Source organism: Kineococcus rubinsiae (assembly GCF_011839805.1).
In the GTDB taxonomy this organism is placed as follows: Bacteria; Actinomycetota; Actinomycetes; order Actinomycetales; family Kineococcaceae; genus Kineococcus; species Kineococcus rubinsiae.
This window is the reverse complement of the sequence record NZ_VWPY01000023.1, coordinates 1-56,016: the sequence shown is the minus strand read 5'-3', so window position 1 is coordinate 56,016 and position 56,016 is coordinate 1. Positions and strand designations below refer to the sequence as shown.

At 75.3% G+C, this 56,016-nt stretch carries 59 protein-coding genes, 2 pseudogenes and 1 riboswitch (1 of these 62 only partly in view); of the genes and pseudogenes, 36 read left to right on the top strand and 25 right to left on the bottom strand.

From position 1 onward, the window contains the following. Positions 1-1,767, top strand: partial view of an ATP-dependent chaperone ClpB gene (clpB, locus tag F1544_RS12675; RefSeq protein WP_167585904.1) — the 3' portion only. It extends 879 nt beyond the left edge of the window; only the last 1,767 of its 2,646 coding nucleotides appear in the window; its start codon lies beyond the left edge, outside the window; it ends in the stop codon at positions 1,765-1,767. A gap of 63 nt (positions 1,768-1,830) precedes the next feature. Here clpB and F1544_RS12670 read toward each other — a convergent pair whose 3' ends face one another. Continuing rightward, complete coding sequence (locus F1544_RS12670) at positions 1,831-2,967, bottom strand: mandelate racemase/muconate lactonizing enzyme family protein (protein WP_167585873.1); 1,137 nt, start codon at positions 2,965-2,967, stop codon at positions 1,831-1,833. A 201-nt stretch (positions 2,968-3,168) separates the two neighbouring features. Here F1544_RS12670 and F1544_RS12665 point away from each other — a divergent pair, with 201 nt between their 5' ends. Beyond that, positions 3,169-4,137, top strand: a complete 969-nt coding sequence (locus F1544_RS12665; protein ID WP_167585871.1) for a phosphotransferase family protein — start codon at positions 3,169-3,171, stop codon at positions 4,135-4,137. Here F1544_RS12665 and F1544_RS12660 read toward each other — a convergent pair. Next, positions 4,088-4,882: a helix-turn-helix domain-containing protein gene (locus F1544_RS12660; RefSeq protein ID WP_167585869.1), complete on the bottom strand. Its 795-nt coding sequence runs from the start codon at positions 4,880-4,882 to the stop codon at positions 4,088-4,090. The genes F1544_RS12665 and F1544_RS12660 overlap by 50 nt on opposite strands. Before the next feature lie 48 nt (positions 4,883-4,930). On the opposite strand from F1544_RS12660, the gene F1544_RS12655 reads away from it, so the two are divergent. Further along, positions 4,931-5,398, top strand: a complete 468-nt coding sequence (locus F1544_RS12655) for a DUF2000 family protein (protein WP_308470044.1) — start codon at positions 4,931-4,933, stop codon at positions 5,396-5,398. Between the two features lie 88 nt (positions 5,399-5,486). Then, entirely contained in the window at positions 5,487-6,059 is a 573-nt protein-coding gene (locus F1544_RS12650) for a hypothetical protein (RefSeq protein WP_167585867.1), read from the top strand. Positions 6,060-6,065: 6 nt separating this feature from the next. Here the strand turns inward: F1544_RS12650 and F1544_RS12645 are convergent, their stop codons facing one another. Further along, positions 6,066-6,875 (bottom strand): AAC(3) family N-acetyltransferase, encoded by an 810-nt coding sequence (locus F1544_RS12645; protein WP_167585865.1) that lies wholly within the window; start codon positions 6,873-6,875, stop codon positions 6,066-6,068. A 268-nt stretch (positions 6,876-7,143) separates the two neighbouring features. Here F1544_RS12645 and F1544_RS12640 point away from each other — a divergent pair, with 268 nt between their 5' ends. Both F1544_RS12640 and F1544_RS12635 read left to right on the top strand, forming a co-directional pair. Then, complete coding sequence (locus F1544_RS12640; protein WP_167585863.1) at positions 7,144-8,613, top strand: HNH endonuclease signature motif containing protein; 1,470 nt, start codon at positions 7,144-7,146, stop codon at positions 8,611-8,613. Positions 8,614-8,742: 129 nt separating this feature from the next. After that, a complete protein-coding gene (locus F1544_RS12635) occupies positions 8,743-9,354 on the top strand; it encodes a flavin reductase family protein (RefSeq protein WP_167585861.1) in 612 nt (203 codons plus the stop codon). On the opposite strand, the gene F1544_RS12630 is transcribed toward F1544_RS12635, so the two are convergent. From F1544_RS12630 to F1544_RS12620, 3 genes are read right to left on the bottom strand one after another with little or no spacing between them, the layout of a single operon-like run. After that, positions 9,311-9,739, bottom strand: a complete 429-nt coding sequence (locus F1544_RS12630) for an ester cyclase (protein ID WP_308470043.1) — start codon at positions 9,737-9,739, stop codon at positions 9,311-9,313. The two genes, F1544_RS12635 and F1544_RS12630, sit on opposite strands and share 44 nt — an antisense overlap. An 11-nt stretch (positions 9,740-9,750) precedes the next feature. Beyond that, on the bottom strand, positions 9,751-10,332 hold the full coding sequence (locus F1544_RS12625) for a hypothetical protein (RefSeq protein WP_167585859.1): 582 nt from the start codon (positions 10,330-10,332) through the stop codon (positions 9,751-9,753). 10 nt (positions 10,333-10,342) lie between these two features. Then, positions 10,343-11,491 (bottom strand): zinc-dependent alcohol dehydrogenase, encoded by a 1,149-nt coding sequence (locus tag F1544_RS12620; RefSeq protein WP_167585857.1) that lies wholly within the window; start codon positions 11,489-11,491, stop codon positions 10,343-10,345. A 192-nt stretch (positions 11,492-11,683) separates the two neighbouring features. Between F1544_RS12620 and F1544_RS12615 the strand changes: the two genes are divergently transcribed. Then, positions 11,684-12,118 carry a hypothetical protein gene (locus tag F1544_RS12615; protein ID WP_167585855.1) on the top strand — a complete coding sequence of 145 codons (435 nt, stop codon included), beginning with the start codon at positions 11,684-11,686 and terminating at the stop codon, positions 12,116-12,118. A gap of 8 nt (positions 12,119-12,126) precedes the next feature. On the opposite strand, the pseudogene F1544_RS12610 reads toward F1544_RS12615, so the two are convergent. After that, positions 12,127-12,905, bottom strand: a pseudogene (locus tag F1544_RS12610) (helix-turn-helix transcriptional regulator). A gap of 214 nt (positions 12,906-13,119) precedes the next feature. Between F1544_RS12610 and F1544_RS12605 the strand changes: the two are divergent. Then, positions 13,120-13,804: pseudogene (locus F1544_RS12605) on the top strand (SDR family NAD(P)-dependent oxidoreductase). Between the two features lie 36 nt (positions 13,805-13,840). Here F1544_RS12605 and F1544_RS12600 read toward each other — a convergent pair. Then, entirely contained in the window at positions 13,841-15,061 is a 1,221-nt protein-coding gene (locus tag F1544_RS12600; protein ID WP_167585853.1) for a saccharopine dehydrogenase family protein, read from the bottom strand. Between the two features lie 112 nt (positions 15,062-15,173). On the opposite strand from F1544_RS12600, the gene F1544_RS12595 reads away from it, so the two are divergent. The 3 genes from F1544_RS12595 to F1544_RS12585 are packed head-to-tail and all read left to right on the top strand — an operon-like array spanning position 15,174 to position 17,526. Beyond that, positions 15,174-16,514 (top strand): SufS family cysteine desulfurase, encoded by a 1,341-nt coding sequence (locus tag F1544_RS12595; RefSeq protein ID WP_167585851.1) that lies wholly within the window; start codon positions 15,174-15,176, stop codon positions 16,512-16,514. Beyond that, the gene (gene sufU, locus F1544_RS12590) at positions 16,514-16,945 is read left to right on the top strand and encodes a Fe-S cluster assembly sulfur transfer protein SufU (protein WP_167585849.1); all 432 of its coding nucleotides are present in this window, start codon (positions 16,514-16,516) and stop codon (positions 16,943-16,945) included. The genes F1544_RS12595 and sufU overlap by 1 nt, the downstream gene beginning before the upstream one ends. Continuing rightward, entirely contained in the window at positions 16,942-17,526 is a 585-nt protein-coding gene (locus F1544_RS12585; RefSeq protein ID WP_167585847.1) for a DUF1684 domain-containing protein, read from the top strand. The genes sufU and F1544_RS12585 overlap by 4 nt, the downstream gene beginning before the upstream one ends. Positions 17,527-17,575: 49 nt before the next feature. Here F1544_RS12585 and F1544_RS12580 read toward each other — a convergent pair whose 3' ends face one another. Both F1544_RS12580 and F1544_RS12575 read right to left on the bottom strand, forming a co-directional pair. Beyond that, positions 17,576-18,124: a hypothetical protein gene (locus tag F1544_RS12580; protein ID WP_167585845.1), complete on the bottom strand. Its 549-nt coding sequence runs from the start codon at positions 18,122-18,124 to the stop codon at positions 17,576-17,578. Between the two features lie 115 nt (positions 18,125-18,239). Beyond that, positions 18,240-19,034: an exodeoxyribonuclease III gene (locus F1544_RS12575; protein WP_167585843.1), complete on the bottom strand. Its 795-nt coding sequence runs from the start codon at positions 19,032-19,034 to the stop codon at positions 18,240-18,242. Between the two features lie 97 nt (positions 19,035-19,131). Here F1544_RS12575 and pyrE point away from each other — a divergent pair, with 97 nt between their 5' ends. From pyrE to F1544_RS12560, 3 genes are read left to right on the top strand one after another with little or no spacing between them, the layout of a single operon-like run. Continuing rightward, positions 19,132-19,722, top strand: a complete 591-nt coding sequence (gene pyrE, locus F1544_RS12570) for an orotate phosphoribosyltransferase (RefSeq protein ID WP_167585841.1) — start codon at positions 19,132-19,134, stop codon at positions 19,720-19,722. Between the two features lies 1 nt (position 19,723). Then, complete coding sequence (locus tag F1544_RS12565; RefSeq protein WP_167585839.1) at positions 19,724-20,110, top strand: hypothetical protein; 387 nt, start codon at positions 19,724-19,726, stop codon at positions 20,108-20,110. 8 nt (positions 20,111-20,118) lie between these two features. Beyond that, entirely contained in the window at positions 20,119-20,985 is an 867-nt protein-coding gene (locus tag F1544_RS12560) for a putative RNA methyltransferase (RefSeq protein WP_244308461.1), read from the top strand. Here the strand turns inward: F1544_RS12560 and F1544_RS12555 are convergent. From F1544_RS12555 to F1544_RS12535, 5 genes are all read right to left on the bottom strand, one after another. Continuing rightward, positions 20,967-21,605 carry a DedA family protein gene (locus F1544_RS12555; protein WP_167585837.1) on the bottom strand — a complete coding sequence of 213 codons (639 nt, stop codon included), beginning with the start codon at positions 21,603-21,605 and terminating at the stop codon, positions 20,967-20,969. The genes F1544_RS12560 and F1544_RS12555 overlap by 19 nt on opposite strands. Positions 21,606-21,617: 12 nt before the next feature. After that, on the bottom strand, positions 21,618-22,082 hold the full coding sequence (locus tag F1544_RS12550; RefSeq protein ID WP_308470042.1) for an acyl-CoA thioesterase: 465 nt from the start codon (positions 22,080-22,082) through the stop codon (positions 21,618-21,620). Between the two features lie 23 nt (positions 22,083-22,105). Continuing rightward, positions 22,106-22,837, bottom strand: coding sequence for a DedA family protein (locus tag F1544_RS12545; protein WP_308470041.1), 732 nt, complete (start codon positions 22,835-22,837; stop codon positions 22,106-22,108). 199 nt (positions 22,838-23,036) lie between these two features. After that, complete coding sequence (locus F1544_RS12540; protein ID WP_167585835.1) at positions 23,037-24,167, bottom strand: Gfo/Idh/MocA family protein; 1,131 nt, start codon at positions 24,165-24,167, stop codon at positions 23,037-23,039. Beyond that, entirely contained in the window at positions 24,164-24,913 is a 750-nt protein-coding gene (locus F1544_RS12535; protein WP_208971767.1) for a sugar phosphate isomerase/epimerase family protein, read from the bottom strand. The genes F1544_RS12540 and F1544_RS12535 overlap by 4 nt, the downstream gene beginning before the upstream one ends. A 210-nt stretch (positions 24,914-25,123) precedes the next feature. Between F1544_RS12535 and F1544_RS12530 the strand changes: the two genes are divergently transcribed. From F1544_RS12530 to F1544_RS12475, 13 genes are all read left to right on the top strand, one after another. Then, the gene (locus tag F1544_RS12530) at positions 25,124-25,534 is read left to right on the top strand and encodes an ankyrin repeat domain-containing protein (protein WP_308470040.1); all 411 of its coding nucleotides are present in this window, start codon (positions 25,124-25,126) and stop codon (positions 25,532-25,534) included. Between the two features lie 8 nt (positions 25,535-25,542). Further along, on the top strand, positions 25,543-25,971 hold the full coding sequence (locus F1544_RS23530; RefSeq protein WP_208971766.1) for an AzlC family ABC transporter permease: 429 nt from the start codon (positions 25,543-25,545) through the stop codon (positions 25,969-25,971). A gap of 165 nt (positions 25,972-26,136) precedes the next feature. Then, entirely contained in the window at positions 26,137-26,274 is a 138-nt protein-coding gene (locus F1544_RS23525) for a hypothetical protein (RefSeq protein ID WP_208971765.1), read from the top strand. Continuing rightward, entirely contained in the window at positions 26,271-26,576 is a 306-nt protein-coding gene (locus F1544_RS12520; protein WP_167585831.1) for an AzlD domain-containing protein, read from the top strand. Before F1544_RS23525 ends, F1544_RS12520 begins: the two co-directional genes overlap by 4 nt. 70 nt (positions 26,577-26,646) lie before the next feature. Then, positions 26,647-27,057, top strand: coding sequence for a TOBE domain-containing protein (locus F1544_RS12515; RefSeq protein ID WP_167585829.1), 411 nt, complete (start codon positions 26,647-26,649; stop codon positions 27,055-27,057). Continuing rightward, a complete protein-coding gene (gene modA / locus F1544_RS12510) occupies positions 27,054-27,851 on the top strand; it encodes a molybdate ABC transporter substrate-binding protein (RefSeq protein ID WP_167585827.1) in 798 nt (265 codons plus the stop codon). The genes F1544_RS12515 and modA overlap by 4 nt, the downstream gene beginning before the upstream one ends. Next, a complete protein-coding gene (locus tag F1544_RS12505) occupies positions 27,848-28,657 on the top strand; it encodes an ABC transporter permease (RefSeq protein WP_167585825.1) in 810 nt (269 codons plus the stop codon). Before modA ends, F1544_RS12505 begins: the two co-directional genes overlap by 4 nt. Position 28,658: 1 nt before the next feature. Beyond that, entirely contained in the window at positions 28,659-29,780 is a 1,122-nt protein-coding gene (locus F1544_RS12500; RefSeq protein WP_308470039.1) for a sulfate/molybdate ABC transporter ATP-binding protein, read from the top strand. Positions 29,781-29,855: 75 nt separating this feature from the next. Then, a complete protein-coding gene (locus tag F1544_RS12495) occupies positions 29,856-30,740 on the top strand; it encodes an ABC transporter ATP-binding protein (RefSeq protein WP_167585822.1) in 885 nt (294 codons plus the stop codon). Continuing rightward, positions 30,737-31,963, top strand: a complete 1,227-nt coding sequence (locus F1544_RS12490) for an ABC transporter permease (RefSeq protein ID WP_208971764.1) — start codon at positions 30,737-30,739, stop codon at positions 31,961-31,963. Before F1544_RS12495 ends, F1544_RS12490 begins: the two co-directional genes overlap by 4 nt. Positions 31,964-32,137: 174 nt before the next feature. Continuing rightward, on the top strand, positions 32,138-33,727 hold the full coding sequence (locus F1544_RS12485; RefSeq protein WP_208971763.1) for an APC family permease: 1,590 nt from the start codon (positions 32,138-32,140) through the stop codon (positions 33,725-33,727). A 124-nt stretch (positions 33,728-33,851) separates the two neighbouring features. Continuing rightward, positions 33,852-34,484, top strand: coding sequence for a TrmH family RNA methyltransferase (locus F1544_RS12480; protein ID WP_373368079.1), 633 nt, complete (start codon positions 33,852-33,854; stop codon positions 34,482-34,484). Positions 34,485-34,631: 147 nt separating this feature from the next. Beyond that, on the top strand, positions 34,632-35,864 hold the full coding sequence (locus F1544_RS12475) for a Gfo/Idh/MocA family protein (RefSeq protein ID WP_167585817.1): 1,233 nt from the start codon (positions 34,632-34,634) through the stop codon (positions 35,862-35,864). 106 nt (positions 35,865-35,970) lie between these two features. On the opposite strand, the gene F1544_RS12470 is transcribed toward F1544_RS12475, so the two are convergent. Continuing rightward, entirely contained in the window at positions 35,971-36,870 is a 900-nt protein-coding gene (locus tag F1544_RS12470; RefSeq protein ID WP_167585815.1) for an SDR family oxidoreductase, read from the bottom strand. Between the two features lie 149 nt (positions 36,871-37,019). On the opposite strand from F1544_RS12470, the gene F1544_RS12465 reads away from it, so the two are divergent. Both F1544_RS12465 and F1544_RS12460 read left to right on the top strand, forming a co-directional pair. Then, positions 37,020-37,805: a ferritin-like domain-containing protein gene (locus F1544_RS12465; RefSeq protein WP_167585813.1), complete on the top strand. Its 786-nt coding sequence runs from the start codon at positions 37,020-37,022 to the stop codon at positions 37,803-37,805. A 256-nt stretch (positions 37,806-38,061) separates the two neighbouring features. Further along, positions 38,062-40,338, top strand: a complete 2,277-nt coding sequence (locus F1544_RS12460; protein ID WP_167585812.1) for an immune inhibitor A domain-containing protein — start codon at positions 38,062-38,064, stop codon at positions 40,336-40,338. A gap of 118 nt (positions 40,339-40,456) precedes the next feature. On the opposite strand, the gene F1544_RS25400 is transcribed toward F1544_RS12460, so the two are convergent. The 3 genes from F1544_RS25400 to F1544_RS12445 all read right to left on the bottom strand — a co-directional run bounded on the left by F1544_RS25400 (position 40,457) and on the right by F1544_RS12445 (position 44,618). Further along, a complete protein-coding gene (locus F1544_RS25400) occupies positions 40,457-41,122 on the bottom strand; it encodes a transglycosylase family protein (RefSeq protein ID WP_167585810.1) in 666 nt (221 codons plus the stop codon). Then, positions 41,120-41,298: riboswitch (cyclic di-AMP (ydaO/yuaA leader) on the bottom strand. (Overlaps the previous gene by 3 nt.) Positions 41,299-41,512: 214 nt before the next feature. Then, positions 41,513-42,190 carry a lysophospholipid acyltransferase family protein gene (locus tag F1544_RS12450; protein WP_167585808.1) on the bottom strand — a complete coding sequence of 226 codons (678 nt, stop codon included), beginning with the start codon at positions 42,188-42,190 and terminating at the stop codon, positions 41,513-41,515. Between the two features lie 133 nt (positions 42,191-42,323). Further along, entirely contained in the window at positions 42,324-44,618 is a 2,295-nt protein-coding gene (locus F1544_RS12445; protein WP_167585807.1) for an SDR family oxidoreductase, read from the bottom strand. 96 nt (positions 44,619-44,714) lie between these two features. On the opposite strand from F1544_RS12445, the gene F1544_RS12440 reads away from it, so the two are divergent. The 4 genes from F1544_RS12440 (at position 44,715) to F1544_RS12425 (ending at position 48,338) form a co-directional block, all read left to right on the top strand. Then, positions 44,715-45,500 carry a carbon-nitrogen hydrolase family protein gene (locus tag F1544_RS12440; protein ID WP_167585805.1) on the top strand — a complete coding sequence of 262 codons (786 nt, stop codon included), beginning with the start codon at positions 44,715-44,717 and terminating at the stop codon, positions 45,498-45,500. A 107-nt stretch (positions 45,501-45,607) separates the two neighbouring features. Further along, positions 45,608-47,785, top strand: a complete 2,178-nt coding sequence (locus F1544_RS12435; RefSeq protein ID WP_308470038.1) for a carbon starvation CstA family protein — start codon at positions 45,608-45,610, stop codon at positions 47,783-47,785. Then, entirely contained in the window at positions 47,782-47,958 is a 177-nt protein-coding gene (locus F1544_RS12430; RefSeq protein ID WP_167585803.1) for a CstA-like transporter-associated (seleno)protein, read from the top strand. Before F1544_RS12435 ends, F1544_RS12430 begins: the two co-directional genes overlap by 4 nt. A gap of 32 nt (positions 47,959-47,990) precedes the next feature. Continuing rightward, on the top strand, positions 47,991-48,338 hold the full coding sequence (locus tag F1544_RS12425) for a metallopeptidase family protein (RefSeq protein WP_167585884.1): 348 nt from the start codon (positions 47,991-47,993) through the stop codon (positions 48,336-48,338). A 28-nt stretch (positions 48,339-48,366) separates the two neighbouring features. Here the strand turns inward: F1544_RS12425 and F1544_RS12420 are convergent, their stop codons facing one another. Beyond that, positions 48,367-49,290, bottom strand: a complete 924-nt coding sequence (locus F1544_RS12420; protein ID WP_208971762.1) for an alpha/beta hydrolase — start codon at positions 49,288-49,290, stop codon at positions 48,367-48,369. An 11-nt stretch (positions 49,291-49,301) separates the two neighbouring features. Continuing rightward, positions 49,302-49,877 (bottom strand): quercetin 2,3-dioxygenase, encoded by a 576-nt coding sequence (locus F1544_RS12415; protein ID WP_167585799.1) that lies wholly within the window; start codon positions 49,875-49,877, stop codon positions 49,302-49,304. 99 nt (positions 49,878-49,976) lie between these two features. On the opposite strand from F1544_RS12415, the gene F1544_RS12410 reads away from it, so the two are divergent. Further along, positions 49,977-50,870, top strand: coding sequence for a LysR family transcriptional regulator (locus F1544_RS12410; RefSeq protein WP_167585797.1), 894 nt, complete (start codon positions 49,977-49,979; stop codon positions 50,868-50,870). Positions 50,871-50,925: 55 nt separating this feature from the next. Further along, the gene (locus F1544_RS12405; protein WP_167585795.1) at positions 50,926-51,309 is read left to right on the top strand and encodes a tetratricopeptide repeat protein; all 384 of its coding nucleotides are present in this window, start codon (positions 50,926-50,928) and stop codon (positions 51,307-51,309) included. Between the two features lie 14 nt (positions 51,310-51,323). Here the strand turns inward: F1544_RS12405 and F1544_RS12400 are convergent, their stop codons facing one another. The 4 genes from F1544_RS12400 to F1544_RS12385 form a co-directional block, all read right to left on the bottom strand. Then, positions 51,324-52,064, bottom strand: coding sequence for an HAD-IIA family hydrolase (locus tag F1544_RS12400; RefSeq protein WP_167585883.1), 741 nt, complete (start codon positions 52,062-52,064; stop codon positions 51,324-51,326). Positions 52,065-52,159: 95 nt separating this feature from the next. Next, positions 52,160-52,831, bottom strand: a complete 672-nt coding sequence (gene deoC / locus F1544_RS12395; RefSeq protein WP_167585793.1) for a deoxyribose-phosphate aldolase — start codon at positions 52,829-52,831, stop codon at positions 52,160-52,162. 61 nt (positions 52,832-52,892) lie between these two features. Continuing rightward, a complete protein-coding gene (locus F1544_RS24455) occupies positions 52,893-54,311 on the bottom strand; it encodes a HAMP domain-containing sensor histidine kinase (RefSeq protein WP_167585791.1) in 1,419 nt (472 codons plus the stop codon). Further along, positions 54,308-54,991 carry a response regulator transcription factor gene (locus F1544_RS12385; protein WP_167585789.1) on the bottom strand — a complete coding sequence of 228 codons (684 nt, stop codon included), beginning with the start codon at positions 54,989-54,991 and terminating at the stop codon, positions 54,308-54,310. Before F1544_RS12385 ends, F1544_RS24455 begins: the two co-directional genes overlap by 4 nt. Before the next feature lie 180 nt (positions 54,992-55,171). On the opposite strand from F1544_RS12385, the gene F1544_RS12380 reads away from it, so the two are divergent. After that, positions 55,172-55,918, top strand: coding sequence for a hypothetical protein (locus F1544_RS12380; protein ID WP_167585787.1), 747 nt, complete (start codon positions 55,172-55,174; stop codon positions 55,916-55,918). Positions 55,919-56,016: the final 98 nt, after the last annotated feature.

Sequence of the window (56,016 nt, the reverse complement as noted above, 5' to 3'; positions counted from 1 at the left end):
GACGCGGGCAACATGCTCAAGCCCATGCTCGCGCGCGGTCAGCTGCGCCTCGTCGGCGCGACCACGCTGGACGAGTACCGCGAGCGCATCGAGAAGGACCCCGCGCTGGAGCGCCGCTTCCAGCAGGTGTTCGTCGGCGAGCCGAGCGTGCCCGACACCATCGGCATCCTCCGCGGCCTGCGCGAGCGCTACGAGGCGCACCACAAGGTGTCGATCTCCGACGCCGCCCTGGTCGCCGCCGCGACGCTGTCCGACCGCTACATCTCCGGCCGGCAGCTGCCCGACAAGGCGATCGACCTCGTCGACGAGGCCGCGTCCCGGCTGCGCATGGAGATCGACTCCTCGCCCATCGAGATCGACGAGCTCCGCCGCGCCGTCGACCGGCTGAAGATGGAGCAGCTGGCGCTGTCCAAGGAGGACGACGTCGCTTCCCGCGAGCGGCTCGGTGCGCTGCGCGCGCAGCTGGCCGACAAGCAGGAGCAGCTGACCGCGCTGAACGCCCGGTGGGAGCAGGAGAAGGCGGGCCTGAACCGGGTCGGCGACCTGAAGAAGACCGTCGACGAGCTGCGCTCGCAGGCCGAGCGGCTGCAGCGCGAGGGTGACCTCGCGGGCGCCAGCGAGATCCTCTACGGCCGCATCCCCGGCCTGGAGGCCGACCTGGCCGCCGCCCAGCAGGCGGAGGGTTCCGGGATCTCGCAGCCGCCGATGGTGGCCGACGAGGTGGGTCCCGACGACATCGCCGAGGTGATCGCGGGCTGGACGGGCATCCCCGCCGGCCGCCTCCTGGAGGGCGAGACCGCGAAGCTGCTGCGCATGGAGGAGTTCCTGGGCAGCCGCCTCATCGGCCAGGCCGAGGCCGTCGGCGCCGTCTCGGACGCGGTGCGCCGCAGCCGGGCCGGGGTCAACGACCCCGACCGCCCGACCGGCTCGTTCCTGTTCCTCGGCCCCACCGGGGTGGGTAAGACGGAGCTCGCGAAGGCGCTGGCGGACTTCCTCTTCGACGACGAGCGGGCCATGGTCCGCATCGACATGAGCGAGTACGCGGAGAAGCACGCGGTGGCCCGCCTCGTCGGGGCCCCTCCGGGCTACGTCGGCTACGAGGAGGGCGGTCAGCTCACCGAGGCCGTCCGGCGCCGCCCCTACTCGGTCGTGCTGCTCGACGAGGTGGAGAAGGCCCACCCGGAGGTGTTCGACATCCTCCTGCAGGTCCTCGACGACGGTCGCCTGACCGACGGCCAGGGCCGCACGGTGGACTTCCGCAACGTCATCCTGGTGCTCACCTCGAACCTGGGCTCGCAGTTCCTGGTGGACCCGGAGCTGTCGCAGGAGACCAAGCGCGACGCCGTGATGAGCGCGGTGCGGGCGAACTTCAAGCCGGAGTTCCTCAACCGCCTCGACGACGTCGTGGTGTTCGACCCGCTGTCGACGCAGGAGCTGTCGCGCATCGTGGACCTGCAGGTCCAGCGGCTCGCGGCCCGGCTCGCCGACCGCCGCATCGCGCTGGAGGTCACCGACGCGGGCAAGGACTGGCTCGCGATCACGGGCTACGACCCCGCCTACGGGGCCCGGCCGCTGCGCCGGCTGGTGCAGCGCGAGATCGGTGACCGGCTCGCGAAGGCGCTGCTGTCCGGGACCGTCCGCGACGGCGACACCGTCGAGGTGGACGTCGAGGACGGCGGGTTCTCCCTCGACCTGGACGACCCGGGTTCGGCCCGGCGCACCGGCCTCGTCGTGCGGCGCGCGGACACGGCCGTCACCGCGGTCTGATCCGGGTGTCCCCGCTGCGTCCGCCGGGTCCGGCGGGCGCAGCGGGGCCGTCCGGTCGTCCCGTCAGACCTCCAGCCGCAGCCCGGCCCGGGGGGATCGGACGTGGGGGCCGGCCGCGACCAGCCAGGACGCCGAGCGCGGGTCGGACAGGATCGCGTCCTCGTCGACGCTGATCCCGTTGCCCGGCTCGTCGCCCAGGACGATGCCGCCGTCGACGAACTGCTGGTCGACGCTGAGCCCGTGCGGCTGCCCGAAGTCCTGCACCTCGGCCGTGAGGTGGTTCGGGACCGCGGCCGCCGCGTGCGCCACCGACGGGTTCAGGCTGAGGCCGACGGGGCTGACGGGCAGGTCGCGGCTGTGGGCGGCGACGGCCAGCCGCAGGAAGTGGGTGACGCCCCAGACGGCGGCCCCCTGGACGACGTCCACCCCCCGGGCGTCGAAGAGCGGCCGGAACTGCTCCAGGCCCGTGAGGTTCTCGCCGGTCGCGACCGCCGCCCGGACGGCGCCGGAGAGTCGCGCGTGGCCGTCGGCGTCCCACCGCCGCAGCGGTTCCTCGATCCACGCCAGGTCGACCTGCGTCTCGAGGCGGCTCACGTAGCGCACCGCCTGCTTGAGGTTCCACGACTCGTTCGCGTCGAGCATGAGCGTCGGCGAGGTCGTGCCCTCGTGCAGGAGGTCCTGCACGAGGCGCAGCCGGCGGAGGTCGGTGTCGACGTCGCGGCCTCCCTTGAGCTTGCCGCTCGTGTACCCGCGCGCGACGGCGTCGGCGAAGAAGCCGGCGAGCTCCTCGTCGCTGAGGGCGATGTCGAGGGGGGAGGCGTAGCCGGGGACGAAGCGGTCGCCCGCTCCGAGCAGACGCCAGAGCGGTTCCCCGGCGAGCTTCGCCTTGAGGTCCCACAGCGCCGTGTCCAGGGTGCCGATCCCCCCGAACGTCGCGCCGGCGTGCCCGGCCTTGAACACGCGGGCGAGCATGCGGTCGTAGAGCCACGACGTCGCCCGGGGGTCCTGTCCCTCCAGGGCCGGGAAGAGCTTGTCCACGTCCTGGTGGGAACCGACGCCGACACCCGTCACCCCGGCGTCCGTCTCCAGGAGCACCAGCGGCACGGCGGTGATCCCCGAGGCGATGAACCCGTTGACGTCACCGATCGGACGACCCCAGTCGTGGTAGGTCGTCAGCAGGCGGTACCCGGTGATCTCCATGTCGTCCTCGCGGTCGTCGGCGTCGGGTCTGCGCGGTCTCGACCGGCGGACGGAACTGTTCCACACCGGCGCAGGACGTGACGAGCGACGCCGAGGACCTCCCTGTGCTCCCGCGTCGCCCGACGCACGTCGCCCGCTCCGCTCGCGCGGGCCGGGGAAACCGCTCGACCACGCCCGCCGGGCTCTGCCAGCCTGGCGGGCGTGCTGGGTTCCGGGGGTTCGCGCGTGGCGTTCGCCGCGCTGCCCGCGGCCGTGCGCCGGGGCGTCGAGGACGTGCTCGGCTCCCCGGTGGTGCGCGCCGTCAGCCAGCCGGGGGGTTTCTCCCCGGGTTCCGCGGACCGGGTCCGCACCGCGGACGCGCGGCGGGCCTTCGTCAAGGCCGTCGGGCTCCCGCTGAACCCCGACAGCCCCGGGATCCACCGCGACGAGGCCCGCATCGCCGGGTGGCTGCCGAGCGACCTGCCCGTCCCGGCGCTGCTGGGCGCCGTGGACGTCGACGGCTGGGTCGCGCTCGTCCTCGAGGACGTCGACGGCGCAGTTCCCGCGCTGCCCTGGACCCGGACCGACCTCGACGCCGTGCTGCGGGCGCTGGCGGACCTCGCGCAGCGGGCGACGCCGTGCCCCGTGCCGGACCTGCCCGACGCCCGCACGGCCATGGCGGCCCAGCTCGCGGGTCTCGACCGCCTCGCCGAGCGCCCCGGTCCTCCCGAACCCGCGCTGCCGGACCTGGAACCGCTGCGGCGCCTCGCCGTCCGCGGTCTCGCGGCCTTGGACGGCGACACCCTCGTGCACGGGGACCTGCGGGCCGACAACGTCCTCGTCACCGGGGCGGGTGCGGTGCTCGTGGACTGGCCGTGGGCCTGCCGCGGGCCCGCGTGGCTCGACACGCTGCTGCTGCTCGTCGAGGTCGAGCGGTTCGGCGGCCACGACGTCGACGGGCTGCTCGCGACGCTGCCGCTGACGCGGGACGTGGACCCCGACGACCTGACGGGGGTCCTCGCGGGCCTGGTGGGCTACTTCCTCGACGCCGCCCGGCAGCCCCCGCCGCCCGGGCTGCCGACGGTCCGGGAGTTCCAGCGCGTGCAGGGCGTGGCCCTGCTCGACTGGGTGCGGGCCCGCGTCAGCGCCGGGTTCCGAACCGGCCGGGTGGAGCCCCCAGCACGCGCCTGAAGTGCCGCGTGAGGTGGGACTGGTCGTAGAACCCGGCGAGGACGGCGGCCTCCGCCGGCGGGACCCCGGCCAGCAGCATCCGCCGCGCCCGATCGACCCGCCGCCCCGTGAGGTAGCGGTGCGGGGGCAGCCCGAACTCGGTGCGGAAGGCGCGCACCAGGTGGGCCGGGTCGGCCTGCAGCGCCGCTGACGCCTCGGCCAGGGTGACGCCCGCGACGACGTCGGCGTCGAGCAGGTCGCGCAGCCGCCGCGCCAGCGACGGGTCCGGCCGCGGCGGCGGGGGCGTGCCGCGGCGGGCCAGCAGGGTCCGCAGCCCCGCGGTGAGCAGCGCCGTCCGGCTCGCGGCCTCCAGCTCCTCGCCGGGGACGACCAGGGCCGCGTGCAGCCGGGACACGGCCCGCCCGACGCCGGGGTCGAGCAGCACGGGTGCGTCGACCGCTGCCCCGCTGAGGCTGACGGGCAGCACGTCGGGCTCCAGGTAGAGGACCCGCTTGCGGAAGCCCTGCGCGGACGCGGCGCGCCCGTCGTGCGGCACGTGCGGCGGCAGCAGCGTGACCAGCGACGGGGTCGTGGTGCGCGCGCGGTGGTCCAGGTCGTAGGCGACGGTGCCCTCGTCGACGAGTAGCACCGTCCAGGTGTCGTGCGTGTGGAGCGGGTAGGCGTGCTCGGTGAACCGCGCGTGCAGGACCTCGGCGACCCCCGGGACGTCCGGCCGCCAGCTGCGCACCCGCTCGCCGTCCGGCACGTCAAGAACGTACAAGAACCTGTGCGGCGGGGGCGCGAGCCTGAGCGGGTGACCGAGAGCTCCGCCCCCATCGCCGACGTCCCCGCTCCCGCCGCCGACGAGCCCGTCCGCTTCGACACCAAGACCGTCGTGGTGCTCCGCGACGACCTGCCGGTGTGGCAGCGGCTGAACGTCACGGCGTTCCTCGCCTCCGGCCTCACGGCCCGCCACGGCGACCTCGTCGGCGAGCCGTACGCCGACGCCGACGGCACCGCGTACCTGCCGCTGCTGGGGCGTCCCGTGATCGTGCTCGAGGGCGGCGCCGACGTCCTCGCGGCCGCGCGCACCCGCGCCCTGGGCCGCGAGCTGCCCGTCGCGGTGTTCACGTCCGCGATGTTCTCCACCGGCCACGACGCCGCCAACCGCGCCGCCGTCCGCGCCGTCGCGGGGGAGGACCTCGACCTCGTGGGCCTGGCCGTGCACGGGCCGAAGAACGCCGTCGACAAGGTCGTCAAGGGCGCCCACCGCCACCCCTGACCGCGTCCGGGACGGGCGCAGGTGCTGCGGCGCAGCGGGTCAGGACGCGGTGTCCTGGAGGCCGCCGCGCGTCCGGGATGATCGGGGCATGGACGACGACCTGCAGCACCTCGCCGAGCTGATCCCGCCGCGGGGTGCGCCGGTGCGCGTGCTCGACGACGCCGGCACCGGGACGTGGCGGGTCCGCGCCTCCCGCGTGACGGTCCGCCTGGACCTCGACGCGCGCACGGTCCTGCGCAGCACCGACACGGTCCCGACCCTCACCCCGAGCCCGCTGGACGGCGTCGTCCTGCCGCTCGTGGAGGTGCGCTCCTGCGCCGTGGGCGAGCCGCTGCAGCTGCTCGTGCAGGACGAGCAGGGCCGGCCGGCGACCGTGCGGGCCACCAAGGTCCGCTACCTGCAGCCGGTCGACCCCGAGGCCGTCGCCCGCAAGGAGCGCCACCTGCGCCAGCTCGCCGCGGCCGTCGCCGCGGGCTCCGACTCGCCCGACGACCGTCGCGCCGCCGTGCACTTCGGGGCGACGTGGGCGGAGGTCGGCGAGGTCCACGACATCAGCGGCGTGCAGGCCGCGGCCCGCTGGAAGGAGCAGGACCGCGAGGCGCTCGCCCGCCTGCGGGCCGCGCGCGGGGAGACCGGCGGGGCCGCGGAGCCGGCCTCCTAGAACGGCTCACCCGCCGCGGTGGCGGGGAAACCACTCGGTCGCGTGGTCGACGAGCGGCCGCACCGGCAGCAGCTGCCCCACCCCCGCGCCGACCGCGCCGGTGCGGCGCAGGCCGGTGGTGGCGGCGAAGTCGTCGGCGACCTCCTCGAAGTCGTCGGCGCTGACCGCGAGCTCCTGCCAGGAGCGCCACCGCCGCTGCCCGTCGACGAGCACGACGGCGCCGTTGGTCACCCGGTGCTTGCCGGGGTACTCGCAGCGGTGCTCGGCCAGGTGCAGCGCGGTGCACTTCGCGGCGCCGACGCCGAGGAGCAGGACGTCCGCCTCGAGGTCGTGGAGGACGGCCAGCGGGGACCCCTCACCCATCGGCTCGCTGAGGTCGTGCCGGGCGACCACCTCGTGCGCCAGCCGGCCCGCGGCCGCGAAGGATCGGTGGGGGTGGGCGCTGCGCAGCGTCCCGGGCAGGGTGCGGAAGTGCTCCGCCACGGCACCCATCGTCCGGCTCGGGGTGGTGGCGGCGTCGTAGACCGGCAGGTGCTCGCGCACCAGCGGCCACCAGGACGGATCGGTCTGATGGAGCAGGGCCGGGTCGCACAGCTGCCACGACTGGACCGGCATCACGATCGTCCCGGCCGGTCCCACCGCCGCCCGCAGGGCGGCCACGACGGCCTGCTCGCCGCCGACCACCCACCCCAGGGCGGACAGCGACGTGTGGACGATGACCGTGGAACCCGTGCGGACCCCGAGAGCGGTCAGGTCCTGCGCCAGCGACGGCGCGGTGACCGGTCGCGGCCCGGGCCGTCCCCCTCTCTCACCCACCGGACGTGTCCTCCCCGTCGCGCGTGCCACCGGCGTGCGGGCCGGCGTCCCCGGCCACCACGAACCCGTCCAGGTCGTCGCCGGGGGACAGGGTGAAACCCCTCACGACGTCGCGCCCCGGACGTCGGGCGATCTGACGAGGTTCCCGTGGTCGATCACCCGGGAACCTTACGGGGGCAAGCACACGGTGGTCACCCGGTGTGCTGAAACTGTTGCAGCACAGAAGGTTACTCTGTCCATCGAACGTCCGTTCGAGTAGACTTCAGACGTGACCTGGACCGACGAGCAGCCCCTGACGCAGCCGTTCGCTGTGCTCGAGGGCGCGCTGCGGGGGGTCCTGGACAGCAGGCCGGCGGAGTTCTCCCTGCCCGCGGCGCAGGAGGCGGTGACGGCGTTCCTGCGGTTGCGGCACCAGGTGGACGCCGCGTACCTGCACCTGCTGCGGGGCCTCGGGGACGTGGGGTCCTCCGCGTCGGAGACCGCCCGATTCTTGGCCTGCGCGCCGAACCACCTCACCCGCGGCCAGGCGAACCGCGACGTGGAGGCCGCGAAGGTCACCGATCCCTCGGTCGTGTGGGACGGCGGCGTCGGTGGCAGCGACGGTGACCGTGGCGCGCTGCAGCACCTGGGCGACGCCCTCGCCGCCGGGAACGCGTCGCGGGCCCACCTCGACGTCGCGGTCCAGTCGCTGCACCGCATCCCGACCCCGATCCGGCGCGGCACGACGACGATGACCGACACCACCTCGGGGGAGGTCGTCGAGCACCGCAACGCCGAACTACTCGATGCCCACTTCACCCGCAGCGCCGCCCGGCACTGCCCGGGGGTCGCCGGCCGCCTCGCCCGGGAACTGGTCCTGACCCTCGATCCCGACCACGAGGACCGCGCGTTCTCCGACCCCGACGCCGCCGCCCGCCGCGGCCTGGTCGTGGGTGCGCCCAGCGGCGGGATGACGCGGTTCACCGTGGACCTGGACGAGACCGCAGCGCTCGTGGTGAGGCAGGCCCTCGCCGCGGCGTCGGCGCCGCTGCCCGTGCAGGTCACCGAGAACGGGGAGGCGGTGCGGGACCCGCGCTCGAAGCGGCAGCGCGACGCCGACGCCTTCGTCACCCTGGTCCAGCGCGGCGCGGCCGCGAGCGGCCCCGCCGTCGCCGAGAGCGCCCGGGTCTCCGTCGTGGCGACCGTCGCCGACGTCCAGGCCGCGCTGGAGCACCGCACGGCGCAGACCACGGCCACCGTCGAGGGCCACGGCCCGGTCTCCACGGCCACCCTCGGCTACCTGGCCTGCGGCGCGACGCTGCAGCGGGTGCTGAAGACCCCCGCGGGTGCGGTCCTCGACCTCGGCCGGACCACCCGCCTCGCCACCCGAAGCCAGCGGACCGCGCTGGCCGTCCGCGACGGTGGTTGCGTGGCACCGGGCTGCACGACCGCGCCGTGGGCGTGCGAGGCCCACCACGTCCCGGAGTGGGAGAACGGCGGCACCACCGACCTCGACCGGATGGTCCTGCTCTGCCCGGCCCACCACCGCGCCTGGCACGCGAGACACCTCGAGGTGAGGCTCCGCCCCGACCGCACGGTCGAGGCCCGGTGGATCCACCGCGAGCCGCGCTGGCCCGGCCACAGCGCGCCACGACCGTGGGTGCGCAACACCTACCCCTCCGACCGTCAGCTCACCCGCGACCTCGGCACCCGCCTGCGCGCGGACGCCGAGGACCCACCGCAACGACGGGCCAGCTAGCCACGGCCACGGTTCGGTCAGTGCTGTCGTCGTGCCCGCCTCGACACGCCCGCCGGTCGGGGCCACGAGGACGACGGACCCGGGAGCTGCCAGGGAGAGCGCCAGGAGCCCCGGGTAGCGTCGTGGCTCGTGCACTCCTACGAACCCTGCGACGGCCACCGCCTGGCGCACGACCCGCTGAACTCGATCGTCGCGCCCCGGCCCATCGGCTGGGTGTCGACCACGGCGGCGGACGGGACGAGGAACCTCGCGCCGTACAGCTTCTTCAACCTCTTCAACTACCGCCCGCCGATCGTGGGTTTCTCCAGCACCGGCCGCAAGGACAGCGTCGCCAACGCCGAGGCCGGCGGGGAGTTCGTGTGGAACCTCGCGTCGGTGCCGCTGGCGGAGCGGATGAACCAGACCTCCGCCCCGGTGGGACCCGAGGTGGACGAGTTCGAGCTCGCCGGGCTGACCCCCGCACCCTCGGTGCTCGTGGGCCCGCCCCGCGTGGCGGAGAGCCTGGTCGCCTTCGAGTGCCGCGTCACCCGCGTGCAGGAGCTGACCGACACCGCGCAGCAGGGCGTCGACGCCTGGCTGGTCCTGGGCGAGGTCGTGATGATCCACATCGACGACCGGGTGCTCGTCGACGGGGTCTTCGACACCCTCGCCGCGGACCCGCTGCTGCGCGGCGGCGGACCTGCGGACTACTTCACGATCAGCGAGGAGCGTCGCCTGCGGATGGACCGCCCGGGCGCGTGAGGGCGTCGCGGACGACGGGGAACAGATCGCCCCAGCAGTGGGCGATCCGCCCGGCGGCGACCCGGTAGACGACCAGTTCCTGGACGGCGATCCGCCGCCCGGTCGGGGCGACGCCGCTGAAGGTCCCGGTGTGCGTCCCCCGCCCCGTGAGCCGGGCGGCGATCGTGGTCCCCTCCACGACCAGGTCCTGCAGCTCCCAGCGGTAGTCCGGGAAACCCGTCCCGACCGCCCGGACCCCCTCGACGTAGGCGGCCAGCCCGTCGACGGGCCCGGAGCCGCTCACGCCCTCGGCGACGAACTCGCCCAGGTCGTCGAAGCGGTGCGCGTTGCAGCAGGCCAGGTAGCGCCGGTAGAGGTCGACCACCTCGCTGCGTTCGGGACCCACGCGTGCCCGCCTCAGTTCCCGCGGCCGAGGCGCCGCACGAGCGCCGTGGCGCCCACCGCCAGTCCCGCACCGGCGGCCAGCCACGGCCCGCCGACGACGACCGGGTCCATCCACGCGTGCTTGACGTCCGCGCGGCCCCGGCCCAGCCGCGACCGCACGCCGTGGTGCGTGAACTCCGCGCGGACACCCGTCTCGGCGAACGGGTTGTCCGGGTGCTTCGAGGCGTAGGAGCCGACGGTGCTCTCCAGGACGTCGAGGCGGTCCCCGGCCACCAGCAGCAGCCAGTGGGCGGCGCGGCCCTCGCTGAAGCGGCGGTAGGCGTAGCGGCGCACGGCGCCGGAGAACCCCTTCAGCGGCGCGGAGGTGCCGAACACGGGCGTCAGGAACGCGTGCTCGATCGAGCGCTCCCGCGGCAGCAGCTCCGGCTGGCGCTCGGGGAACTCCCACCGCGCGCCGTAGGCGCCCGGGTCGAACACCTCCTGCGGCACGGACGGGCGGTCGGCGGGGTCGAGGTCGACGCCCCAGCCGGGGATGCGCGCGCGCAGCTCCTCGGTCGTCTCCGGCAGGGGCGGCTTCTGCGGTCGGTAGGTCACGGGAACCTCCTCAGGCGGCGTTCGGGACGACGAGGGGCTTGATGCACTCGTCCAGCTTCGACGAGAAGATGTGGTAACCCTCGGCGATGTGCTCCAGCGGGATCCGGTGCGTCACGAGGTCGCGAGGGGTCAGGTGGCCGTTGCGGACGTGCTCGAACAACCGCGGCCACTGGCGCTTCACGGGGCACTGGTTCATCCGCAGGGTCAGCCCCTTGTTCATGGCGTCCCCGAACTTCACCGAGTTGGGGATCGGGCCGTAGGCCCCCATGACGGAGATCGTCGCGCCCTTGCGGACGGAGTCGATCGCCCAGTTCAGCGCCACCGCGGAACCGCCCTGCAGCTTGAGCTTCGCGGCGGCGACGTGCTGGCGCAGGTTCCCGTCCGCCTCGGCCCCCACCGCGTCGATGGCGACGTCGGCGCCGAGGTGGTCGGTGATCCGCTTGAGGTGGACGACGACGTCGTCGTGCTCGGTGAAGTCCACCGTCTCCGCGTGCGCGAAGGTCCTCGCCTTCTCCAGCCGGTAGTCGAGGTGGTCGACGACGATGACCCGCCCCGCGCCCATGAGCCACGCCGACTGCGCCGCGACGAGCCCGACGGGCCCCGCGCCGAACACGACCACCACGTCGCCCTCGCGGATGTCCCCGAGCTGCGCGCCGAAGTACCCGGTGGCCGTGGCGTCGGTGAGCAGCACCGCGTCCTCGTCGTGCATCCAGTCGGGGATCAGGGTCGGCCCGACGTCGGCGAACGGCACCCGGACGTACTCGGCCTGGCCGCCGTCGTAACCACCCGTCGTGTGGGAGTACCCGTAGATGCCGCCCACCGCGGTCGCGTTGGGGTTGACGTTGTGGCAGTTCGCGAGCATCCCGCGGGCGCAGTAGAAGCAGGAGCCGCACGAGATGTTGAACGGGACCATGACCCGGTCGCCGGGCTTCACCGACTGCACCGACCCGCCGACCTCCTCGACGACCCCGATGAACTCGTGCCCGAAGGTCATCCCGACCCGGGTGTCCGGCATCAGCCCGTGGTACAGGTGCAGGTCGGACCCGCAGATCGCGGCGAGCGTCACCCGCACGATCGCGTCGTTCGGGTGCTCGATGCGCGGGCGGTCCTTCTCCTCGACGCGGACGCGGTACGGCCCGCGGTACACCATGGCGCGCATGGGACGCCTCCCGTCGCGGCCGGCGGCCGCCCTCGGACGACGGGCCGGCGGCTCGACCCTGGCGACACTGTGCCCGCGGACCGGCGCGGGTGCCAGTGCAGGTCCGGCCGGTCGACCGACGGTGTCCGGGCGGGCGCGGGGAGTTCCCCCGAGGAGCACGTGGACGGGGCGCCGGCGTGCTTCACTCCGTCGGTGACCAGGAACCGGCGGTGGGCCGCGGTGCTGCTCGGCGCCGTCCTCGGCGCGTCGGCCGGCTGCGGCGCGGACGATCCCGCCCCCACGCAGCGGGTCGTCGTCTGCTGGGGCACCGAGCTGCCCCGCCCCGACACCGGCGTCGTGCGGTTCAGCTTCCAGCAGCACGGGGTCGAGCTCGTGACGGCCTCGGGGGGTGTCGACACCCTGCTGGCGGCGGACGTGCCCACCGGGGCGGTGACGACGGTCCTGGCGAACGGCGAGCCGTTCGGCGAGGTCGGCGTCGACGACCCGTCGGCTGACGACGGGGACGCGGCGGACGAGAACACGACGGATGCGGACCAGCAGGCCCCGGGCTACTACGGCCTGACGGGGCCGGGATGCCCCGACGCGGCGGAGCTCGGGCGGCTGACCCCGGTGGCGGCGCAGGACTGACCGGGTGGTCAGGCGGAGCGCAGGGCGTCCTCCGGCGCCCCCGCGGTGGGCAGCGCGCTGGAGGCGAGCAGGGCCAGCTTCTCGGCGTCGCCCGAGCCGGCGTCCGGGTGCAGGACGACGAGCATCAGGTCGTCGGTGCCGCTGATCGCCAGCCGTTCCCGGTTCAGCGTCATCGTCCCGAGCTGCGGGTGGTCGAACCGGAGCGGCGAGCCGTGCTGCCCCCGCACCTCGTGCCGGGCCAGAGCCGCCGGAACCGCGCGCTCGCCAGCGACAGCTCACCGGTGAGCTCGATGAAGCGGGGATCGTCGACGTCTGTCCCCACGGCCTGCCGGAGGTTCGCGACGAAGCACTCCGTCACCTGTTCCCACTCCGGGTAGAGGGCCTGCGTCGCCGCGTCCAGGAACAGGTCCCGCAGCTGGTTCCCGCCGACGACGGTGCCGGGCGACAGCGCGGTCGCCAGCCGGTTTACGGCGAGGATGTCGAAGTACCGGTCCTCGATGAACGCGGGCTGGGCGAGGGAGTCCAGCAGCTTCAGCGCGCCCGCCGGCGGGGTCTGCCGGCGCGCCCGGCGCCTGCGCCGGCGGGGGACCTCCGCGACCAGCGTCAGCAGGTGTGCGACGTGCTCGTCGTCGAGCTGCAGCACCCCGGCGATCGACTCCAGCACCTGCACGGAGGGGTGGCGGTCACGGCCCCGCTCCAGGCGCAGGTAGTAGTCGGCGCTGATGCCGGCGAGCATCGCGACCTCCTCGCGCCGCAGGCCCGGCACGCGCCGCACCCCGGTGTCCACCAGACCCACCTGCTCCGGCGTCACCAGTTCCCGCCGCGCCCGCAGGAACGCCCCGAGGGGGTTCGTCGACTCGCTCACGGGGCGAGCGTACGGCGGCGCGCGGGGCCCGGGGAGGGTCCTGCGGGACCCCCGTCCGAGCGGGGCTCTGGCTGCTCCCGCGGGCCGTTCCTAGCGTTCGGCACGGCCCGAACGGGCCACGCGAGCAGGGAGAGACATGACCGTCACACTGATCACCGGGGCCAACAAGGGCCTCGGGTACGAGACCGCCCGGCAGCTGCTGGAGCTGGGGCACGAGGTCTACGTCGGGGCGCGGGACGCCGAGCGCGGCGAGAAGGCCGCCGCGGAGCTCGGGGCGCGGTTCGTCCAGCTCGACGTGACCGACGAGGAGTCGGTGCGCCGGGCCCTGGCGACGGTCGACGCCGCCGAGGGCCGCCTGGACGTCCTCATCCACAACGCGGGGGTCCTGGAGACCGCGCTCGACGGCCCCGCCGCGCTGCGCTCGTTCACGACGAACGCCGTCGGCGTCGTGCTCGTCACGGAGGCCGCGCTGCCGCTGCTGCGCCGGTCCGCGAACCCCACCGTCGTCACCGTCTCCAGCAGCATGGGCTCGTTCTGGGCGGTGACGAACCCCGACCGGCCCGAGTCCGGGTTCCCCCTCGCGCTGTACGCGGCGTCCAAGGCCGCGGCCACGATGCTGACGGTGCAGTACGCCAAGGCGCAGCCCGGCATCCGGTTCAACGCGGTCGAGCCGGGCGCCACGGCCACCGACATGACCGCCGCGTTCGGCATCGGGCGACCGGTGCAGGAGAGCGCGCGCGTCGTCGTCCGCCTGGGCCACCCCCGACCCCGCCGGCCCGACCGGGACGCTCCAGGACGAGGACGGGACCCTGCCCTGGTGAGCGCACCGGGACGGCCGGCCGGCTGGTGCGCCCGGGTCAGACCCGGACGTCGAGCGTGAACCCGTTGCGGCGCAGCCGCTCGACGAGCGGGGTCCCGATGCCGGTGGCGGGCGTGAGGACGCCCGCGCGGTCGGGCAGGCGGTCGCCGTCGAGCGCGAGCGCCAGGGCGCTCTCGCCGATCATGACCGCCGTCGCGGCGTAGCCGGGGTCGCCCTGCGCGGCGACGGTGACCGTGCAGCGGCGCCCGCCCTCGGTGCGGGCGTCCAGGCGCAGCCGGAAGTGGCCCGTGCGCCGCGTGCGCTCGCTCGGGCCGGTGCCGGGGGAGGGCAGGAGGCGGTCCAGCAGGGGGCGGACGGGGCCTACGGCCAGCAGTCCCGTGAGCCCGGCGAGGAACCCCGTGACCGCGGCGGCCTGCAGGGCGGCGGTGCGCCCGCGGAACGCCACGACCTCGGCGTAGCGCAGCCGCGGCCCGTAGGCGTGCCCGAGCAGCGCGTTGCTGCGCCGCACGATCCGCGTGTTGTGCGAGGACATGACGAACGGCGCGACCCAGTCGCCCGTCGCGGAGCGCCGGTGGGGGCGGAACGCGTCGGGCTGGCGGCCGAGGTCGGGTTCCGCGGCGCGGTCGGGGCTCAGGCCGTACGGGTCGCCCAGCAGCCGGCGCGCCTGCGGGTCGCTGCGCGCGGTGTCCAGCTGCAGGCGCAGCGAGTCGACGGTGCCGCCGCTGAACCCGCCGCGCGCGGACAGGACCTCCAGCGTCGCGCTCTCGAGCGGTCCCGCGCCCTCCGCCTGCGCCCACGCGTGGGCGAGGTGGACCGCGAGGTCGGAGGGGACGGAGTCGAACCCGCAGGAGTGCACGATCCGCGCGCCGCTCGCGCGGGCCGTCTCCTCGACGGTGTCGATGCTGCGCCGCACGAACAGCACCTCGCCCGTGAGGTCGGCGTAGTGGGTGCCGGCGCGGGCGCACGCCTCGACCAGGGGCAGCCCGTGGCGCAGGTACGGCCCGACGGTCGAGACGACGACGGTCGCCGACTCCGCCATCGCCCGCAGCGACTCCGGGTCGGCGGCGTCGGCCACCACGACGGGCCAGTCCGCGGCGACGGGGCCCAGGTCGCGGGCCACGGCCTCCAGCCGCTCCCGCGAGCGGCCGGCCAGGGCGATGCGCGTCCCCGCGGGCGCGTGGGCGGCGAGGTGCGCGGCCACCAGCTTCCCGACGAATCCGGAGGCGCCGAACAGCACGATGTCCACGTCGCGAGCCACGGTGCACGCTAACCCGCGGACCTGCTGCCCACCCGTCGGTGATCACGCCGGTGCCACCGCGTGGTCGACGCGGGGTTGGGGGGTCGGACGGGTGCGCGGTTACGGTGCTCGCATGACCCTCAGCAGCACGTCGGCGCCCGCGGCGGACACCGCCGCGGAGCCGTTCACCGACGCCGAGGTCGCCGCGATCCGGGCGGACTTCCCGATCCTCGCGCGCACCGTGCGCGACGGCCGCCCGCTGGTCTACCTGGATTCCGGCGCGACGTCGCAGAAGCCCCGCGCCGTGCTCGACGCGGAGCGCGACTTCTACGAGCGCCACAACGCCGCCGTGCACCGCGGCGCCCACCAGCTCGCCGAGGAGGCGACCGACGCCTACGAGGCCGCGCGCGCCGCGGTCGCCGGGTTCGTCGGGGCGCCCGCCGACGAGGTCGTGTTCACCAAGAACGCCACCGAGAGCCTCAACCTCGTCGCGCACGCGTTCAGCTCCGCGACGGCCTACCGCGCCCTGGGCACGGCCGAGGCGGACGACCGCTTCGTCCTGCGCCCCGGCGACGAGGTCGTCGTGACGGAGATGGAGCACCACGCGAACCTCGTGCCGTGGCAGGAGCTGTGCCGCCGCACGGGCGCGACGCTGCGCTGGCTCGGCGTCACCGACGACGGGCACCTCGACCTCGCCGACCTCGACCGCGTCCTGTCGCCGCGCACCCGCGTGCTGGCCACGACCCACGTCTCGAACGTGCTGGGCACGATCACGCCCGTGGCCGAGCTCGCCGCGGCCGCGCACCGCGTCGGCGCGCTGTTCGTCCTGGACGCCTGCCAGTCCGTGCCGCACCTGCCGGTCGACCTGCCGGGTCTGGGCGTGGACCTCGCCGCGTTCTCGGGCCACAAGATGCTCGGGCCCTCCGGGGTCGGGCTGCTGTGGGGCCGCGCCGAGGTCCTCGACGCGATGCCGCCGTTCCTCACGGGCGGCTCGATGATCGAGACGGTCCGCATGGAGGGCTCGACGTACGCGCCGGCGCCGCAGAAGTTCGAGGCGGGCGTGCCGATGGCCGCGCAGGCCGTCGGGCTGCACGCGGCCGTCGACCACCTCACGGCCCTCGGCGCCGACGGCACGGGCATGGCGCGCGTGGAGGCGCACGAGCGCCGCCTCGTCGGGCGGCTGCTCGACGCGCTGGGCGAGCTGCCCTGGGTGCGCGTCCTCGGGCCCGCCGGGACCGCCGAGCGGGGCGCGGTCGTGTCCTTCGTCGTCGACGACGTGCACGCCCACGACGTCGGGCAGGTCCTGGACGACGACGGCATCGCCGTCCGCGTCGGCCACCACTGCGCCTGGCCGCTGCACCGCCGCTTCGGCGTCGCGGCCACGACCCGCGTGAGCTTCGGGCCGTACAACACGGTCGGCGAGGTCGACGCCGTCGTCGCCGGCCTGCACCGCGTGCGGGAGGTGTTCGCCTGATGGACCTGTACGCCGAGCTCATCCTCGAGCACTCCAAGCGCCCCCACGGCGCCGGGCTGCGCGACCCCTTCGACGCCGAGGTGCACCACGTGAACCCCACCTGCGGCGACGAGGTGACCCTGCGCCTCGACCTGGACGGCGACACCGTGCGCGACGTGTCCTACGACGCGCTGGGCTGCTCCATCTCCCGCGCGTCCGCGTCGGTGCTGCACGAGCTCGTCGTCGGGCGCAGCGTCGCCGACGGCCTCGCCGTGCACACCGCGATGCGCGCCATGCTCACCAGCCGCGGCACCGACCCGGGCGACGAGGACGTGCTGGGCGACGGTGTCGCCCTCGCGGGCGTCTCGCGCTACCCGGCGCGCGTGAAGTGCGCGCTGCTGTCCTGGATGGCGTTCACGGACGCGCTCGGCCGGGCCTCGGTGCCCGCGTGAGCCGCCTCGACGTCCTCGACTGGCGCCGCCGCATCGGTGCCCTGTACGCCGCGGTGCGTGCCGCCCCCAGCCCGGAGGCCGGCCACGCCCTGTGGCGGGCCGGGCGCGACGAGCTGTTCGCGACCCACCCCGCCTCGCCCCTGCTGCCCGCCGACCGCGCCGGGTTCACGGGGCTGCTCGTGGCGCCCTACGACCCGGCGCTGCGCTTCGTCGCCGAGGTGCGCGACGCCCCCGCGCAGCGCCGCGAGTCCGTCACCGGCACCGACGGGACCGTGGCCTTCGAGCGCATCGGGCGCGTGGAGCTGCCGGGCGTCGGCGGCCTGGACGTGTGGTGGCTCGACCAGTACGGCGGCGGGCTGTTCCTGCCGATCAAGGACCCGGGCCGCGGCTACGGCGGCGGCCGGTACGTCCTGGACACCGTCAAGGGCGCCGACCTCGGCTCCCTCGACGGCGGGCTCGTGGTCGACCTGAACTTCGCCTACCCGCCCTCGTGCGCGTACGACCCCGAGTGGGCGTGCCCGCTGCCCTCGCCGGGCAACACCGTCGACGTCGCCGTCGAGGCCGGCGAGCTCGTCCCCTGACGGGTCCGGGCCGGTGGCCCGGTCAGGGGCGCGGTCGGTCGTGGACGGGTCAGTCGTGGACGGTGACCGGCTGGCCGCGCCGGACGTCGACGACCCCGTGCGGGGCGCGCCCGCGCCGCCACGCGCCGAGCAGGGCGTCGGTGTCCTCGTCGTCCTGCGCGCAGCGGAACAGCCCCAGCGTGTAGATGCGGGTGGCCTCCTCGCTGTCGTGGTGCCAGGAGAACTCGTCGCCCAGGAAGATGTGCGCCTCGACGTCGTCACCGCGCTCGTCGAGCACCTCGTGGGCCAGCAGCACCGCCTCGTGGGTGCGCCCGCACAGCAGCAGCGCGGACACGACGTAGCAGCGGGTGTCGGGGGCGACGTGGTCGCCGGTGGCCAGCGCCTGCTGCGCCAGCTTCAGGCAGCGCCGGGCGTCGCCCGCGAACGCGCTGTGCTCGCTGGCCGCGACGAGCAGCCGGCCGCGGGACACGGTGTCCCCGGGCACCTGCTGCCGCGCCCACGACTGCAGGAGCAGGGACACCGCGCGATGGCCGCGCGCGTCGGTGGACGCGTTCAGCTCGACGCACTCGAGGTCGTGGCTCGTGACGGGGGTTCGCACCTCAGCGAATCTAGTGAGACGACCCCCTCGCGTCGCCCCCGCGGGCGGCGTTGGGGGACAAGTCCACCGTTCGGCGCAGTCGTGATCACCGGGCCGTTCGGGACGGCTCCCCGCGTCAGTCCGCGAGCTCGACGATCACGGGTGCGTGGTCGGAGGCGCCCTTGCCCTTGCGCTCCTGCCGGTCGATCGTCGCGCCCGTCACGCGGGCCGCCAGGGCGGGGCTGCCGAGCACGAAGTCGATCCGCATGCCCTGCCGCTTGGGGAAGCGCAGCTGCGTGTAGTCCCAGTACGTGAAGACGCCCGGGCCGGGCGCGTGGGGCCGCACGACGTCGGTGAACCCCGCGTCGACGAGGGCCTGGAACGCGGCCCGCTCCGGCGCCGAGACGTGGGTGGAGCTGGCGAACACGGCCGGGTCCCAGACGTCCTCGTCGGTGGGGGCGATGTTGAAGTCGCCGACGAGCGCGACCTGCCGGGCCGGGTCCTCGCCGAGCCACTGCGTGCCGGCCGCGCGCAGCCGGTCCAGCCACTGCAGCTTGTAGTCGTAGTGCGGGTCGCCCAGCGCCCGGCCGTTCGGCACGTACAGGGACCAGACCCGCACCCCGCCGCACGTCGCGCCCAGCGCGCGCGCCTCGACGACGGCCGGGTCGCCGAACGCGGGGACGTCGGGGGAGAAGGCGGTGCTGACGTCGTCGAGGCCGACGCGGGAGAGGAGCGCGACGCCGTTCCACTGCGACAGGCCGTGGTGGGCCACCTGGTAGCCGATTTCCGCGAACGCCTGCTCGGGGAACTGCTCGTCCTTGCACTTGGTCTCCTGCAGCGCGACGACGTCGACGTCGCTGCGCTCCACCCACGCGAGGACGCGGTCGAGGCGGGCACGGACGGAGTTCACGTTCCAGGTCGCCAGGCGCACGAGCGTGGAGGTTACCCGGCGCTGCGGACACCCACCCCCGGCGGTGCGGGTGCGGCGCGGCGGTCCGCGGCCCGGCGGCTGACTAGAGTTCCGCCCTGTGACCGACTCCCCGCCCGCCGCCGGTCAGCAGGCCCGCGACCGGCTCGCCGCCCTCATCGCCGCCCGGGCCGTCGTGCGCGGCCGCGTGACCCTCTCCTCCGGCAAGGAGGCCGACCACTACGTCGACCTGCGCCGCACCAGCCTCGACGGGGAGGCCGCCGCGCTCATCGGGCCCGTGATGCTCGACCTCGTCGCCGACTGGGACTTCCAGGCCGTCGGCGGGCTCACGCTGGGCGCCGACCCGGTGGCGCTGGCCATGGTCCACGCCGCGAACGCCGCCGGCTGGGCGCAGGCCAAGGGCGCGCCGCTGGACGCGTTCGTGGTGCGCAAGGCCGAGAAGGCCCACGGGCTGCAGCGCCGCATCGAGGGCCCCGAGGTCGCGGGCCGCCGGGTGCTGGCCGTCGAGGACACCTCGACGACGGGGGGCTCCGTCCTCACGGCGGTCCAGGCGCTGCGCGAGGCGGGCGCCGACGTCGTCGGCGTCGCCGTGATCGTCGACCGGGCCACCGGGGCGCGTGAGCGCGTCGAGGCCGAGGGGCTGCCCTACCGCGCCGCCTTCGGCCTGGCCGACATCGGGCTGGGGGGCTGACGTGGGCACCGGTGGGACCGTCGTCCTCGTCCTCGTCGTGGTCCTCGTGCTGCTCGCGGTCGCGTGGGCCGCGAGCACGCGCGCGGCCCTCGTGCGCCTGCGCGACCTGGCCGTGGAGGCCGGCGCGCTCGCCGAGCAGCGGCGCTCGCGGCTGGCCGACCTGTCGCTGAACCGCGTCGACGCCCGCGCCGAGGCCGCCGACGGCGGCACCGACTCCGCGGTCCGCCGCGCCGTCGAGGACGCCGAGCGCCGGCTGGCGGGCGACATCGCCTTCCACGCGGCGGCCGTGCGCGCCTACGACCACCGCCTCGCCGGCGTCCCGACCTCCTGGGTCGCGGCCCTGACCGGCATGCACCCGCTCGGCGCCGCGGCCGACCACCAGGGCTGAGCGCCCGCGTGGCCGACGTGCCGGGCGCGCTGCTCGGCGCCCTGGAGCAGCTGCGCTGCCCCGTGTGCGGGCAGCCGCTGGCCCTGGAGGGCCGGGTGCTGCGCTGCGGTCTCGGCCACGCCGTCGACGTCGCCCGGCAGGGCTACGCGAACCTCGTCGTGGGCGGGCGGACCCACCCCGGCGACACCCCCGCGATGGTCGCGGCCCGCGACGCCTTCCTGGGCGCCGGGCACTACGCCCCCATCGCGCAGTCCGTCGCGGACGCCCTCGCGGAGGGCGGCGCGCTGCCGCCCGGGCCGCTCGTGGACGTCGGCGGCGGCACCGGCTGGTACCTCGCGCAGGTCCTCGAGCGGCTGCCGCCCGCGCTGGGCGTGCGCGAGGGCCTCTGCCTGGACTCCTCCAGCGCGGCCCTGCGCCGCGCCGCCCGCGTGCACCCCCGCGTCGCGGCCCTCGGCGTCGACGTGTGGCGCGGTCTGCCGCTCGCGGACGCGTGCGCGGCGGCGGTGCTGTCGGTGTTCGCGCCCCGCAACCCCGCCGAGGTCGTCCGCGTCCTGGCCCCCGGGGGCCGCTGGGTGGTCGTGACGCCCCGCCCGGAGCACCTGCAGGAGCTCGTCGGGCCGCTGGGGATGCTGAGCGTGGACGAGCGCAAGGACGACCGCCTCGCCGCCGACCTCGCCGACTTCACGCGCGCCGCGAGCACCGACCTGCGCCGCGAGGTCCAGCTGGACCGGGCCGACGTCCGCGCCCTGGTCGGCATGGGGCCCAGCGCCCACCACGTCGACGCGGGGGACCTCGACGCCCGCCTCGCCGGCCTCCCGGCGGTCCTCGGGGTCACCGTGGCCGTGCGGGTCTCGGTCTACGCGCCGCCGGCCTGACCGGGCGCGCGCGAGCGGCGACGGCGGATCCAGCCCACGACCGGGGCCACGATCGAGACGAGGATCGCGACGCCCGCGATCGTGTACGCCAGCGAGCGGATCCACGGCAGCGAGTCCGCGGCGTAGCCCGCCAGCACGAGCAGCGCGCCCCACGTCAGCGCGCCGACGACGTTGGCCGAGGCGAAGCGCGGGTAGGACATGGCCGCGGTGCCCGCGATGATCGGCGTGAAGGCGCGCAGCCACGGGATGTAGCGGCAGCCGACGACGGCGAACCAGCCGTAGCGGGCGTAGAAGGCCTCGGCCTGCGGCAGGCGCGCGGCCGCCTTGCCCGCCCGGCGCAGCAGCCAGGGCCGGCCCAGGCGCCGGCCGGTCCAGTACCCGACGGTGTCGCCCGCGATGGCGGCCACGGACACCCCGACGACGAGGACGGTCAGCGAGACGGGGGAGTCCTCGCGCGCCGCGACGAGTCCCGCCGTGAAGAGGACGGTGCTGCCCGGCAGCCAGAACCCCACCAGGGTCCCGGTCTCGGCGAAGACGATGCCGAACACGAGCGCGTACAGCCCGAGCGCCCCGAGACCCTCCAGGTTCGGGTCGGCGAGCTGAGCGAGCCAGTCGGACACCGCCTGATCCTGTCAGAGGACGGGCGGACCTCCGCCGTGCTCCTCGTCACCCTCGCCCGCGAGGGTGGCGAGCCGGGCCCGCTCGTCCGGCCCGAGGCGGCGGGGACGCCCCGCGTCGAAGTCGTAGGACACGCAGGTCGTCGTCGCGCGCACGTAGCTGCGCAGCTCCCCGACGGCGGAGGTGTCGGGCTCGCAGACGTCGTAGCGCACGTCGAAGCTGGCGCCGCCCACGCGGTGGACCCACAGGTCGACGGCGACGGGGGCGAGCCGGTAGTCCAGCGGCCGGAGGTAGTCGACCTGGTGGCTGGCGACGACCATGCCCGTCGCGAGCATCGGGGCGGCCCCGTCGTCGGCGGCGATGCCGAAGGCGCGCACGCGGGCCTCCTCGAGGAGCCGCATCACCTGCACGTTGTTCACGTGCCGGTAGGCGTCCATGTCGCCCCAGCGCAGGGACAGGAGCAGTCGCCGGGGTGCCACCCGGCCATCCTGCCCGGGGGTGCTCAGCGCTGGCGGTCGGGGGTGCTCTGCGTGCTGCTGCCCTGGTTGGGCAGGGTGGTGGTGGAGGCGGAGCGCTCCTTGGCGCGGGCGCGCAGCGCCTCGATGCCGACCGGGATCAGCGACAGGACGACGAGCAGGAGCAGCCCGATCTCGAGGTTGTCGGCGATGAGCTGGACCCCGCCGAGCGCGTAGCCGAGCAGGGTGATGCCGGACGCCCACAGGACCGCGCCGATCGCGGAGAAGACGAAGAAGGTGTGGCGGGCCATCGCCCCGGCGCCGGCCGCGAGGGTGATGAAGGTGCGCACCACGGGCACGAAGCGGGCCAGGATGATCGCCCGGGCGCCGTAGCGCTCGAAGAACTGCCGGGTCTGCTCGACGCGCTTCGGGGTCAGCAGCTTGCTGCCGGGCCGGTCGAAGATCGCGGGGCCGGCCTTGCGGCCGATCTCGTAGCCGACGACGTTGCCGAGGAACGCCGAGGCCGACAGCAGCAGGCAGGACGCCCAGATCGGGAACGCCAGGTGCCCCGCGTGGGTGAACAGGCCGACGGTGAACAGCAGCGAGTCGCCGGGCAGGAAGAACAGCAGCAGCCCGCACTCGGTGAAGACGATCGCGGCCGACACCCACAGCGCCGCGGGGCCGAGGGAGTTCAGCAGCGACTCCGGCTCCATCCAGTCCGGCAGCAGCGCGGGCGCGGCGGCGGGCAGGGCAGCCGAGAGCTCAGCGAGGAGAGGCACGTCTCCAGGGTAGGTCGCCGTGGGGTCCGTCGAGGACCCTCAGTGCCCAGGTTCAGCCGACAGGATGACCCTGCGTCCTCCTCCCGCCGGAGGTCGCCACGGCGGGTCCAACGACCGTCACAGACGGTCACTCGTTGTCCCTGCCCCGCGGTGATCATGCAGGTGGTCCCTGCATGATCACCGCGGGAGGGAGGGGTCCTCAGTCGACCGTGCGGACCAGCGGGTCCCAGTCGTCGGGCAGCGGCGGGGCCGCCTCCACGGTGCTCGTGACGTCGACGAACTGCTTCGACGCCCCGGCCTCCTCGAGCGAGACGAGGATGTCGACGACGTGGTGCGCCAGCGCGCCCTGCACGCGGTGCGGGCGGCCCTCGCGGATGGCGCGGGCCATCTCCAGGACGCCCGTGCCGCGGGTGGACTGCGCGCGGGTCGCGGTCGTGGTGGTGACCAGCTCGAACCGGTCCCCGCCCGGGCGCAGCAGCACGATGTCGCCGTCGAACATGTTCGGGTCGGGCAGCTCGAGGACGCCCTCGGTGCCGTTGATCTGCAGGAACGGCGCCCGCGTCACGGCGGTGTCGAAGCTGAAGACGCTCTGCGACGTCTGCCCGCCCTGGAACCGGGCGATGGCGTTGACGTGGGTCGGGACGGTGACGTCGAAGACCTCGCCGGCCTTCGGGCCCGAGCCGATGGTCCGCTGCGCCTGCGCCGTGGACGCGATGGCCGCGACGGAGGCCACCGGCCCGAACGCCTGCACGAGGGTCGTCCAGTAGTACGGCCCAATGTCGAACAGCGGGCCCGCGCCGTGCTGGAACAGGAACGCGGGGTTCGGGTGCCACGACTCGGGGCCGGGGGACTGCATGAGGGTCAGCGCCGACAGGGGCGTGCCGATGTCGCCGCGGGCGATCGCCTTCAGCGCCGCCTGCAGGCCCGAGCCGAGGAACGTGTCGGGCGCGCAGCCCAGCCGCACCCCGGCCGCCTCGGCCTCGCGCAGCAGCGTCTCGCCGCCGGAGCGGTCCAGCGTCAGGGGCTTCTCGCTCCAGACGTGCTTGCCCGCCGCGATCGCGGCCGAGGAGACCTCGACGTGGGCGGCCGGGATCGTCAGGTTCACGACGATCTCGACGTCCGGGTGCGTCAGCACCGCGTCCATCGCGCCGTGGGTGGCGATGCCGTGCTGCTCGGCGCGGGTCTTCGCCGCGGCCGGGAACAGGTCGCCGATCGCGTGCACCTCCACGTCCGGGAAGGACGTCAGGTTCTCGAGGTAGGTGTCGCTGATGACGCCGGCGCCGATGACACCGATGCCGACGGGACCCGTGCGGGCCTCGGGGGCGCTCATGCCCCGGCCGCCTCGGTGAGGTAGCGCACGCCGCCCGCGACGGCCTCGAAGACGTCGCCGGTGGTGTCGTCGAGCTCGATGACGCCGAGGTCGACGCCGCTGCTCGCGGCGAGGATCGCGGGGATGTCGAGCACGCCCTGGCCGAGCGCGACCTGGTTCTTCGTCTCGCGGGTGCCGTCGCCGTCCTTGAGGTGCACGGCCTTCACGCGGGAGCCGAGCCGGCCGAGCAGCTCGGGGACGTCGACGCCGCCCACGACCGCCCAGTAGGTGTCGACCTCGAGGACCACGGCCGCGTCGAGGTGCTCGGCGAAGACCTCCAGCGCCGGGCGGCCGCCGATCTTCGTCTGCAGCTCGAACTCGTGGTTGTGGTAGCCGATGGTGACGCCCGCGTCCGCGGCCTTGGCGGCGGCGGCGTTGAGCTCCGCGGCGATCGCGGCGACGTCGGACTCGGTGGTCCAGCGCGAGCGGTCCACGTGGGGCTCGATGACGAGCGCGGTGCCGGTCTTGGCGGCCGCGGCGAGCGCCTCGTCGACGTCGCCGCCGACGATGCGCGCGTGGGTGCTCGGGGCGGTCAGCCCGTGGGCGGGCAGCGCGGTCGCGAGCGCGTCCGCGAACTGGGGCAGGCCGAAGGGCTCCACCTTGCGCAGCCCCATGGCGGCCAGCCGCGCGAGCGTGCCGTCCAGGTCGGCGGCGAGCGCCTCCCGCACCGTGTAGAGCTGCACGGAGATCTTGTCGTTGTCGAGCACGTCGTCCTCTCGGTCCGCTGCGGGGCGCCCGTCGATGGACGCCTCGACCCGATGGTGCCACCCACGACGACCCTCGCCGTCGGCACCGAACCGGTTAAGCAGACCGTAGGCGCTCCGGGGGGCGCTCCACCACCCCCGTCCCGCGACCCGGGACGGCAGCGGACCAGGACGGCAGCGGAGCAGGACGGCCGCCGTCGCTACGATCCCCGCGTGAGCCAGCCGCCGCCGGAACCGCTGACCGCCGAGGAGCTGCGGTTCCTGCAGGACACCTTCGACCTGGCGCGCGAGGGCGCGACCGCCGAGCTCGAGGAGCGCGTGGCCCGGGGCGTCCCGGTGGACCTCACCAACGCCGGCGGCGACACCCTGCTGGTCCTCGCGGCCTACCACGCGCACGAGGACACGGTCCGGATGCTCCTGGCCCGCGGCGCCGACCACGCCCGCGTCAACGACAAGGGGCAGACCGCGCTCGGCGCCGCGGTGTTCCGCCGCGCGGGTGCGATCGTCACCGACCTCCTCGCCGCGGGCGCCGACCCGGAGCTCGGGCGGCAGTCGGGTGTCGCCGTCGCGCAGGTGTTCGAGCTGCCGGAGATGCTCGAGCTGCTGCGCCGGCCGCGGCCCTAGGCGCAGGGGTGTCGACCGACGAGCCCGCCGCGGGCGTGCCCGGCGGGAGGGCCCGGAGCGCTCTGCTGCGCTCGCCCGCCGTCCGGCAGGGCGTCTCGGTCGGCCTCGCCACCGGCCTCTACGGCCTGTCCTTCGGGGCGCTGGCGACGGCGGCGGGGCTCGGCGTGGTGCAGGCCTGCCTGCTCAGCCTCGTGATGTTCACGGGCGGCTCGCAGTTCGCGGTCGTCGGGGTCCTCGCCGCGGGCGGGGCGCCCGTCGCGGGGTTCGCGTCGGCGACGCTGCTCGGGCTGCGCAACGCGGTCTACGGCCTGCAGCTCGCCCCGCGCCTCGGCCTGCGCGGGTGGCGGCGCCTGCTCGCCGCGCACCTGACCATCGACGAGTCCTCGGCCGTCTCGGCCGCGCAGGGCGATCCGGTCGAGGCGCGGCGCGGCTTCTGAGCCGCGGGCGCCGGGGTCTTCGCCTTCTGGAACGTCGCCACGCTCGCGGGCGCCCTGCTCGGCAGTGCGCTGGGCGACCCGCAGCGGTGGGGCCTCGACGGGGCGGCGGCCGCCGCGTTCCTCGGGCTGCTCTGGCCGCGGCTGCGGCGGCGCGAGACCGCCGCGGTGGCCGCGGTGGCGGCCCTGGTCGCGGCGCTCGTCCTGCCCGTGGCCCCGGCGGGCGTCCCCGTCCTCGCCGCGGCCGTCGCGGCCGCGGCGCTGGGCTGGTGGCGCACCCGCCCCCCGCGCGGGGCGGCGCCGTGACCGGCTGGCTGGTCGCGTCGGCGCTGGCCTGCCTGCTGCTGAAGCTCGCCGGCTACCTCCTGCCCGCCGCGGTGCTCGCCGACCCCCGCGTCGGGCGGACCACCGACCTCGTCACCGCGGGCTGCCTCGCGGCACTCGTCGTCGTGCAGACCGTGGGCGGCGACGGGGCGCTCGTGCTGGACGCCCGGCTCGGCGCGGTGGCCGTCGCGGCCCTCGCCCTGCTGCTGCGGGCGCCCTTCGTCGTGGTCGTCCTGCTGGGGGCGGCGACCGCCGCGGGGCTCCGGGCGGCCGGACTGGGCTGATCGGGACCCACCGCAGGTGCGGTCGCGGGAAGCGCTGACGTCCGCACCTGCGGTCGGTTACGGTGCTGGGATGCCGCTGTACCGGATCCGCGAGGTCGCCGAGCTCCTCGGGGTCTCCGACGACACCGCCCGCCGCTGGACCGACGCCGGGACGCTGCCGGCCACCAAGGACGAGGCGGGGCGGCTCGTCGTGGACGGTGCCGACCTCGCGGCCTTCGCGGTCTCGAACGCGGCCGCGGCCGCGCCGGACCCGTCGGGCGTGGGGCGCTCGGCCCGCAACCGCTTCGTCGGGCTGGTCACGCGCGTCGTCGCCGACGGCGTCATGGCCCAGGTCGAGCTGCAGTGCGGCCCGCACCGCGTCGTCTCGCTCATGAGCAGCGAGGCCGCCACCGAGCTCGGGCTCGTGCCCGGCCGCCGCGCCGTCGCCGTGGTGAAGGCGACCTCGGTGATCGTCGAGACGCCCGCCGGGGACCGCGCGTGAGGCGGCGGGCCGCGGCCCTGCCGGTGGTGGCGGTTCTGCTGCTGGCGGGGTGCGGCGCGGGCCCCTCGGCCGCCGGGCCGTCGGCCGCGTCCTCGGCGTCGTCCTCCGCGGCACCCCTGACGATCACGGTCTTCGCGGCGGCGTCGCTGCGCACCAGCTTCACCGAGCTGGGCGCCGCGTTCGAGGCCCGCCACCCCGGCACGACGGTGGCGTTCAGCTTCGCGGGGTCCTCCGACCTGGTGTCGCAGATCGTGGCCGGCGCCCCCGCGGACGTGTTCGCCTCGGCCGACGAGGCGAACATGGCGAAGGTCCTCGAGCAGGAGCTGATCGCCGGCCGGGCCGTGGACTTCGCGACCAACGTCCTCGAGATCGCCACCCCGCCGGGGAACCCGGCCCGCGTCGCGTCCTTCGCCGACCTGGCCCGGCCGGGCCTCGACGTCGTCGTGTGCGCGCCCCAGGTGCCCTGCGGGGCAGCGGCGGTGAAGGCGGAGGCGGCCACCGGCACGACCCTCACCCCGGTCAGCGAGGAGTCCTCCGTGACCGACGTCCTCGGCAAGGTCACCTCGGGCGAGGCCGACGCGGGCCTCGTCTACGCCACCGACGTCCGGGCCGCGGGCGCGGCCGTGACGGGGGTGCCGTTCCCGGAGTCCGCGGGCGCCGTGAACACCTACCCGATCGCGGCGCTGTCGAACTCCGAGCACGCCGCGGACGCCGCGGCGTTCCGGGACTTCGTGACGTCCGCCGACGGCCGGGCCGTGCTCGCGGCCGCGGGGTTCGGCGAGCCGCCGGCGTGAGGGCCGCCCGGGCCGCGGGCGGCGAGGGCAGCGCCCTGCCCCGGTGGGTGTTCGTCCCGGCGGCGCTGGGGGTGCTCCTCGTCGCGGTCCCGCTCGCCGCGATCGTCGCGCGGGTGGACTGGGTGCGGTTCCCGGCGCTCGTCACGTCGGCGTCGTCGGTGGCCGCGCTGCGGCTCAGCCTGCGCACGGCCGGTGCGAGCACGGCCTGCTGCATCGTGGTCGGGGTCCCGCTGGCGCTCGTGCTGGCCCGCTCCGCCCTGCCGGGGCTGCGGGTGCTGCGGGCCGTGGTGCTCCTGCCGCTGGTGCTGCCGCCCGTCGTCGGCGGCCTCGCCCTCCTCTACGCCGTCGGGCGGCAGGGGCTGTTCGGGCCGGCGCTGGAGGCCGCGGGGATCCGGGTGGCCTTCACGACGGCGTCGGTGGTGCTCGCGCAGACCTTCGTGTCCCTGCCCTTCCTCGTCGTCAGCCTGGAGGGGGCGCTGCGCACGGCGGGGCGGCGCTACGAGGCGGTCGCGGCGTCGCTGGGGGCGGCGCCGTCGCGGGTCCTGCTGCGCGTGACGCTGCCGCTGGTGCTGCCCGGGCTCGTGTCCGGGGCCGTGCTGGCCTTCGCCCGCTCGCTCGGGGAGTTCGGGGCCACGCTCACCGTCGCGGGCAGCCTGCAGGGCACCACCCGCACCCTGCCGCTGGAGATCTACCTGCAGCGCGAGACCGACCCCGACGCGGCCGTCGCGCTGGCGCTGGTGCTGGTGGTCGTCGCGGCCGTCGTCGTCGTGGCCGTCCACGGCCGCCGCGGCGCCGGGGCGCGCTGAGGTGGGCCCCGCGGACGGCCCGGCCGACGGCCTCGTCGCCGAGCTGCGCCACGCCCCGCGCGACCTCGCGGCGGACCTGCGGCTCGCGCCCGGCGAGGTCCTCGCGGTGCTGGGGCCCAACGGCGCCGGGAAGTCGACGGTGCTGTCCCTGCTCGCGGGCCTGCTGAGCCCCACGGGCGGGCGCATCGTGCTGGACGGGGAGGTCCTCGCCGACGGCCGCCACCGGCCCACCCCGCCGCACCGGCGCGGCACGGCCCTGCTCGCGCAGCAGCCGCTGCTCTTCCCGCACCTGCGCGTCGAGGCCAACGTGGCCTTCGGCCCGCGCAGCGCGGGCGCCTCTCGGCGGGACGCGCGGGCCGCCGCGCGGCACTGGCTCGACGTCGTCGGTGCCGCCGACCTGGCGCGGCGGCGCCCGCACGAGGTCTCCGGCGGCCAGGCCCAGCGCATCGCGGTCGCGCGGGCGCTCGCGGCCGACCCGCGGCTGCTCCTGCTCGACGAGCCGCTGGCCGCCCTCGACGTCGGCGCGGCGCCCGAGGTCCGCCGCGTCCTGCGGCAGGTGCTGCGCGGGGAGCAGCGGCGCAGCGCCGTGCTCGTCACGCACGACCTCCTCGACGCCCTGGCGCTGGCCGACCGCGTCGTCGTCCTGGACGGCGGCCGGGTCGTGGAGGAGGGGCCCGTCGCCGACGTGCTCGCCTCGCCCCGCAGCGCGTTCGGCGCCCGGATCGCGGGGCTCGACCTGCTCGCGGGGACCGCCACCGCGGACGGCCTGCGCACGGCCGGGGGCACGGCGCTCGCGGGCCTGCGCGACCCCGACTGCGCCCCGGGCGACGCCGCGGTCGCCACCTTCAGCCCGGCCGCGGTCGCCGTGCACCGCGACGACCCCGGCGGCAGCCCCCGCAACCGGTGGGCCGCCGTCGTGGAGGACCTGACCTCCCGCGAGCCGGCGTCGCGCGGCGCCCTCGTGCGCGTGCGGGCCCGGCTGCTGCCCGGTGGGGAGGAGGTGCTGGCCGACGTGACGGCGTCCTCGGTCGCCGACCTCGACCTCGTCGCGGGCTCGCCCGTGCACCTCGTGGTCAAGGCGACGGCCGTCGCCGTCCACGCGGTCGGCCGCACCTCCCCGTAGGGGGGCCGGGCGTCGCGCCCGACGTCCGACGATCGGCGGACGTGGACGGCCGGAGCCCGTCGCTACGTTCGGCGCATGCTCGTCCTCGACGCGATCACCCGGCGGTTCGGCGACCGGACCGCCCTCGACGGCGTGAGCCTCGCCGTGCCGGACGGCCGCATGGTCGGCTTCGTCGGGGCCAACGGCGCCGGCAAGACCACGACCATGCGCATCGCCCTCGGGGTGCTCGCGGCCGACAGCGGCACGGTGACGTTCCGCGGCCGCGAACCCGACCTGGCGGTGCGGCGGCGGTTCGGCTACATGCCCGAGGAGCGCGGGCTCTACCCGAAGGGCCGGCTGCTGGACCAGCTGGTGTTCCTCGCCCGGCTGCACGGCGTCGACACGGCCACGGCCCGCCGGCGCGGCACGGAGCTGCTCGAGCGCCTCGGGCTGGGGGACCGCCTCGGCGAGAAGCTCGAGTCCCTCTCGCTCGGCAACCAGCAGCGCGTGCAGGTCGCGGCCGCCCTCGTCCACGACCCGGAGCTGCTGGTCCTCGACGAGCCCTTCTCGGGCCTGGACCCCCTCGCGGTCGACGCCATGGCGGAGATCCTGCGCGAACGCACCCGCGCCGGGGTCGGCGTGCTGTTCTCCAGCCACCAGCTCGACCTCGTCGACCGGCTGTGCGACGAGCTCGTCATCCTGCACGCGGGCCGGGTCGTCGCGGCGGGGGAACCCCAGGAGCTGCGGCGCTCCCGCGGCGGCTCGCGCTACTCCCTCGAGGTCGACGGCGACGCCGACTGGGTGCGCGACGTCGCGGGCGTCCGGGTCCTGCAGCTCGACCGCGGCAGCGCCCTGCTGGAGCTGCTGGCCCCCGGCGCCGACCAGCGCGTCCTCGCCGAGGCCGTGCGCCGCGGGCCCGTCCGCGCGTTCGCCCCCGTGCTGCCGACCCTGTCCGAGCTCTTCCAGGAGGTGTCGCGGTGAGCGCCGCGCCGACCACGTCCCCGACCACCCCGGCCGCTCCCGCGCGCGTGCAGCGGCAGTGGTGGATCGTCGCGCAGCGCGAGATCTCCGAGCGCCTGCACGACAAGGGCTTCGTGTTCTCCACGGTGTTCCTGCTCGTCGTCGTGCTGGCCGCGTCGTTCCTGCCCGGCCTGCTCAGCGGCGGCACCGACCGCTACGAGGTCGCCGTCACGGCGGACACCGCCGCCCTCGTGGGCGACGCTCAGCCGGGGGAGCAGGACGTGCAGGTGGGCCTGCGCACGGTCGCGGACGCGGGCGCCGCGGAGGCCCTCGTGCGGGCCGGGGACGTGGACGCCGCCGTGCTCCCGGGTGCCGGCGGCGCGGTCGAGGTCGTCGGTGAGTCCTCCGTGCCGAGCGGCCTGGGTGACCTCCTCACCGCACGCGTCGGTGCGGCGCAGGTGCTCGCGGGGTTCGCGGCCGCGGGCGTCGACGGCGCCACCGCGGCCCGGATCCTCGCCACGCCGCCCGCGGTGCAGCGGCTGCTGGACCCGGACGCCGTGGACCCCACGACGACCGCGCTGCTGGGCCTGGCGTTCTCGGTCCTGTTCTTCCAGATCGTCCTCATCTTCGGCTACGCGATCGCGCAGAGCGTGGTGCAGGAGAAGCAGACCCGGGTCATCGAGCTGCTCGTCACGACGGTCCCCGTGCGGCAGCTGCTCATCGGCAAGATCCTCGGCAACGGCCTGCTCGCCCTCGCCCAGCTCGCGCTGCTCGTGCTGGCGGGCCTGGCCGGGCTGTTCGTCGCCCAGCGCGACCTGCTGGCGTCGCTGCCGAGCGTCCCCGTCGCGGCGCTGTGGTTCGTGGTGTTCTTCGTCCTGGGCTTCGCGATGCTGTCGTGCCTGTGGGCGGCGGCCGGGGCGATGGCCAGCCGGCTGGAGGACCTGCAGTCCACGGCGACCCCCGTGCAGATGCTCGTGATGCTGCCGTTCTTCGCGTCGTTCTTCGCCAACGACCCGGGCACGGTGCAGACGGTGCTCTCCTACCTGCCGCTGTCCTCGCCCATGGTGATGCCGCGCCGCGTGCTCGCGGGCGACGTGGCGCTGTGGGAGCCCCTGCTGTCCCTGCTGCTCATCGCGGCCACGGCCGCGGTGCTCGTCGCCGTGGCCCGGCGCCTGTACGAGAACTCCCTCCTGCAGACCGGCCGCAGCCTCTCCCTGCGGTCCGCCTGGCGGCGCGCGGCCTGAGCGCCGCCCGTGCGGCGCCGGTGAGCGGTGGCGCCGGGTGGGGACCGGGCGCGGAACCACCCGGACGGGCCTGCCGCGCGCGGGCCGGACGTGCTGCTCTGGACACGACGGTGACGACGACGCCGCCGTCACGCGGAAGTCACCTCGCGGAAACACCCGGAGTGGCACCATCGGGTGCTCCCCGTCCCGGGAGCACCCGACGAGATGGGGGAGCAGCACATGGCCGTCGAGGCCGACGCGGACGTCAGCGTCACCGCACTGGAGGAGAAGTCGAAGCTGCGCAAGCACTTCGGCCGGGTCGACATCTTCTTCTTCCTCGTCTGCACCCTGGTCGGGGTCGACGGCCTCGGCACGCTGGCCACCGAGGGCGGTGAGGGCTTCACGTGGCTGCTGGTCTGCGTGCTGCTCTTCGCGGTGCCCTCGGCCATGCTCCTGGCCGAGCTGGGTGCGGCCTACCCCGACGAGGGCGGCCCCTACGTGTGGGTCCGGATGGCCTTCGGCCACTTCGCGGGGGCGGTGAACAACTTCTTCTACTGGGTGACGAACCCGGTGTGGATGGGCGGCACGCTCGTCGGCACCGCGCTGGGCGGCTTCATCACCTTCTTCCACGACGGCGAGGACTACTCCCGCGGCGTGAACTACGCCGTGGCCGCCGTGTTCATCTGGGCCGGCGTCCTGTTCGCCGTCCTGTCGTTCCGGGTCGGCAAGTGGATCGCCACCATCGGCGCGATCGCCCGGTTCCTGCTGCTGGGCCTGTTCAGCGTCCTGGTCGTCGTCTACGGCGTCGAGAACGGGTTCAGCGGGCCGGGTGCGGGCGAGTACGTGCCGTCCTTCTCGGGGTTCGTCGCGCTGGTGCCGCTGGTCCTGTTCAGCCTCGTCGGGTTCGAGCTGCCCAGCGCCGCGGGCGAGGAGATGACGGACGCGCAGAAGGACGTGCCCGCCGGCATCGCCAAGTCCGTCGTGGCCACGGGCCTGCTCTACGGCATCCCGGTGCTCGGGATCCTGCTCGTGCTCCCGACCAGCCAGGCCAGCGGCCTCACGGGGTTCCCCGACGCCATCCGCCAGTCCCTGTCGGTGTTCGGCGGCACCGTGACGACGGCCGCCGACGGCACCGCGGTCACGACGCTCGGCACCTCCGCCACCGCGGTCGGCTACGCCATGGGCATCCTGGTCGCGATCGTGGCCTTCACGTCGGGCCTGACCTGGATCATGGGCTCGGACCGGACGCTCGCGGTGTCCTGCTACGACGGTGCCGGCCCCCGCGCGCTGGGCCGGTTCTCCAGCCGCTTCGGCACCCCGGTGCGGGTCAACGTCCTCTCGGGTGTCGTGTCGAGCGTCGTGTTCGTCGCGGCCACCGAGATCACCGAGGGCGACGCGGCCAAGTTCTTCGGCGTCGTCCTCGCGCTGGCGATCTCCACGACCCTGATCTCCTACCTCGGCATCTTCCCGGCGGCGTGGAAGCTGCGCCGCGCGAACCCCGACCGCCCGCGCCCCTACAGCGCGCCCGCCATCGGGTTCACGACGGTCCTCGCCATGGCCTGGATCGCGTTCTGCACCGTGCAGATCCTCTTCCCCGGCCTGGGTGACGACTGGTTCGGCGAGGACTACCGGCCCGAGGGCTGGGTGGCCTCCGAGCGCTGGCTGTACCTCGGCACCGAGCTCGTCCCGCTCGTGGTCTTCACCGCCATCGCGGCGTGGTTCTGGTCGGCGGGGCGGCGCGAGACGCGGCGCGAGGCCGAGCGCGTGCAGGTCCCCACCCGCTGAGGGGGCGTCGGCGCAGGCACCCGGGCTGAGCGAGGATGCCCGGGTGCCTGCGCCCGACGACGACCCGACCGACCCGTCCGCCCGGCCCGCCGGTGAGCAGGACCCGGCGGGCGAGGCGCGCGTCGTGGGCGTCGGCCCGTGGGAGGGCCCGTGGCCCGAGGACGCGCGCTACGACCCGGAGCTGCTGCGCGAGGGCGACCGGCGCAACGTCGCCGACGAGTTCCGCTACCTGACGCACGAGGCCGTCGTCGCCGAGCTCGACGCGCGGCGCCACCCCCTGCACGTGGCCGTGGAGAACTGGCAGCACGACGCGAACATCGGCTCGGTGGTGCGCACCGCGAACGCCGTGAACGCGGCCGGCGTGCACGTCGTCGGGCGCCGCCGCTGGAACCGCCGCGGCGCGATGGTCACCGACCGCTACCTGAGCGTGCACCACCACGCCGACGTCGCGGCGCTGGCCGCGTGGGCGGCGGAGCGGAGCCTGCCGCTGGTGGGCGTGGACAACGTCGACGGCTCGGTGCCGCTGGAGACCTACGACCTGCCCCGGGCGTGCGTCCTGCTGTTCGGGCAGGAGGGGCCGGGCCTCAGCGAGGAGGCCGTGGCCCGCTGCACGGCGGTCCTGGCCATCGCCCAGTTCGGCTCCACGCGCTCGCTGAACGTGGGCGCCGCCGCCGCGATCGCCCAGCACGCGTGGGTCCGCCGTCACGTGTTCGGCCAGCTGCCGCTGCGGCAGGAGTTCCACCGCGGAAGCCACTGAGCCCGCTGATGCCCTGTGCAACGACGCGCAGCTGCGCTTGACGCGGCGTGGCTTCTCTCGTAGAACTCTCGGGGTGGTGCAGAGCGCCGCCACGCGTGTCGACGACCCACCTGCTCAACGACGAGGAAGGCCCTCAGGGACCCCGCCATGACCTTCAGCCTGGGCATCATCGGTGCCGGCCAGTTCGCCGGCTCCTTCGCCAAGCTCTTCGCCCTCCACCCCGGCGTCGGCGACATCCACGTCACCGACCTGCTGCCCGAGCGCGCGCAGGCGCTCGTCGACGAGCAGGGCCTGGCGGGCACCTTCGACTCGGTCGAGGACATGCTCGCCTCAGACGTCGACGCGGTCGCGCTGTTCACCCAGCGCTGGACCCACGGCCCGCTGGTCACCGCCGCCCTCGACGCGGGCAAGCACGTGTACTCGGCCGTGCCGATGGCGATCACGGCGGAGGAGATCGCCGGGATCATCGAGCGCGTCGAGCGCCTCGGCCTCGTCTACATGATGGGCGAGACGAGCTACTACAACCCCGCGACGGTCTACGTGCGCGAGCGCCTCGCGGAGCTCGGCCAGGTGTTCTACGCCGAGGGCGACTACGTCCACGACATGGACCTCGGCTTCTACGACGCCTACCGCTACTCCGGCGGCGAGGGCTGGAAGGCCACGGCCAGCTACCCGCCCATGCTGTACCCGACGCACGCGACCGGCGGCGTCCTCGGCGCCCTGCCGACCCACGCGGTGAGCGTGAGCTGCGTGGGCGTGCCCGACCGCCGCGGCGACGGCGTGTTCGACCGCGAGGTCAGCATGTTCGACAACGACGTCTCCAACGCGACGGCCCTGTTCGAGCTCGCCGGGGGCGGGTCCATGCGCACCAACGAGTTCCGCCGCGTCGGCTACCCCTCGCACCTCAAGGAGTCGCGCTTCCGGTTCTTCGGCACCGAGGCCAGCTTCGAGCAGACCGCGATCCACAGCCTGTGGCAGGACAAGCAGGGCGTCACCGACGTCACCGACCACCTGCAGGCGCGCCCCTCCGTGTCCGAGGACGACCCGTCGCTCGCCCACGTCTCGCCGGCCCTGCGCGCGGCCTTCGTCTCCGGCACCGCGCCGGTGCACGACCGCAGCCGCCTGCCGGAGAGCCTCGAGGGCGCGCCGAACGGTCACGAGGGCGCGCACCACTTCCTCGTCGACGACTTCGTCACGTCGGTGAACGAGGGGACGCTGCCGCCCGTCAACGCGTGGGTGGCCGCCCGCTTCACGCTGCCGGGCATCGTGGCCCACGAGTCGATGCGCCGCGGCGGCGAGCGGCTGCCGATCCCCGACCACGGCGACGCCCCCGCGGACTGGACGGCGGCCCGCCGGCCGGTCGAGGCCTCCGCGGGCTGACCGCCCGCCGGGGGCAGGAGCACCGCACCCGCAGGACGACCGAGAGCCCCGGGCCGGGAGGTCCGGGGCTCTCGGTCGTCCGCGCGGTGCAGTGCGGGACCGGTGGTCAGGGGGTGGGCATGCCGCCCGTGACGCCGATGCGCTCGCCGGTGACGTAGCTCGACTCCTGCGAGGCGAGGAAGACGTACGCGGGTGCCAGCTCGGCCGGCTGGCCCGCGCGCCCGATCGGCGTCTGCGCCCCGAAGCCCTCGACCTCCTCGGCCGGCATGGTCGCCGGGATGAGCGGGGTCCAGATCGGGCCCGGGGCGACCGTGTTCACGCGGATCCCCTGCGGCGCCAGCTCCTGCGAGAGCCCCTTGACGAAGTTCAGCAGCGCACCCTTCGTGGAGGCGTAGTCCAGCAGCGACGGCGACGGCTGGTAGGCCTGGATCGACGTCGTGACGATGATGCTGGCCCCCGGCTGCAGGTGCGGCAGGGCCGCCTTGCACAGCCAGAACGCCGCGAAGACGTTGGTCGTGAAGGTGCGCACGAGCTGCTCCGTGGACAGGTCCGCGATGCCCTCGATCGCCATCTGGTAGGCCGCGTTGCTCACCAGCACGTCCAGACCGCCGAGCTCGGCGACGGTGCGCTCGACCAGTTCCCCGCAGTAGGTCTCGTCGCGCACGTCCCCGGGCGCCAGGACGCAGCGGCGCCCGGCGTCGCGCACCACGCGCGCCGTCTCCTGCGCGTCGTCCTCCTCCTCGGGCAGGTAGGAGATGACGACGTCCGCGCCCTCGCGCGCGAAGGCCAGCGCGACGGCCCGCCCGATCCCCGAGTCGCCACCCGTGATGAGGGCCCGCCGGCCCTCGAGGCGGCCGCTGCCCCGGTAGCTGGACTCGCCGAAGTCCGGCGCGACCGGCATGTCGGACTCCCGGCCCGGGTGCTCGAGGGTGTGCCCGGGCAGGTCCTCCGACGCGGTCTGCGAGGTCGTGGGGTCCTGCGGGGTGAACTGGTCGCCGCTGCTCATGATCGTCATCTACCCCGTGGCCGGGCCCGGAAACCCCGGCCGCCGCAGCGCGGTCCCCGGCCGGGCGGCGGCGCAGTTCCGGACGCGCGGACGCGGCGGAGGCGTGCCAGGTTGACCGCTACCCAGACCACCGACGCAGAGGAGTTGCCGTGTTCGAGCGCCTGAACACCCCCGAGGAGATCTTCAGCTTCAAGCTGGGGTCGGCCCTCACGATGGAGCGGGACACCCTCGCCATGCTGGCCGACCTCGAGGACGAGGCCCGCCGCCCGGAGCTGAAGCAGCTGCTGGCCGAGCACGCCGAGGAGACCCGCCGGCAGATCTCGATGATCGAGCAGTGCTTCGCGCTGCTGGACGAGGAGGTCGACGCGTCGCCGTGCGCGGTGATCAAGGCCATCGCCGCCGAGGGCAAGGCGACGATCAAGAAGACCGACGACTCCCTCGTCGACGCGGTCATCCTCGCCGGGGCGCTGGAGACGGAGCACCACGAGCAGGCCGTCTACGAGACGCTCCTCCTCCACGCCCGCGCCCGCGGCGCCGCCTCGGTGGTGGGCGTCCTGGAGACGAACCTGGCCATCGAGCAGAGCGCCGGCGCCAAGGTGAAGGCCCTGGCCGAGCGGATCGCCGTCAGCGGCGTGGCCGTGCCCACCGAGGGGATGAGCCGCGGCGCGAAGGCCGGCATCGTCGCGGGTGTCGCGGCGACGGTCGGGGCCGCCGCCGCGGCGGCGCTCAAGGCGGGCGATCACCACGAGACCGGCACCCCGGAGGCCACGACGGTCACCGGGTCCGGCGCCACGGCCGCGACGAGCACCCCCACCGCGGGGGACACGACCACCGCCACGGTGCCCGCCACCGGGTCGGCCACCAGCGCCGAGGAGTTCAACGACGACGCGCTCGAGGAGCGCATCGAGGAGAGCGAGCACCGCACCCGCCCGTAGGGGGCGCGCCCGCCCGCCGGCGGCACGCACGAGAGCCCCGGACCGCGAGGTCCGGGGCTCTCGTGCGTCCTCAGGCCCGCGCCGGGCCGGGCGCGGTCTCCGACGTCCGCGGGTCGGGTGCGGCGACACGCCGGTGGTCAACAGCGTGTCACGGGATGTGATCCAGCTGTGAACCGTCCTAGGGTGGCGTCCGCTCGGCAGGACCGCTGGTGCACCGTCCAGCGCTACCGGGCCCAGACACCAGGAGAGACGTTCCGTGAGAAGAACTCTGTGCGCCGTCCTGGGTGCCGCGCTGGTCGTGGTCACCCCGGCGGTCGCCGCCGCAGCCCCCAGCGCAGAGCGCACCAGCACCGCCGGCCCGCAGGGGAGCGGGCGCGTCGACGACCTCCCCAGCCCCCTCAGCGACAAGCAGCGCGAACTCCGGGCCGCCGGCCTGGAGAAGGTCCTCTCCGGTGAGGCCACCCCCCGGGGCGACAACGACGTCGTGCAGGTCGCCAAGGGGCAGTACGTCGAGCTCGCCCGCGAGGACACCGACCAGATCTTCACCGTCCTGGGGGAGTTCTCCGACCTGCCGCACAACGCGATCCCCGCGCCCGACCGGTCCGTGGACGACACGACCATCTGGACCGCCGACTTCTCCCAGCCGTACTACCAGGACCTGCTGTTCTCGCAGGCCGGTGGTGACGTCTCGATGGCCAACTACTACGACGAGGTGTCCTCCGGCCGCTACACGGTCGAGGGGGCCGTCACCGACTGGGTGCGGGTGCCCGGCACCGGACGCTCCTACGGCGACAACGCGCTGGGCGACCGTGCGGCGTGGACGTTCGTCAACGACTCGCTCAACGGCTGGTACGCGAAGCAGCTCGCCGCCGGCCGGACGGTCGCCCAGATCGACCAGGAACTCTCCCGCTTCGACCAGTGGGACCGCTACGACTTCGACGGTGACGGGAACTTCGACGAGCCGGACGGCTACATCGACCACTTCCAGGCCGTCCACGCGGGCGAGGGCGAGGAGGTCGGCGGCGGCGCCCTGGGGCAGGCCGCGATCTGGTCGCACCGCTGGTACAACCAGACCAACCGCACCGGCACCGCCGGCCCGACGGTCGGCGGCAAGACCGTCGCGCTCGGCGGCACCCGCATCGGGCAGTCGAAGTACTGGGTCGGCGACTACACCGTCGAACCCGAGAACGGCGGCGTCGGCGTCTTCTCCCACGAGTTCGGCCACGACCTGGGCCTGCCCGACCTGTACGACACCTCCGGCAACTCCGGCGGGGCCGAGAACTCCACGGCCTTCTGGTCGCTGATGTCGTCCGGCTCCTACGGCAACAGCGGACGTCCCGCGGACGGCATCGGCACCGAGCCGATGCACATGGGCGCCTGGGAGAAGCTGCAGCTGGGCTGGCTGAACCACGAGACCGTGGCGCCCGGTGCGAAGGTGAACACCAAGCTGGGCCCGGCCGAGGCGAACACCAAGCAGGCGCAGGCGCTGCTCGTGCAGCTGCCCGACAGGCAGGTCACCACCACGATCGGCACCCCGTTCGAGGGGCGCGACTTCTGGTACTCCGGTGCCGGTGACGACCTGGACAACACCATGCTCGCACCGCTGCCCGCGGGGGCCACGACGCTGAGCGCGAAGGTGAGGTACCAGATCGAGCAGGACTGGGACTACGCCTACGCCGTGTACTCGACCGACGGCGGGAAGACGTTCACGTCCCTGCCGACGAACCGCTCCACCACCACCGACCCGAACGGCCAGAACTCCGGGCAGGGCATCACCGGGACCACCGGTGGGCAGTGGGTGGACCTGACCGCGTCCCTGACCGGCGTGCCCGCCGGTGCGCTGGTCGGCTTCCGGTACTGGACCGACGGCGCGGCGACGGAACCCGGCCTGCAGGTCGACGCGGTCTCCTTCGGCTCGACGCCGGTGACGAGCTGGACGCTGGACGGCTTCACCCTCAGCACCGGCACCAGCACCGAGTCGTTCTTCAACGCCTACCTGGCCGAGTACCGCCAGTACCGCGGCTTCGACGCCAGCCTGGCCACCGGTCCGTACAACTTCGGCGACCCGGCCCACCCGGACCACGCCGAGCGCTACCCCTACCAGGACGGCCTGCTCGTCACCTACTGGAACAGCCAGTACGCCGACAACAACGTCGGCGCCCACCCCGGTGGGGGGCTCGTCCTCCCCGTCGACGCGCACCCGGGCCTGCTGTACGAGCCCACCGACGACGAGGGCACGAACCGGACCAACGGCGAGAGCTGGCGGCCGCGGGTGCAGTCGCACGACTCCACCTTCGGCCTGCAGGCCACGGACCGCTTCACCCTGCACGACCCGGACACCGGCCGGGCCGGCACCTACGGCGGCCTGCCCGCCGTGGCGACGTTCGACGACACCCGGGACTGGTACGTCGCCCCGGGTGAGCAGCCGGACGCCGACGGCTGGTCCGGTGTGGACGTGCCGAGGACGGGCACGAAGATCACCGTCGTGAGCACCAGCGCCCGCGACTCCTTCATGCAGGTGCGGGTGGGCTGACCCCCACCCCGACCGCGGCCGCGAGGAGCGGACGCACGAGAGCCCCGGACCGCACGGTCCGGGGCTCTCGTGCGTGCTCAGGCCTGCGCGCCGGTCCGGCCGGCGCGAGCGGCGCGGGTCACGGCAGGACGAGGACCTGCCCGACGCGGATCGCGCCCGGGTTGTCGCCGATCAGCCCGCGGTTGGCGTTCCACACCGCGACGTAGCCGCCGGCCACGCCGTTGTTGCGCGCGATGCGGAAGAGGGTGTCGCCGGGGGCGACGGTGTAGGTGCGCGCACCCTGGACGACCGCCACGGGGGCGGGCGCCGGGGCCGCGGCGGGCGCGGGGGCCGGGGCGGGCGCGGGGTGCAGGAGCGCCTGCTCCATGCCGACCGGGTCGGCCGCGCCGCGCAGCCCGAGCTTGCGGGAGCACGAGGGCCACGCGCGCCAGCCCTGGCGGACCAGGACGCGCTCGGCGACGACGATCTGCTGCTCACGCGTGGCGAGGTCGGCGCGGGGGGCGTACTGCCCGCCGCCGAAGCCGTTCCACGTGCTGCGGCTGAACTGGATGCCGCCGTAGTAGCCGTTGCCGGTGTTGATGTGCCAGTTGCCGCCGGACTCGCACTTCGCGAGGCGGTCCCACTCGGAGACGGGGGCGGCGGAGGCGGACGTGGCGGGCACGAGGACCGCGGCGCTCGCGGCTCCCGCGACGACGACGGCCAGGGCGGAGCGGCGCAGGCTGGTGCTGGTCTGGGTCGCTGCGCGGTGGCGCGCAGACGTGCGGGGACGACGGGACGCGAGCATGGTGACCTCCAACGCCTACGAGGTCAGCTGTCGGGTTCGGGTCGAAGGTGGTGACCCGGCCGCCGTGGCGGCTTCACCCCGAGGGCGTCGGTCCCGGCCGTGCCGGGACGTCCGCCCGAGGAACCATGGGTCCCCCGCTCCTGCCCGTCGAGCTCAAGATCCGGCGCGGTGGGCAGGACTCGGCGTGTCCGCGGCCGTGTCCCCAGCAGTGCCGGGAACGGGGGAACCGTAACAAGGCAGAGCCCTCCCGTACACCGTCCCGTGTCCGCTCCGTGATGCGGGGGCCCCGCCGCTGCGCGGATCGGGGGCGCGGTGTGGCCAAGGTCTCACGGGCACGACGCCCCGCCGGCCCCACGCGTCACACGCGTCCCGGGCCGGGCCGCGGGCGGCTCAGCTGTCGGCGAGCAGCTTCGCGACGGCGTCCTGGATGCGCGGGGTGAAGTCGCCGGCGCGCTCGCCGGGCAGCCCGTGCAGGGGGTCGCCGAACGTCACCGAGACGGCGGGGCGCCCCTTGACGGGCCAGTTCTTCTTCGGGGGCATCGCCTCGTACGTCCCGCGCAGCGCCATCGGCACGACGGGGACGCCCGCGTCGAGCGCGAGGTAGGCCGCGCCCTTCTTGAAGGGGCGCATCTCGCCGGTGTAGCTGCGCCCGCCCTCGGCGAAGATCACGAGGCTCCAGCCGTCGTGCAGCAGCTGCGCGGAGGTGTTGGGGCCGCGGCCGCCGCGCCGCTCGAGCGGGAAGGTGCCGATGACGAGGCCCGAGGGGGCCGCGCGCCACCACACGTCGAAGAAGTAGTCCGCGGCGGCCGCAATGGCCACGCGGCGCCGGCGGCGGGCCCCCAGCGCCTCGAGGATCACCGGGGCATCGAGGTGGGAGGAGTGGTTGGCGACCAGGACGGCCGGGCCGCCGATCGCGTCCAGCTTCTCGGCGCCGTGCACGGCGATGCGCAGCTCGGCGCGCATCAGCGGGCCCAGCAGCGCGCGCTGCAGGCCCGAACGCACGAGCGTGGCGGGCCCCGAGCGGACCCAGTCGTTGCGGTGGACCTTGTGCTGGTCGTCCCTCGTCATCAGCGGACCTCCTCGCGCACGGCTCCGGGCGCGTTCAGCGTCGGTGGCGGGAGCACGGGGGCATCCTTCCACGGGCCCCCCGCGCCGCCCGCCGGGCGCCGGGTGCGGCGCCCGCGGTTCGGGTGGTGGGCGGTCAGTCGGTGCCCGCGAGCACCTGCTGCGGCAGGCGCAGCCGGAACGTCGCCGAGCTCGCGGCCCAGTCGGCCACGGGCCAGCGCGCGGCCCGCGCCGCGCGGAACAGCGGGACGTCGGGGGAGACGGCCGTGGGGTTGCCGACCGTCTTCAGCAGCGGCAGGTCCGAGTGGGAGTCGGCGTAGGCGTAGCTCGCCGCCAGGTCCGCCCCCTCCACCTCGGCGTAGCGGCGCACCCAGGCCGCGCGGGCCTCGCCGACCAGCGGGGGCGAGGTGAGGAAGCCGCTGGCGCGGCGGTGGCCCTCGGCGTCGAGCTCCTCGTCGAGGTCCGTGCAGACGATCTCGTCGAACAGCGCCGACAGCGGCCGGGTCACCATCCGCACGTCGCCGGTCATGAGCACGGTGCGGTGCCCCGCGTCGCGGTGGGCCTGGATGCGGCGCAGCGCGTCGGAGCTGACCTGCTCCAGGAAGCCCGGCGCGAACACGTCGTCGACGTAGGCCTCCAGCGCGTCGAGGTCGGCCCCCGCGTAGCCCCGGAAGAGCGACCGCAGGAAGCTGCCGCGGTCGCGGCGCTCGGCGGCGATCCAGCCCGGCAGGTGCCGCACGATGCGCGCGAACTCGCGGACGCGGGCAGGGGCGTCGAGCTCGGACAGCCGCAGCGCGAGGTAGGTGTCGACGACGGTGCCGGGCATGAGCGTGCCCGCGAGGTCGAAGACGGCCAGGACCGGGGCGGCGCCCTCGGCGACGGGCCGCAGCGTGCGCGGGCCGGTGACCTCGGTCTGCTTGCGGCGGCGGCGGATCTCCTCGTACTTGCGCATCTGCGTCGTGACCGACGGGCAGTGCGTCTTCTCGAAGTACTCCGTCCAGTCCACGACGGCGGTGTCGAAGCCGAAGAGGTCGACGTCGGCCGGGTCCAGCGAGCGGTGCAGCGCCAGCGTGTTGTCGTCGACGAGGCGCAGCTCGGCCTCGGTGTAGGCGCGGTACAGGTCCATGTAGCGGCGGGCGAACTCGACCTGGTCGCGGGCCTTGTCGATGCGGCGCGAGGCCGAGCGCACCCGCTCCGAGCGCGGGGCCAGGGCCAGCACGCGGTCCCCGATCCGGGCCAGGCGCTCACCGGTGCGCACCTGCCGCTCCACCTTGTCGACACCGGGGAAGTCCCACGTCGGCAGGACCTCGGGGGAGGAGTCGAAGGGGTGGTCGGTGAAGTACGCCCGCACGTGCTCGTAGAGGTCCCGGAAGGTCGCGGGGTTCCGGTTGCCCGACGACACGTGGTAGTAGGCGGGCTGCGACAGCGGCGGCGGGGTGGCCGAGGCCTTGAGGATCGCGTTGACGACGTGGTCGATGGGGACGATGTCGACGACCGAGTCGGGGGCGGCCGGGAACTCGGTCAGCTCCCCGCGCCCGTAGGCCAGGATGATCGGCTCGGCCATCTTGAAGCCCTCGATCCACCCCGGGTGCGGGTGCTTGAGGGCCGACTCCACGATGCTCGGGCGCAGGATCGTCGTCGGGATGAACGGCGCCGACAGCTCCTCCACGGCGCGCTCGCCCATCGACTTCGTGAACGTGTAGCAGTCGGTCCAGCCCAGCGTGCGCCCGCGCTCCTTGCCGGCCGCCTTCTGCTGCTCCGCGACCCACTGCTGGCGCCGCTCCTCGGCGCCGGCGGCCACGCTCAGCGGGCCCGCCCGGCCGTGGTCGCGCTCGGCGGCGCGCAGGAAGCGGCGCAGCTGGGCGTCCAGGCGGGAGTCCTCCTCGATGCGCGCGGCCAGGCGCAGGCCGGCCTCGGTCTCGGTGCGCCAGTCGACGGTGTGGTCCACGGCCCGCTCGGGGACCGCGCCCCGGCGGCGGCCGCCGACGTAGGCCGTGGAGATGTGCACGTAGTGGATCGCGCGGCCCTCGGCCTCCGCCGCGGCCAGCGTCCGCTCGACGAGCAGGCGGGTGCCGACGACGTTGGTCGTGAAGGCGTCCTGGATCTTCGGGTCGAAGGACACGTCACCGGCGCAGTGGACGACCACGTCGATGCCCGCGGGCAGCTCCGGCACCGCGGCCAGGTCGCCCTCGAGGGCCTCGACGCGTGTGGCGAGCAGGGAGTCGGCGTCGCCCGCGGCGTGGAAGATCCCCTTGCGCAGGACCGAGCGCAGCCGGTCCTCACCGCTCTGCCCGGGCTTGGGCCGGACCAGCGCGACCACGCTGGTGCCCGGCAGGTCCACGAGCAGGCGCTGCATGAGCGCCTCGCCGATGAACCCGGTGACCCCCGTCAGGAGGAACCGCTTGCCGTCGAGCTGCTCAGCCAATCGCACGCGAGGAATCCAACCACGAGCCGCGGCCCCCGCCGTGCGCCCGCGCGCCTACGCTTCCGCCCGGGGGGCCGCCGGGGCCCCGGCGGAGGGAGTCACGTGCAGATCGCCTGCCTGCAGGCCGCGGGGACGCCCGGCGACGTCGAGGCCAACCTCGCGGCGCTCGACGCGGCCTGCGCCGAGGCCGCCGCCCACGGCGCCGACCTGCTCGTCACCGACGAGATGTTCGTGACGGGCTACGACATCGGCGAGCTGGTGCACGAGCTCGCCCGCGAGGACCTGCTGGCCCGCGTGGCGGAGATCGCCCGCCGGCACGCGATCGCCGTCGTCGCCGGCCTGCCCGAGCTGGACGGCGCCGCCTGCTACAACACCGCCGCGCTGGTCGGGCCCGACGGCGCCCTGCTGGCCCGCCACCGCAAGGCGCACCTCTTCGGGGCCCTGGACCGCGCCGTCTTCGCCGCGGGCGACGAGCTGGTAACCCTCGTGGACCTCGCGGACGTCCGGATCGCGCTGCTCATCTGCTACGACGTCGAGTTCCCCGAGTCGGTGCGGGCCGCGGCCGCCGGGGGCGCCCACGTGGTCCTCGTGCCCACCGCGCAGATGGAGCCGTTCGGCTTCGTCGCCGACCAGCTCATCCGGGTCCGGGCCTGGGAGAACCAGGTCTACGTCGCCTACGTCAACCACGACGGGCGCGAGGGCTCGCTGGAGTACGTCGGCAGCAGCAGCGTGGTCGGGCCGTCGGGTGAGGTGCTCGCCGCGGCGGGGCACGGTGACGTGCTGCTCTACGCGAGCATCGACCCGGCCGTGGTCGCCGAGCAGCAGGAGGCCAACCCCTACCTCGCCGACCGCCGCCCGGAGCTGTACGGCGGTCTCACCCGGCCCTGAGCCGCACCGCGCCGGGCCCGTCGGCGTGACAGCGGACGCACAGGTGGACAGGATCGGTCCGTCAGGCGGCGAAGGAGCCGTGACGGAACCACCGCGAGGAGGCGGTCGTGTCCAGCCGGACCACCACCCAGGACCACCCGGGCGCCACGCGCTCGCACCGCATCCGCTCGATCGTCGTCTGGACGCTCGTCGCCCTCGTCGGTGCCGTCGCCTGGACGGTGCTGGCCCTGGCCCGCGGGGAGGCCGTCAGCGCGCTGTGGATCCTCTTCGCCGCCCTCGCCTCGTACGCGATCGCCTACCGCTTCTACGCGCGGTTCATCACCTACCGGGTGCTGCGCGCGGACGACAGCCGCGCGACGCCCGCCGAGCGCCTGCACAACGGCGTCGACTTCGAGGTCACCGACCGCCGGGTGCTGTTCGGGCACCACTTCGCCGCGATCGCGGGCGCCGGGCCGCTCGTCGGTCCCGTCCTCGCGGCCCAGATGGGCTACCTGCCCGGCACGATCTGGATCGTCGTCGGCGTCGTGTTCGCCGGCGCGGTGCAGGACCTCACGGTGCTGTTCTTCTCGATGCGCCGCGACGGCAAGAGCCTCGGCCAGATGGTCCGCGAGGAGATCGGGCTGGTCGGCGGGATCGCGGCCCTCATCGCCGTGTTCGCCATCATGATCATCATCCTGGCGGTGCTCGCGCTGATCGTCGTCAACGCGCTGGCCGAGTCGCCGTGGGGCGTGTTCTCCATCGCGCTGACCATCCCGATCGCGCTGTTCATGGGCGTCTACCTCCGGTTCCTGCGCCCGGGCCGGGTGCTGGAGGCCACGGGCATCGGCGTCGTCCTGCTGCTCGCCGCCATCGTCGGCGGCGGCTACGTCGAGCAGCTCGGCCTGGCCGACGGCCTGACGCTGAGCAAGGAGACGCTCGTCGTCGCCCTCGTCGTGTACGGGTTCGTCGCCTCCGTCCTGCCGGTCTGGCTGCTGCTCACCCCGCGCGACTACCTCTCGACCTTCATGAAGATCGGCGTCATCCTGCTGCTCGCCGCGAGCCTGCTGGTGGCCCGGCCCGTCCTCGCCAACGAGGCCGTCACGAGCTTCGCCCGGGAGGGCAACGGCCCGGTCTTCGCGGGCTCCCTGTTCCCGTTCGTGTTCATCACCATCGCCTGCGGCGCGCTGTCCGGGTTCCACGCCCTCATCGCCTCCGGCACCACGCCGAAGATGGTCGCCAAGGAGCGCCAGGTCCGGCTCATCGGCTACGGCGGCATGCTCATGGAGAGCTTCGTCGCCATCAGCGCGCTCATCGCGGCCTCGGTCATCGACCAGGGCCTCTACTTCGCGGTCAACTCCCCGGCCGGGGCGACGGGCGGCACCGCCGCGACGGCCGCGGAGTTCGTCACGGGCCTCGGGTTCCCGACGAGCCCCGACGCCCTCACGGCCGCCGCGGCCGCGGTGCAGGAGCCGAACCTCGTCTCCCGCACGGGCGGCGCCCCGGCGCTCGCGCTGGGCATCTCCCAGGTGTTCCACCAGGCGTTCGGCGGTGGGCTGCAAGCGTTCTGGTACCACTTCGCGATCATGTTCGAGGCCCTGTTCATCCTCACCGCCGTCGACGCGGGGACCCGGGTGGGCCGGTTCATGCTGCAGGACACCGTCGGCAACGTGTGGAAGCGGTTCGGGGACCTGTCGTGGCGTCCCGCGAACCTCCTGGCCAGCGCGGTCGTCGTGGCCGCGTGGGGCTACTTCCTCTACGTGGGCGTCACCGACCCGCTGGGCGGCATCAACCAGCTCTTCCCGCTGTTCGGCATCGCCAACCAGCTGCTCGCGGCGATCGCGCTGACGCTCGTCACGACGCTGCTGATCAAGCACGGCCGGCTGCGCTACGCGTGGGTGCCGGGCGTCCCGCTGGTGTGGGACCTCATCACCACCATGACCGCGAGCTGGCAGAAGGTGTTCTCCGACAACCCGGCGATCGGGTACTTCGCGCAGCGCTCGCGCTACGCCGACGCCCTCGACGCGGGGACGCTCCTGGCGCCCGCGAAGGACGCGGCGCAGATGCAGCAGGTCGTGACGAACTCGACCGTCAACGGCGTCCTGCAGTCGGTCTTCGCCGTGCTCGTGCTCGTCGTCCTCGCGAACGCCGCCGTGGTCGTCGCGCGGGCGGTGCGGGCCGGGTCGCTGCCGACCACGGAGGTCCCGGCCGTGCGCTCGCGGCTCACCGAGCCGGCCGGCCTCGTGGCGACCGCGGCGGAGAAGCGCGCGGCGGCCGAGGCGCAGCGCGGGGAGGAGGTGCTGCGGTGAGGTCGCTGCTGCGGGGGGTGCGCTGGTACCTGCGGGAGATCGGCGGGACCGCGCGCTGGGAGGCGCACCTGGCGCACTGCGCGGAGCACGGGCACGCTCCGCCCTCGCGCCGGGAGTTCGAGCGGGCCCGCGCCGACGCCCGGGCCGCGACCCCGGGGGCGCGCTGCTGCTGACGCCCCTCGGGCATGATCGGGGGGTGGTCGAGATGGGCGAGGACGAGTTCGGCGAGGCCGTCGTCGACGCCCTGGACGCGATCCCCGACGAGCTGGCGCGGGCCATGGTCGACGTCGTCGTGCTCGTCGCGGACGACCCGCCCGAGGGCGCCCCGGCGGACCTGCTGGGCCTCTACGAGGGCACCCCGCTGACCGAGCGGGACCAGTGGTGGGCCGCCGGGTCGCTGCCCGACCGGATCACGGTGTTCCGGAACCCGACGCTGGCGCTGTGCGCGGACCGGGACGAGGTGGTGGCCGAGGTCCGCACCACCGTGGTTCACGAGGTCGGCCACCACTTCGGCCTCGACGACGACCGGCTGCACGAGCTCGGCTGGGCCTGACCCGCCCGCCCTGACCCGCCCGGCCCGCTCAGAGGTGCTCGTGCAGCCAGGCGACCGTCCGGGCCAGCGCCTGCGCCCCCGCGTCGGCGGACCCGCGCCAGAGGTGGTCGGCGCCCGGCAGGACGTGGTGCTCGACGTCGCCGCCCGCGGCCCGCAGCGCCGCGGCGAGGCGGGCGCTCTGGACGGCGGGCACGAGCCGGTCCGCACCGCCGTGCAGCAGCAGGAACGGCGTGCCCGCGCCCGCACCCGCGAGGGCGTGGGTGAGCGGGCTCGCCTCGGCCGCGGTCTCGGGCACCGAGGACACGGGCGCCCCGAGCAGCTGCGCCTCCCGGCTGTCGGGGGCGTCCGGGTCGGCGCCCAGGTCGGCCGCGAGCCCGGTCAGGTCCGTCGGCGGGTACCAGGCCGCGACGGCGCGCACGGCGCTCGCGGGACCGGTGATCCCGCCGGAGCCCTCGAGGTGCGCCTGCCCGGCCGTCAGCCCCAGCAGCGCGGCGAGGTGGGCGCCCGCCGACTCGCCCCAGGCGCCGACGCGGTCGGGGTCGACGCCGAGGTCCCCGGCCCGGGCGCGCAGCCAGCGCACGGCCGCCTTGGCGTCGTGCAGCGGCGCGGGCCACACGGCCTCGCCGCTGAGGCGGTAGTCGACGCTCGCGACGGCCGTCCCGGCGCGGGCCAGGACCTCCTGCGGGGCCGTCGTGCCGGCGAAGGCGGGGCCCGCGCTGCGGCGGCTGCCGGCCCGCCAGCCGCCGCCGTGCAGGAACACCACGACGGGGACGGGCCCGGGCACCGTCGCCGGCGGCAGGTGCAGGTCGAGCTCGAGCGGCCGCACGCCGGGCAGGGCGGCGAACACGACGCCGCTGTGGACGCGCACGCCGTCCGCCGTGGTCCGGGCGGGCGGCAGGGGCGCGAGGTGCTCGGGCGGCGGCAGCGGGAAGCCGGCAGGCGGGGTGCTCACGTCCGGGCTGCTCATGTCAGGGCGCCCGGCGCCTCGCCCGGCTCCGGCCACTCGTAGCCGGGCAGGAACTCGACGTCGAGCTCGCTCGCCGCCGCCAGCAGCTGCGGCACGGGCGGCACGAACGGCGGCTGCTCGCCCGCGGTGTCGGTGCGCGTGCCCATGCGCTGGGGGAACCGCTCGAACCCGCCGCTCACGACGCCGAGCAGGTTCGAGGGCTCCTCGACCCGGTAGGCGTGCGCGAGCCCCGCCGGCACGAAGCCGAAGTCGCCCTGCCGCAGCAGCTTCGTGGCCTTGCGGCCCTCGGCGTCGGCGACGAACAGCCGCACCGCGCCCTCCAGGACGTAGAACACCTCGTGGGTGCCGGCGTGGGCGTGGGTGGGGATGGTGTCGCCCGCGGGGCAGCGGCTCGTGAACACCCCGAACTGGCCCTGCGTCTCGTCGCCGCTGAGCAGCAGCGTGAACAGGTCGTTGAACAGCAGCCCGTGCTCGCCCTGGCCCGCCTCGAGGAAGAACGGTTCCGGACGGCCGGGCAGGACGCCCTGCCAGGCGGGGGTGCCGCCGGGGTCGGCGAGGTGGCTGAAGCTCATCCCGGCAGCCTGCGCCGGGTGGCGCCCCGCGGTCCAGGTGGACTTGACTGAGGACCGTCAGGTTCCGCCTGACGATCGGGCGGCCGGAGGGGGTGCGCGGTGGACGTCTCCACGCCGGCGCTGCGCTGCTTCGTGACCCTGCACGAGGAGCTGCACTTCGGCCGGGCCGCGCAGCGCCTGCACGTGACCACGCCCTCGCTGTCGGAGCAGATCGCGCGGCTGGAGAAGCGCCTCGGCGTGCCGCTGTTCACCCGCACCTCCCGCTCGGTGCGCCCGACGCCCGCGGCGGCGGAGCTGCTGCCGCTGGCCCGGGCCGTGCTCGAGGCCCACGAGGCCGTCGTCGGCTGGGCCGCGGCGCGCGGCGGGGACGCGAGCGGGCCCGTCCGGGTCGGGGTGGTCGCGGCGGCCGGCGCCGACGTCCGCGCCGCGGTGCGCCCCGTCGTGGAGGCCCGGCCCGGCCTCGTCGTCGGGACCCGGCGCCTCGCGTTCCTGGAGGAGGCGGCCGCGCTGCGCGAGGGCCGCATCGACGTCGCCTTCGCACCCGCGCCGCTGCCGCGACCGGCCACCGGGATCCGCGCGGTCGCCGTCTCCCGCACGCCGCGGGTGCTGGTCGTCCCGGCCGGGCACCGCCTCGCGGGGCGGGCGTCGGTGAGCGTGGAGGAGACCAACGACGAGGTGTTCCTGACGGTGGTCACGGACGACCCGGCGACCACGGGCTGGTGGCTCGTCGACCCTCGCGCGGACGGTTCGTCGCCGCGGCGGCGGCCCGTCGTCACGGACGTGGAGGAGGTGCTGGACCGCTGCGCCGCGGGGGAGGGGCTGAACATCGCCAGCGCCGAGGTCGCGCAGCACTACGTCCGGCCCGGCGTGGTGTTCGTCCCCTTGGACGACGTCGAGGACGCGACGGTGCTGCTGTGCTGGCGCGCGCAGGAGTCCGACCCGGCCGTCCTGGAGTACGTGGCGGCCGTCCGCGACGCCGCCGCGGCGGGCTGAGGTCCGCCGGCGGCGGCCGCAGGAATCGCGGCCCCCGGGAAACCGTTGAGCCGGCATGACCGAGAACACGATCCAGGGCGGGCCGACCCAGCCGCCCGTGAGCCTCCCGCCAGGTCTGGGTGACCTCTCCGTCGACGCGCTGCAGTTCACGCTCGCGCGCTCGGCGTTCGACGACCGCCGGTTCACCGACGCCGTCTCGGCGCTGGAACCCCTCGTGACCCGGCACCCGGACGACCGGGCCGCGCGCGAGCTGCTGGCGCGCAGCTACTACTCCGCGGCGATGCTGGCGAAGGCCGAGGCGCAGGCGCGCGACCTGGTGCGCCGCAGCCCGTCCGACGCCTACGCGCACCTGCTGCTGTCGCGCTGCCTCGAGCGCCAGTCCCGCGCCTCCGAGGCGCGCGGCCACCGCGTGATGGCGCACGTCCTCGGCGCCGACTGAGGCGTGACGCGTCGTCAGACGAGGTCGACGAGCGAGCCGATCGAGTCGACGACGCGGTGCGGCCGGAACGGGAACCGCTCGACCTGGTCGGCCTTCGTGGAGCCGGTCAGGACGAGGAACGTCCGCAGCCCGGCCTCGATGCCGGCGACGACGTCGGTGTCCATCCGGTCGCCGATCATCGCGGTCGTCTCGGAGTGGGCCTCGATGCGGTTCATGGCCGAGCGGAACATCATCGGGTTCGGCTTGCCCACGAAGTACGGTTCGGCACCCGTGGCCCGCGTGATGAGCGCCGCGACGGACCCCGTCGCCGGCAGCGACCCCTCCGCGGAGGGGCCGGTGGCGTCGGGGTTCGTCGCGATGAACCTGGCCCCCTTCTCCACGAGCCGGATCGCCCGGGTGATCGCCTCGAAGGAGTACGTGCGCGTCTCACCGAGCACGACGTAGTCGGGTTCGGTGTCCGTCAGCACGAAGCCCGCCTCGTGCAGCGCGGTCGTGAGGCCGGACTCCCCGATGACGTAGGCGGAACCCTGCGGCATCTGCCGCGCGAGGAAGTCGGCCGTCGCCATCGCGGACGTCCAGATCGACTCCTCGGGGACGTTCAGGCCGCTGCGCGTGAGGCGCGCGGCCAGGTCGCGCGGGGTGAAGATCGAGTTGTTGGTCAGCACCAGGAACCGGCGGCCGGTGTCGACCAGCCGGGCCAGGAACTCCGCGGCGCCGGGCAGGGCGCGCTCCTCGTGGACGAGGACCCCGTCCATGTCCGTCAGCCAGCACTCGATCTCGTGCTCGTCCTGCACGCCGCCCACTCCCGTCGTCTCGTCCGCTGCCCGTGCTGTTCCTGCGGTCGTCGGGCTCAGCCGGGCAGGCCGGCCAGGACGGCCGCCGTCCCGGACAGGCCCAGGCGCGTCGCGCCCGCGTCCAGCATCGCCAGCGCCGCCTCGGTGCTGCGGATCCCGCCGCTGGCCTTGACGCCGAGGCGCCCGCCGACCGTGCGCGCCATGAGCTCCACCGCGTGGGTGCTCGCGCCGCCGGTGGGGTGGAAACCCGTCGAGGTCTTGACGAAGTCGGCGCCCGCGGCCTCGGCGGCCTGGCACACGGCGACGAGGACGTCGTCGGGCAGGGCCGCGGACTCCACGATGACCTTCAGCACGCCCGGCGCGGGCACCGCGGTGCGCACGGCGGCGATGTCGGCCTGCACGGCGTCGAACTCGCGGGCGAGGGCCGCGCCGACGTCGATGACCATGTCGACCTCGTGCGCCCCGGCGGCGACCGCGGCCGCGGCCTCGGCGGCCTTCGTCGCGCTCGTGTGCTTGCCCGAGGGGAACCCGCAGACGGTCGCGACGACGAGGCCGTCGCCCGCCACGGGCAGCATCGAGGGCGAGACGCAGACGGCGAGGACGCCGAGCGCGCGGGCCTCGTCGCACAGGGCGACGACGTCGGCGGCGGTGGCCTCGGGCTTCAGCAGCGTGTGGTCGACGAGGCGGGCGACGTCGGCGCGGGTCCATCGGGTGGGATCGGTGCTCACGGGGCGGAGTCTGCCACCGCGCGCCGACCCGGGACGACGGCTCGCGCGGGCCGCCGGCGGCTCAGGCGCCCGGCGGCACGGGCAGGTCGAGGACGAAGACGGCCCCCGGCAGGGTGCCGGTGGGCAGACCGGGCTCTCCCGGTGCCGCGCAGCGCAGGTGCCCCCCGCCGGCCTCGGCGAGGCCGCGCGCGATCGACAGGCCCAGACCCGCCCCGCCGTCGCCGCGGGCGGGGTCCAGGCGCACGAGCCGGTCGAAGACGCGCTCGCGCTCCGCGGGCGGCACCCCCGGGCCGTCGTCGCTGACCACGACGCGCGCCCCGCCCACCGCGGGCCGTGCCACCTCGACGCGCACCCGGCCCGTGCCGGCCGCGCGCAGGGCGTTGCCCACGAGGTTCTCGACGACCTGCCGCACGTGCCCGGCGTCGGCGTCGGCGACGGCGATGGCGCCGGCCGCGGCGGCGACCTCGACGCGGCCCGCGCCGGCCGACGGGGACGCGTCCAGCACGCCCCGGACCAGCGCCCCGACGTCGACGGGCGCGAGCTGGGCCGCGACCTCCTCCAGCCTCGACGCCGTCAGCAGGTCGGTGACCAGGCGCGAGGCGCGCCGGGCCTCGCGCACGATCCGGACCGCCGAGCGCTCGCGCCGCTCCCGCAGCGCGCCCCCGTCGCTGCCGTCCTCCGCGGCGGAGGTGTCGAGCAGCAGCTCCTCCGCGGCCGCCGTGACCCCCGCGAGCGGGGTCCGCAGCTCGTGCGCGGCGTCGGAGAGGAACTGCTGCAGGCGGTCCCGCGCGTCGGTGGCCTGGCGCTCGGCGCCCTCGAGGTCCTCGAGCATGGCGTCGAAGGCCGTCGCCGCCCGACCGAGCTCGGTGTCCTGGCGGTCCGGCGACAGCCGCCGCCCGCGGTCGCCGCCCGCGATGGAGCGCGCCGTCGCCGTCATGGTGTCCAGCGGGCGCAGGGCCCGCCCGAGCAGCAGGTGCAGGACGACCGCGGCGAGCAGCAGCCCCGCGAGGCTGCCCGTGGTCATGAGGACGCGGAAGCGGTCCAGCGCCTCCTGGACGGGGGCCAGGCTCGTGGACAGCTCCAGGACGTCGCCGCCGGCCAGCTCCTGCCGGGCGACGAGGTCGTCGCCCGCTCGGCGCACCGTGACGGGGGCGGCCGCGGCGGCGGTCGGGGCCGGCCGCGGCGCGGGGGCCGTCCCGGGGCCCGGTGGCGGGCCGGGGCGCCCCACGACCGTGCCGCTGGAGGTGTCCAGCGTCGCCAGCGCACCCGCCGTGGTGAGGCGGTCGGCCAGGGTCTGGGCGTCGACGGTGCCGTCGAGCTGGACCGCGAGCGCGGTGAGCTGGCGCAGGCGCCCCTCGGCGTCGGAGCGCAGCCGCGCCCCCAGGCTCAGGTCGACGAAGACGCCGACCGCGACGAGCAGCAGGGCCAGCACGGCGATCGCGCTGAGCACGACCCGCCGGCGCAGGGAGACGGTCCTCACCGGCCGTTCCCGGGCCGCAGGACGTAGCCGAGGCCGCGCACGGTGTGCACCAGGCGTGGGCCGTGCTCCTCGAGCTTGCGCCGCAGCGCGCTCACGTGGACCTCGACGAGGTTGGTGTCGTAGTCGTCGTAGCCCCACACCTGGGTCAGCAGCTGCACCTTGGACAGCACCCGCCCGCGGTGGCGCGCGAGCTGGGTCAGCAGCCGGAACTCCGTCGCGGTCAGCTCCAGGGCGACGCCCGCGCGCACGGCCAGCCCGGCCGACTCGTCGACGACGAGGTCGCCCACCTCGACGACCTGGGCCGTGCGCCCGCTGCGGCGCAGCACGGCCCGCAGCCGCACGAGCAGCTCCTCGACCGCGAACGGCTTCACGAGGTAGTCGTCGGCGCCGGCGTGGAACCCCGCGAGCCGGTCGGGGACCGCGTCGCGGGCCGTGACGAAGACGACCGGGACGTCGCGCGGGGCGCAGCAGCGGCGCGCGAGCGAGAGGCCGTCCTCGCCCGGGAGCATGACGTCGAGGACGGCGATGTCCGGGCGGAACGCGTCGAGGACCGCGGGCAGCTCGCCGCCGTCAGCCCGGGCCTCCACGAGCATCCCCGCTGCGCGCAGCGTCGAGGCCGTGGAGTCCCGGATCAGGGGGTCGTCCTCGACGAGCAGGACGCGGACGGCGGGGGAGGGCACCTGCCGAGCATCGCCGAGGCAGGCCCCGCCGCCCAGCCCCGGGGCCCCCCGCGCGCCTGAAGGCTCGCTGAAGGTCTGCGCTGCAGCGCCCCGGCTTCAGGTCGGCTTCAGACCCGGCCGGTCTGTTGGGACCACGAGCCGCCGACCGGTGGCCCGCACCCGCTCCACACGGAGGACCTCGTGACCGACCAGCCCACCCCCCGGACCACCCCCCGCCGCCGCCGGGCGCTGCGCGCGGCCTTCGCCGGTCTCGGCGTCGCCGCCGTCGTCGCGGGCGGCGCCGCGGTGGCCCAGGCCTCGACCGACAACCCCTCGACCGCCAGCCCGTCGACGAGCAGCTCGAGCGCGCCGTCGGCCCCCGCCGCGACGGCGCCGGACGGGACGACCCCCGCCGCTCCGGCCCCCGGCTGCGCCCCCGGTGCCCCCGGTGCCCCCGGTGCCCCCGGTGCCCCCGGTGCCCCCGGTGCCCCCGGTGCCCCCGGTGCCCCCGGTGCCCCCGGTGCCCCCGGTGCCCCCGGTGGTCCCGCGGGCGCTCCCGCCCCGCCCGTCGCCGACGGCACCGTCCACGGGGACGTGACCGCCGTGGGCGACGGCAGCATCACCGTGGAGAACCCCGAGGGCAGCACCACGATCTCCCTGCCCGACGACGTCGTGGTCACCCGCGACGCCGGCCCGGGCACCGAGCCCGCCTCGGCGGCCGTGTCCGACCTCGCGGTCGGCGAGCACGTCCACGTGACGCAGACCGACCCCGCGGCCACGACGGACCGCGTGGCCGCCTCCGCCGTGATCATGCCCACGCCGCCCGTGCCCGGGACGGGCACGCCGTCGGCCCCGCCGCAGGGGGCCCCGGCGCCCGCGGACGCCCCGGCCGCCCCGAGCGGCGCGCCGACCGACGCGCCGACCGACGCCCCTGCGGCGACGTCCTGACGCGCACCGCGGCGGCGGCCCCGGCCGCGGGCGCGAGCTGCCGGACCGTCCTCGTGCCCCGCTCCCGGGGTGCGGGGTGCGGGGTGCGGGGTGCGGGG

What these genes read in the sequence shown, in the direction of transcription:
- F1544_RS12670 (WP_167585873.1), bottom strand. Translation starts at nt 2,967, where the DNA reads ATGGAGATCACCGGGTACCGCCTGCTGACGACCTACCACGACTGGGGT.
- F1544_RS12650 (WP_167585867.1), top strand. Translation starts at nt 5,487, where the DNA reads ATGGACGACGACCTGCAGCACCTCGCCGAGCTGATCCCGCCGCGGGGT.
- F1544_RS12620 (WP_167585857.1), bottom strand. Translation starts at nt 11,491, where the DNA reads ATGCGCGCCATGGTGTACCGCGGGCCGTACCGCGTCCGCGTCGAGGAG.
- F1544_RS12595 (WP_167585851.1), top strand. Translation starts at nt 15,174, where the DNA reads ATGACCCTCAGCAGCACGTCGGCGCCCGCGGCGGACACCGCCGCGGAG.
- sufU (WP_167585849.1), top strand. Translation starts at nt 16,514, where the DNA reads ATGGACCTGTACGCCGAGCTCATCCTCGAGCACTCCAAGCGCCCCCAC.
- F1544_RS12540 (WP_167585835.1), bottom strand. Translation starts at nt 24,167, where the DNA reads ATGAGCGCCCCCGAGGCCCGCACGGGTCCCGTCGGCATCGGTGTCATC.
- F1544_RS12515 (WP_167585829.1), top strand. Translation starts at nt 26,647, where the DNA reads ATGCCGCTGTACCGGATCCGCGAGGTCGCCGAGCTCCTCGGGGTCTCC.
- F1544_RS12495 (WP_167585822.1), top strand. Translation starts at nt 29,856, where the DNA reads ATGCTCGTCCTCGACGCGATCACCCGGCGGTTCGGCGACCGGACCGCC.
- F1544_RS12475 (WP_167585817.1), top strand. Translation starts at nt 34,632, where the DNA reads ATGACCTTCAGCCTGGGCATCATCGGTGCCGGCCAGTTCGCCGGCTCC.
- F1544_RS12470 (WP_167585815.1), bottom strand. Translation starts at nt 36,870, where the DNA reads ATGAGCAGCGGCGACCAGTTCACCCCGCAGGACCCCACGACCTCGCAG.
- F1544_RS25400 (WP_167585810.1), bottom strand. Translation starts at nt 41,122, where the DNA reads ATGCTCGCGTCCCGTCGTCCCCGCACGTCTGCGCGCCACCGCGCAGCG.
- F1544_RS12450 (WP_167585808.1), bottom strand. Translation starts at nt 42,190, where the DNA reads ATGACGAGGGACGACCAGCACAAGGTCCACCGCAACGACTGGGTCCGC.
- F1544_RS12425 (WP_167585884.1), top strand. Translation starts at nt 47,991, where the DNA reads ATGGGCGAGGACGAGTTCGGCGAGGCCGTCGTCGACGCCCTGGACGCG.
- F1544_RS12415 (WP_167585799.1), bottom strand. Translation starts at nt 49,877, where the DNA reads ATGAGCTTCAGCCACCTCGCCGACCCCGGCGGCACCCCCGCCTGGCAG.
- F1544_RS12405 (WP_167585795.1), top strand. Translation starts at nt 50,926, where the DNA reads ATGACCGAGAACACGATCCAGGGCGGGCCGACCCAGCCGCCCGTGAGC.
- F1544_RS12400 (WP_167585883.1), bottom strand. Translation starts at nt 52,064, where the DNA reads ATGGACGGGGTCCTCGTCCACGAGGAGCGCGCCCTGCCCGGCGCCGCG.